Source organism: Streptosporangium sp. NPDC003464 (genome assembly GCF_053588315.1).
Genome location: NZ_JBSFPS010000052.1, coordinates 1 through 41,782, shown reverse-complemented (window position 1 = coordinate 41,782; position 41,782 = coordinate 1). Strand labels below are relative to the sequence as shown.

Genomic DNA, 41,782 nt, shown 5'->3' with positions numbered 1-41,782 from the left:
CGACGGCAGCACGATAGAACAGCATCCGAAGCCCCTGGTTGTGACGGATCTGGTTGTGGTGATCAATCCGTCTACCAGGGGTTTCTCGCTTCGTAAGGCGAACGCCAAGCTCGCGATCATGCTGTGACCAGCACCCTGCCGCCAGGGGATGAAAAAGCCTCAATGATCGCTTTGACGGGTCGCAATGGTCGAGGAGGACGGCAGACGCGGCACGATGGAACGTCGCCGGAGCTACCGAATGCGATGGTTGGTCTTAGCTGACACCCTCCGGCAAGAGCTTCCTATTGTAGATCATGTCCAGTGACCTGGCGTCAGCCGTGACCTGCGATATCAAAACGGGCTCGCCGTCCGGCGCTGTTCGGAACTGTTCGGGACTGTTCTTAACTGTCAATCTTGTAGACGCGTACGTCTCAACCCCTTTAGATGGGCGACACGGTGAGCCTTTCAAAATGAAAGGCTCCGTGATGCGGGGACGCTCTTATGTCTGTGATTGAGTTCGGGACGCAACACCTGCCTGCGGGAGAACGCTTCGACTTTTGGGTCGATCAGATCTTTAAGTCACATGTAAGTTCCCTGATTCAATCCGATGCGAAACACGACTTTCAGGCATCAGTGCTTTCGCTGAACCTCGGAACGGTTACGGTATCAGCGCTGGAAACTCCTCCGCTGCGGAGCAGTCGGACCACACGCCTCATTCGGCAGTCCGACCCGGAAGCCGGGCTGATCCACCTGCCTTACGGCCAGCCCGGATATGCGTCTCAGAGGAAACGCGAATGTAGACTCACCGCCGGCGACATCGTCCTTTATGACAGCAGTAGGCCCTTATGTGTATTACAGGACAGCGGGGATGCTGTTTCCCGATGGATCCTCGTCGAGATCCCGCGCAAGGAACTGGAGCTGGCAATTCCATCGATCGAAGAGCTCGTCGCGGTGCCGCTCTGCGCCCGAGCCGGGGTCGGGCGACTTCTGTCACGCTATCTCGACGAGTTGCTCGGCAACGCCCGGACCTACGATGAGACCGATCTGGGCGCGCTGGGCCTCATCACGATCGATCTCATCGCGGCCATGTGTGCACAGCAGACGGGCACTCACGCACAATCCCTTCCCATGTCAGGGGAAGCGCTGCTGGTCAGCATTCGGCGCTTCATCGAACAACATCTGGCCGATCCGGGCCTGACGCCGGAAAGGATCGCTGCCGCGCACCATATCTCAGTCCGCTACCTGCACAAACTCTTTCACATGCAGGATGGGCCCTCGGTCGCGGCCTGGATCCGCGGCCAGCGCTTGGAACGGTGTCGACGCGATTTACGCAACTCACAGCTCGAGCAAGTGCCTGTCGCGATCATCGCTCAACGCTGGGGGTTCCCCGACCCCGCCCATTTCACGCGACGTTTCCGCTCGACCTACGGCAGCACGCCCACGGAGTATCGCCAGATGTGTCTTCGCGAAGATCGTGCACGCAGATCCTAGCGCCGTACGCAGACTGACAAGGTCACCTGCGCGAATCTGGACGATTCTGATCTGGTCATCGTCAGAAAGGACGAATCGTGAAGCGAGCATTCAACGCATTCGCTGATCAGCTCATCGACCGACTGGCCCCGAAGGAGCAAGCCGCCGCCTCAGCGGGGTGCACCACCGATTACGGCGGGTGCGGGGTGTGGAACTGCTGGCCTCCGATCGGCCGACGGGTGACAGTGTGCTGCAACGGCAACTGCACCATCACTCGTGAGTGCTGCTGAGGTCGTAACGAGGGTCTCCTAGTCGTTCAGGGCGCTTCACGCGACCTTGGGTGGAGCGCCCTGAACGGTAGTCAGTTATCCACATGATGCGAGGGACGATGCTGGCAGAAATCTTTCCTCTTGCGGTTCGGGCAGCCCTGATAGCAGTCTTCGGTATGGCACTGATGGGGAAGTTGCGAGGGCGGGTTGCGTTCAGGAAGTTCGCGCGGTCGTTGGCGGCGCTGCAATGGGTGGGGAGGTCGCGGGCAAAGTTCGCGGCCTATATGATCGTCGCTGCGGAAATGCTCATATCGACGCTGTTGGTGTTTGACGCCACCGCCTTCTACGGATTCTGTGCCGCCGTCCTGCTGTTGTCGGTCTTCTCGCTTTTTATTACCCTCTCGGTCAGACGAGGGTCGCGGGCATCGTGTGCGTGTTTCGGCGCCTCTGAAACCAGGCTAGGGCCGCAGCACGTCGTTCGTAACTTGCTTCTGGCTGCGGTCGCGACAGGCGGCGCAGTCTGCGCTTTCGACGGGCTCGTCTACACCGTGCCCGCTCTGCTGGTGGGCACCGCCATCGGCGTGGTCGTCGGATTCGTGGTGACCATTGCGGACGACGTAGCAGCGCTCTTCACCACAACCGCCCACTCGACATAGCCGCCACATGGGCGAAGATTGGAATAGCATGCCGTACCTCATAGCCGCTGTCGTCCTCGTGGGCTTGGTCAGCGTGTTGAACCTTCTTCTGGCCGCTGGGGCCATCAAGCGCCTTCGAGAACCGAGGTCGGAATTCGATACGCGCCGTCTCGAGGGGGTGGAAAAGGGGCGGGCCGCATCCGGCAGCCCCATCAAACCGTTCACTGCCCAGACCATTGAAGGTGTGGCAATCTCCGATTCCCAGTTGGCGGACGGCACCGTGGTCGCCTTTTTCGTACCGGGCTGCGAGCCTTGCGAGGAAGGGCTGCCTGGCTTCATAGAGCTGGTCGACCGCGCCGGCCGCGCACGTGAATCCGTCCTGGCGGTCGTCGCCAACGATATCGAGGACACCACGCCGTTGGCCCAGCAACTCGCCTTCGTTGCGCAGGTGGTGCTGGACCCACTGGAAGGCGAGATGGCCACGGCTTTCGCGACCTCCACCTTCCCCGCCTACTACCGGCTGCGCAGGGATGGGGGAGAGCTAGTCGTCGCAGAGGTGATGGCCACCGCAACTCCGGTTCTCGTGGACGGGAACGCCTGAAACACGGCCTGCTGGTGGTACATGAGCGGACAGAGGTGCACTACCTAGAGGGAAAGCGGAGGTCCACCGCGGGGCGGTCTGGTTGTTCAAGATGCTTCACCCGCAGCCGGCATCCGCGAGCCGAAGCATCTTGAGCAGCCCTCGTGGGTGAGCATCAGTGAGCGCCGGCATCGCCTACCCAGATGATTAGAACATCGGAGGATCATTGTTCTACCTCGTGGTCGTCATCACCCTCATGGCGCTATTCAATGTCATCAATCTCCTTGTAACCATTGGGATTCGCAGGCGCCTAAAGCACCTGGACAACCCCACGGCCGGTAAGACCGAGTTCTCTCCGCCGCCTGGAGCGGGCCGGGCACTGCTGGGGGCAGAGGTGAAAACGTTCGCGACCCGGACAGTGGAAGGCAGGTCGATCACCCATGCCGATCTGCGGGAGGGCACGGTCGTCGGCTTCTTCGTGCCGGGCTGCGATCCCTGTGAAAAGAACCTTCCTCGTTTCGTAGACCTCGCCCGCAGCCTCCGGCGTAAGCGCGAATCCATCCTGGCCGTGGTCATCGACGACGCGATCGACCCAGCCCCGATGTTGCAGGAACTCGGCGATGTAGGGCACGTGGTGCTAGATCCACTCGAAGGAGAGCTGCTGTCGGCTTTCAGCACCTCGACCTTCCCCACCTATTACCGGCTCAGTCGTAAAGGCAGACGCTTGAGCATCGCCGAAATCGCCTACGCTCCCGACCACGGGCTCATGGGCGTCTGAACTCATGAAGCCGGATAGCCCAGCCTGGGGAAAAACCATTTTGGCGGATCTAGCCGATGCCCTCGCCTCGACTGCGCGCGTTGCACTGCCACGGGTGCTGAGCTATCTCGCCGTCATCGTGGCGCAGATCGCGCTGCCCCTAGCCACCGTGTGGCTGACCAAATTTATCGTTGACGGGCTCATCCAAGGCGAGGGTTTCGAAAAGCTGGCCGTCGTCACCATGATTCTCGCCCTGACCACGCTCGCCATGGGAGCCGCCCCTGCAGTCGCTCAATACACCAAGGCGCGGCTGGTCCGGGATGTGGGCATCTATGCGCAGGATCGTCTCTATGGCGCGCTGGACGCCCTGAGCGGCCTGAGGCGCTTTGAGGACCCGGACTTCATCGACCGCCTCCGGATGGCCCAGCGATCGGGCGACAGCTCGCCCGTCGAGGTCATTGGCGGTGGCCTCGGAGTAATGCGCTGGCTGCTCACCGCACTTGGCTTTCTCGCCTCGCTTGTGGCCATCAGCCCGGTGATGTCGCTCGCCGTACTGATTTCGGCGGCGCCGATGCTCGTAGTGGAATCGCGGCTCGCGCGACGGCGGATGCGCATGATGCTGGACATCAGCCCGGCAGAACGACGGGAGCTTTTCTACGGTGATCTCCTCGTTGGCCTGAAAGCGATCAAGGAGATCCGGCTTTTTGGCAGTGGAGCCTTCTTGCGTACCCGCATGCTAGACGAACGACGATCGATCAACGTGGCTAAGAACGAACTCGACCGGCGAGAACTCTGCATGCACCTTGGCCTGTTGACGCTGTCCGCTCTCGTCAGTGGAGCCGGCATTGTATGGGCCGTGAACGCGGTCTCAGAAGCGGCGCTCACCGTGGGTGACCTCAGCCTCTTCTTGGGAAGTGTTGCCGCACTCCAAGGAGCTGCTTTCGGGATCGTGAACGACCTGGCGACCGTGCAACGCGCCTTGCTTCTCTACCGACATTTCAGGGAGATCCTTGATGTGGCGCCCGATCTGCCCGTACCGCGAAAGCCCACCGCAGTCCCTCCGCTAAAGCAAGGAATAGTGTTCGAAAATGTATGGTTCTCATACTCCCCCGATGACCCCTGGGTGCTCAAGGGGGTAAATCTCACTATCGGTGCAGGCGAATCATTGGCCCTGGTCGGCCTCAACGGTGCCGGCAAATCCACGATCATCAAGCTGCTGTGCCGGTTCTACGACCCCACCCTCGGTCGAATTCTTTGGGACGGCGTGGATCTCCGGGAGTTCGCGCCTGCGGATTTCCGGGAGCAACTGTGCGCGGTCTTCCAGGACTATATGGAATATGACTTCTCCGTGGCGGAGAACATCGCGATCGCGGACATCCGGCATCTAGCAGAACAGCCGCGGATCGAGCGCGCTGCTGAACGAGCGGGCATGCATCACACCATCGCGGCCATGGCTTCGGGATACGAAACGTTGCTCAGCCGGATCTTCTTCAGCGAGGCAGAGAAGACTGACGGTAGGCACGGTGTCGTGCTGTCGGGTGGCCAGTGGCAGCGAATTGCCCTGTCCCGTGCCTTTTTCCGCGATCGGGTCGAGGTGGCGATCCTCGATGAGCCCAGTGCGGGACTTGATGCTGAGGCCGAACACCAGATTCACCAGATGCTCAAACTCTCGCGGAAGGGGCGGACCAGCGTGCTGATATCCCACCGGCTCAACGTGGTGCGGGACGCTGACACGATCGCGGTGCTGGCTGACGGTCGCATAGCCGAACTGGGCGGACACGCGGAACTGATGGCGCTCGGCGGAAAGTATGCGGAGCTTTTTACACTCCAGGCATCCGGATACGACCAGGACGGTGACCCGTCAGGAAAGGCAGCTCAGCCTTGAGAGGATACATCCTCGTGCTCGGCCTCATCGGGATGGTGCTATTCGGCGGAGTCGTACTCATCCGACGCAGGTTTCTTCTGGTGACGGTGACGGGCCGAAGCATGGAGCCGGCGCTGGCCCCCGGGGACCGGGTGCTCACCATGAGGAGACCTCGGAATGCCCTCCGCCACGGAGACATCGTCGTGGTCCAGCCAAGATCGATGTCCGCACGACCGCGCGCCAGGGTGTTGAGGCTGCTGGACGGCAAACCTCCCAACATCATCAAACGCATCGGCGCGCTGCCGGGTGACCCCGTTCCCGAAGTCGCGCTTGAGGCCGCAGGGGACGCCACCGTTCCCGCTGGAAAGCTGCTGATTTTTGGCGATAACCCCTCAGCCAGCCACGACTCTCGAGATTTTGGATTCGTCGACATCAGAAGCGTCGTCAGCGTCGTGCAGCGAAAGGTCGGCTCAGCAGGCGTTCCATAAGCTATGACGAGCGGTCAGCTGATTGTCCTGGTAACCCCCTCGGTACTGATGAGATCGCCTATCCAAGTGTCGTGAGTTTGTTGCCACGATCGTTATGCTGGCCGATGAACTGACCCTCTACGGACGCTCGGGGTTCTAGGGCCTGTACGGAGTTGAGATCAGAGTGATTCGCCTACGCTGCGGGGTGCGTTCTTGGTAGGCCATCGCCATGGCGCGTGGAGACCTCACAGATGAGGACCTGTGGCGATCCTGCACGGCATGAGGCATTCCGTGGATCCGAACACCGTCGGCGTGGTCGATGACAAGGGGCATGAGGTCGCGATCACCGCAGAGAAGATCATCATCGCGACCGGCGCCCGCCCGGCCCGGCCCGGCCCGGCCCGACACCATGGAGTTCGACGAGCACACGATCGTCGAACTCCGACGGCATCCTGCACCTGCGGGACGTGCCGGACTCGATGGTGGTCGTCGGCACCGGGGTGATCGGCGTCGAGTACGCCTCCATGCTCGCTGCCCTGGGCATCAAAGTCACCGTCGTCGAACGCCGTGAGCGGACGCTCGACTTCTGTGACCTGGAGATCGTCCCCCTGCCCGGCATACACCACCTGCAGCAGATCGGCATCTACACCATCCCCGAGATCAGCTTCATCGGCCGCACCGAGGACGAGCTCACCCACTCCCACGTCCCCTTCGAGGTCGGCATCTCCCGCTACCGCGAGCTCGCCCGCGGGCAGATCATCGGCGACACCTACGGCATGCTGAAGCTGCTGGTCTCGCCGCAGACCCGGGTGCTTCTGGGCGTGCACGTCTTCGGCACCGGCGCCACCGAGCTGCTGCACATCGGCCAGGCCGTGATGGGCTGCGGCGGCACCATCGAGCGGGAGACAGCCGCGCTGCGGACGGAGAAGAGCAATCACGCGGCACAGACCCAGCAGCGCAGGGCGCGGGCGTCGGTCGGCGCCGATCTCGTACGGCGACGCCGGTACCTGCCGGAGGGGGAGGGAGGGGGCCCCTGTCGACCAAGCGCGCCTACCTTCATGAGGCGTTCCACGCGGTGATCGTCCACTCGGCGGGCAAGGGGGCGCGGATCTTCAATAGCCGAGACAGCCAGACATCCGAGACAGAGACGCTCACCAACTCAAACTCTCAGAAGCGACTCGTCGAAGCCCCGTGGTGGATGCGCCGTACGCGCATACCGCCGTGGGGCTTCTCCCTATGGGGATGCTTTCCTGGGTGGTCACGCGCGAGGGCTCGTCTGACATGCCGACGCCGACGTCGACGCCGACGCCTCGGCGTTGTGCGAGCGGTCCGGTATCTCCCATACCGAGGACTACCAGCGGTTCCGGTAGTTCCTGGCCACGGGCGGTCGTCAAGGGTTGTGGCCGGTGTCCTGCGTCAGGCCCGTCCACGGACCTGGGCCGTCGCTCCGCGTCACGGACGCCGTGCCGTCGCCAGAGGCGGTCCGAGGCACCGGCTGATCGGACTCAGCTCGCACAGGACGGCTCGGGGTCGCGGGCCCTGTTCCTGACCGGGGGCGGGCGGTCAGCCGTCGAGGTAGCGCAGGATCGCCAGCACCCTGCGGCTGTAGCCGGGGTCGCGGGGCAGGTCGAGCTTGTCCAGGATGGCGTTGACGTGCTTTTCGACGGTGCTCAGCGACACATGCAGGCGTTCGGCGATGGCCGCGTTGACGAAGCCCTGCGCGAGATGCTCCAGCACCTCCCTCTCGCGTCCGCTCAGCCTGCTCAGCGGGTCGGCGTGCGTGGTGCGGGCCAGCAGTTGGCGGACCACCTCGGGGTCGAAGACCGCGCCGCCGGCGTGCACGCGCTCCAGCGAGCCGAGGAAGTCGGCCACCTCCGAGACCCGGTCCTTGAGCAGGTAGCCCAGGCCCTCGGTGGCTCCGGACAGGAGCGTGGCCGCGTAGGTCTTCTCCACATACTGCGACAGGACGAGCACGCCGACGCCCGGCCAGCGCTCGCGGATCTCCAGCGCGGCCCGCAGCCCCTCGTCGGTGTGGGTCGGGGGCATGCGCACGTCGACGACGGCCACGTCGGGCCGGTGCCGCTCGACGGCGTCGAGCAGGGCCCGCGAGTCGCCGACCGCGGCGACGACGTCGTGACCGGCGTCATCGAGCAGCCGGATCAGGCCCTCGCGGAGCAGCACCGAGTCGTCTGCCAGGATCAGTCGCACGGCGCCGCCTTGGGCAGCGTCGCGGAGACCTTGGTGGGGCCCCCTGCGGGGCTGTCGACGGTGAAGTCGCCGTCGAGCGCCCGGACGCGTCTGGCCAGCCCGGACAGCCCTCCTCCTGAGGGGTCGGCGCCGCCGCCGCCGTCGTCTGAGATCGCCACGCTCACCGTCCGCTCGTCCTCGGTCAGGACGACCAGGATGTCACGTGCCCCCGCGTGCTTGACCGCGTTGGTGATCGCCTCACGGGCCACGAAGTAGAGGGCCGTCTCGACCTCGGAGACGGGCCGGTCGGCCAGCCCGTAGTGCACGGTCACCGGCACGCTCGAACGCTCGGCGGCCCCGGCGAGCGCGGCGCGCAGGCCCAGCTCGTCGAGCGCGGTCGGGTAGATCCGCCAGGCCACGCTGCGCAGCTCGTCGAGCAGCTGGCGCGACTCGGTGTAGGCCTGGCTCACCAGTTCGGCGGTCCTGGCCTGGTCGGGGCTGTGCCGGGCGCGGCCCAGCAGCATGGCCAGCGCCACTCCCCGCTGCTGCACGCCGTCGTGCAGGTCGCGCTCGATCCTGCGCCGCTCGTCGTCGACGGCCCGGACGATGCCCGAACGGGTCGCGGTCAGCTCGGCGATGCGCCGGCGCATCAGCTCCTGCCTGCCCGGTCCGAGGAAGTGGGCGGCCAGGCGTCGTTCGGCGGTGCCGAGCGCGAGGATCCAGAGCGTCACCAGCGCCAACAGGACCGCCCCACCGGTCAGCCCGAGCGCCCAGCCGCTGGTGACCAGCCTGACGCCCGGAAACTCCAGCGGCACCGGTTCGGACTCGCCCGAGACCAGGCCCCACAGCCCGCCGGACAGGAAGAGGCCGCTGACGAACAGGCCCGACACGCAGACGTATCCGCCGAGCACGCCGAGCACGGCGCGGACGGCGAGGAATCCGAGGACGCCGCGGCCGTCGACCCGCGCCGTGCCGTGGCCGGGTCGGTCCATGTGCGCCGTCTCGTGGTCAGGCGGATCGGGCCGGTCGGACGGGTCGGACGGTGCCGGTGCCGGTGCATGGCCGGTCCGGTCCAGGCGCGCCGTCTCGTGGTCGAACCAGGCCGCCAGCCGGGCCCGTTCCATCCGCATCAGCCGGTCCGCGACCCGGCGGGCGGCGGGCCGTACGGCCGGAGCCACGGACGCCGGCCAGGCCAGGCAGAGGAAGGCCAGTTCGGCCAGGCCGAGGGCCATGCCCGCGAGGACCCCCACCAGCATGCGGGCGACTCGGTTGTCCGACACGATTGCGAAGTCTAGGCGTCGCGCCGGCGCAGCACCGCGTAGCCCGCCGCCACCGCGGCCGCCGTCCACGCGAGCAGCCAGGCCAGTCCCTCACCGGCCGGGTAGGGGATCGGGCCGCCGGTCATGTTCTCGGCGCTGCCCATGAAGGCCAGCCCTGCGAACATCGGCATGCGCAGCGACGCCTCCAGCGCCGCCTGGCCACCGGCCATCAGGAGCATGAACGGCAGGCCCATCAGCAGCATGAACACCACGGTCAGGGTGCCCGCCGCACTGCGCATCGCGGTGCCCACGCCGAGCGCCATCACCGACACCAGGGCGGAGAAGACGCCCAGGCGCAGCAGGTCGAGCGCGGTCTCGGCGGGTGGCAGCGCCGCGTAGCCGCCGAACGGACCCGCCGACAGCACCGCGTAGGTGACCACCGTCGCCACGCCGCCGGACACCACCCCCGTCACGAACATCGCCGGCGCCATCACCAGCGCCTTCGCGGCGAGCAGCCGGCCGCGGACCGGCGTCGCCTGCAGCGTGGTGCGGATGCCACCGGAGGCGTACTCCGAGGTGATCACCAGCATTGCCAGCGTGACCAGTGCGAACTGGGTGAACGCCGTCGCCGAGATCACCGGCTCGCTCGCGGGGAAGCGTGTCCCGCCGTCACGGAGCCTGTCGGTCGCCATGGCGCCGCCCAGCGTCACCGCGCTCAGAACCATGAGCACGGCCGCGCAGGCCAGGCACCACCAGGTCGAGCGGACCGACCACAGCTTCGTCCACTCGGCCCCGATCACGTGGCCCAACTCCTTGGCCCCCATCGTTCACCCCCTCGCTCTCGGCGCGCCGTACTCCACGCTGCCCGCGGTCAGTTCCTCGTACGCCTGCTCCAGCGAGGCCTCGCGCGCGCTCAGCTCGTGCAGCCGGATGCCCGCCTCGTGCGCCAGGTCGCCGACCTGCTCAAGGCCGGTGCCGGTGGCGACCAGCTCGTTCTCGCCGCGCCGTTCCACGGTGATCCCGGCGGCGCTCAGCCGTACGGAGAGGTCTCCCGCGTGCGGGCTGCGGACGACCACGGCGGTCAGCGAACTGCGTGCGATCACCTCCGCCAGCGGCGCGTCCATGATGAGCCGGCCCCTGCCGATCACCACCAGGTGGTCGGCGGTCAGCTGCATCTCGCTCATCAGGTGGCTGGAGACGAAGACCGTGCGGCCCTCGTCGGCCAGCGAGCGCATCAGGTGGCGGACCCAGCGCACGCCGTCGGGATCGAGGCCGTTGACCGGTTCGTCGAACATCAGCACCTCGGGGTCGCCCAGCAGCGCGGCCGCGATGCCGAGCCGCTGGCTCATGCCCAGCGACAGCGCGCCGGCCCGCCTGCCCGCCGCGCCCGCCATCCCGACCGTTTCGAGGACCTCCTCCACCCGGCTCCTGGCGATGCCGTTGCTGCGCGCCAGCGCCAGCAGGTGCGCGCGCCCGCTCCGCCCCGGATGCACCGCGCGCGCGTCGAGCAGCGCGCCGACCGTCCGCAGCGGGTCCCTGATCTCGTGGTACGGCAGGCCCCCGACCAGCGCCACGCCCGCCGTCGGGCGGTCGAGGCCGAGGATCATGCGCATCGTCGTCGATTTGCCCGCCCCGTTCGGCCCGAGGAAGCCGGTGACCGTGCCCGGTCTCAACTCCAGTGACAGGTCGTCGACGGCCGTCCGGTCGCCGTAGCGCTTGCTCAATCCCCTGAGGCTGATCATGTCGGCCAACGCTAGGCAGCGGCGGGCCCGCCCACCATGGGGGCGGGCCGCCGAGCCGTATGGCGGATAACCGTAACGCGCCCGGCTTTTTGCCTGTCCGCGCAGGTCACGGGCCGTTCCGCGGCCGCCTGGCAAGAAGCGGTCAGCCGCGGACAGCATGCTGACACCGGAATATCTGGTCTGTGAATGCCGGTGGGCGCAGAGTTGGTTGTGCGAGAACAGAAACAACCACAGCCCGAGGAGAGGAGTTGAAAATGAACATCTCAGTCACCTGCCCGGCCGACTTCAATGCCGGAGCGGTGTCGGACCGGGTCCCGTTATGAGACGCCGCCGCATTTCTGGGAGCCCGAGATTGGAAATTCATCGGCTACGCGGACGCGAGGCGACGCCGGCTATTTATGTGAGGAGGTTGGAGAGTCCATGGAGCCAACGGCTTCGGTGATCACGAAACTGATCGAGCACGCACGGATACGTCCCACCGCGCCCGCGTTGATATGGTGCGGGAAAGAGACGAGTTACGCCGAGTTGTGCGACATGATGTGGGGAGCATATTCCGAGGTAAGAGAGTTGAGCTCTGGTCCACTGGGCATTCTCGCCCGTAAGTCGCCGAGGGCGATCGGTCTGCTCCTCGGTGCCATGCTGGACCGCCGGAGCTTTCTCGTCCCGTCGCCCGGTCTGCCGGAGAGCACGCTGCGCGGGCTGTTCACGCAGGCCCGTTGCACGCATGTGGTGTCGCCGGACGACAACTGGGACGCGGCCCGGGAGAGCATGGTCGCACAGGTGATGCGGGTGGAGCCGGGATCCCCGGACTCCGCCGCGGCGCCGGTGGGACCGGACGACCCGGACCAGGTCTCGTTCATGCTCACCACCTCGGGCTCCACCGGACTGCCCAAAATCGTCCCGTTGACGGTGGGGGCGGTCGACCGGTTCGCCGACTGGGCGCACGACCGGTTCGACCTCGGCCCCGGCCGTTCCGTGCTCAACTACGCCCCCCTCAACTTCGACCTGTGCCTGCTCGACATCTGGGCGACGCTCAAGCAGGGCGGCTGCGTGGTGCTGGTCGATCCGGACCAGGCCACGAACGCGCGCTCGCTGTTCGACCTGCTGGCCGACCACCCGGTGGACGTCATCCAGGCGGTGCCCATGCTGTACGGGCTGCTGACGGACGCCGCCAGGCAGACCGGCGAGCAGGTGTACGCCACCCAGCACGTCATCTTCACCGGCGACGCGATACAGCCGGGATGCCTGGCGGAGCTGCCCAAGCTGTTCCCGGAGGCGAATTTCTACAACCTCTACGGCTGCACGGAGACCAACGACAGTTTCATCCACCGGGTGGACGTCGAGTCGGAGCGGCTCTCCCCGCTCCCCCTGGGGGAGCCGCTGCCCGGGGTGGAGGCCCTGCTCGTGACCGACGACGGCGGAGTCCTGACCGGCGCGGGGACGGGTGAGCTGTATGTGACCACACCGTTCCAGACCACCGGATACCTCAACGCCTCACTCGACGACAAGTTCGTCGAGCATCCCGAGCGGCCGGACGGCCGGCGCTATTTCCGCTCCGGAGACCTGGTGCGCAGGCACCCGGACGGCCGGCTCACGCTTGAGGGGCGCAACGACTTCCAGGTGAAGATCCGGGGTCAGCGGGTCAACACGCAGGAGGTCGAACAGGCGCTCCTCGCACACGGTCAGGTCCTGGAGGCGGCGGTGGTCGCCATCCCCGATCCCCGGGCGGGCCACCGGCTGCACGCCGCTCTCCGGCGGCGTCCCGACAGCGGGCTGAACAGCCTGGAGATCCGCCGGCACTGCGCCGGCCGGCTCCCCGGAGCGGGCATCCCCTCGACGGTACAGATCGTCGACGGTCCGCTCCCCAGGACCTCCACAGGAAAGATCGATCGTAACCACATCAAATCCAGTCAGACAGAGGCGGCATGAAATGGACAATGCGACGACCATCAAGAAATTCATTCTGAGTGAATTTCTGCCCGACGTGGGGGCCGGCGAGCTCGACTCCGACTACGACCTGCTGAACGGCGGGATAGTCGACAGTCTCGGCCTGCTCCGGGTCATCGAATGGCTGGAGATCCAGTTCCAGCTGGATTCCGACACGATCGAACTGACCCCGGACAACTTCCGGACGATCAACAGGATATCGGCCCTCGTCGACACGGCGGGCCGGGCCTGAATCCGGGCCGGCACGACAGTCGATCCGAATGAGCGGCGCCCCGCGGCCCGGATGAGCGGCGGCCCGCAGACCAGGTGAACGGACGGCGCGCCATCAATGCGGACATCGGCGCGCGGATCAAATGAACGGACATTGAACGCACAGACTAAGGAGTAGAAATCATGATCGTTCGAGACCTCAACGAGTCGAAGACCGTCGACTGGGGGAACGGCCTGAGCCGGCGTTTCCTGCTGGAGTCGGACGGAATGGGATACACCCTCACCGACACCATCGTCTACGCCGGGACGAAGTCCCATCTTGAGTATCGCAACCACCTGGAAGCGTGCTACTGCATCGAGGGCAGCGGAGAGGTGATCGACCTCCAGGGGAACTCCTACCCGATCACACCGGGGACGATCTATGCCCTTGACCTGCATGACGCCCACTACCTCATCGCCTCTCCCCACGAGGACCTGCGGCTGGTCTGCGTCTTCTCTCCCGCGCTCAGGGGCGACGAGCGGCACAGCCTGGACGCCGCGGAGTTCTCCCACTACTAGGACCCGCCCGCGGTGGGACTCCCGGCGGTCACCTACCAGGACCCGCCCGCAGTGGGACTCCCGGCGGTCACCGCCGGGGTCCCACTGCTACCCGGCAAGTCACTCCTGTCCGTACCCGGCAAGACACTCCTACCCGGCAAGAAAGGAGGCAGCGATGGTCAAGTGGACCGAAGACCAGCGCGACCTGCGCGACGGGCTCGCCCAATGGTTCACGGCGCTCAACGACGGCCATCTGGAGCGGGACAAGAACGCCGTCTTCGACGGAGACAAATGGAAGATCATCCGCGAGTCGGGGATCCTGTCGCTCCCGTTCGAGGAGCAGTGGGGCGGCCTCGGCCAGGACCTGCTCACCACCATGTACGTCCTGGAGGGGCTCGGCCACGGCTCCCGTGACGGCGGCCTCAGCTTCTCGGTGACCACCCACATGGTGAGCACCGGAGTGCCCCTCCAGCGGTTCGGATCGGCCGACCTCAAGGCCCGCTACCTTCCGGGCGTCTGCGACGGGACCACGATCGGCGCGCACGCGATCAGCGAGCCGGACAGCGGTTCCGACGCGCTGAAGATGCGGACCACCGCCAGGCGCGAGGGGGACCGGTGGATCCTGTCGGGCAGCAAGACCTTCGTCAGCAACGCCCCCGTCGCCGACCTGTTCGTGGTCTACGCCCGCACCCATCCCGACGGCGGGCCGCTGGGCATCACGGCCTTCCTCGTCGAGCGGGACACGCCGGGCCTCACCGTGGGCAAGCCCATCGACAAGATGGGGCTGAAGACCTCTCCGATCGCCGAGCTCTTCTTCGACGAGTGCGCGGTCCCGGCGGCCAACGTGATCGGCCGCCCGGGGGCCGGATTCCTGGTGCTCGACCACGTGATGAAGTGGGAGATCCTCTGCTCCTTCATCGTGAACGTCGGGGAGATGCAGCACCGCCTGGAGCGGTGTGTGGACTATGCCAAGCAGCGGACCCAGTTCGGGAAGCCCATCGGCTCGTTCCAGTCGATCGCCAACAAGATCGTCGACATGAAGATCGGTGTGGAGAACGCGCGCCGGTGGCTCTACGAAACCGCCTCCCGCCTGATGAACAACGAGAACGTCACCGTCGACGTCGCCATCAGCAAGCTGCTCGCGAGCGAGGCCAACCTCTCCTCCGCACTGGCCGCGGTGCAGATCTTCGGCGGCAACGGATATATGGCGGAATTCGGCCTGGAAAGGGATCTGAGAAACGCCGTCGGCGGGACCATCTACTCCGGGACGACCGACATCCAGCGCAATCGAGTGGCCGCGATGATGGGCCTCTGAGAATCAGCCAACCAATTCTACAGGACAAGGACGAAGACGAAATGACTCTCCAGCTGGACGAACTCTGCCGGCCGACCGAATTCCTCGACCACGAGTCCTCCACCGTGCGCGAATTCGTCTCACGGGCTCTGGGCGACGCCGAGCTCGGCCCCAACGAGAAGGCCATCAAGCTGTACTACGCGGTCCGCGACGGGATCCGCTACGAGGTCTACGGGAGCGACCTGTCGCGGGCCGGCCTCAAGGCCAGCGCGATCATCGACAGGGGGAGCGGGTTCTGCGTCCACAAGTCGCTGGTCTACGCGACCGCGCTGCGGGCCGTCGGGATCCCCAGCCGCATCGTGATGGGCGACGTGCGCAACCACCTGGCGTCGGACCGGCTGAGGGAGCTCGTCGGCGGTGACCTCTTCCGCTTCCACAGCCTGACCCAGGTCAATCTGGACGGGCGCTGGGTCAAGGCCACGCCGGTGTTCAACAAGACGCTGTGCCGTCTGTACCGTATCGCCCCGCTCGAATTCGACGGCACGGCCGACAGCGTTTACCACCCCTTCGACGAGGACGGCCGCCGGCACATGGAATTCGTGCACTGGCACGGCGAGTTCGACGACTTCCCCTACGAGCTCGTCGTCAACGGGATCCGCGAGGCCCATCCCCGGCTCTTCCAGAGCTCGCACACCACCAAGGAGGGCTCCCTGGTGGAGGAGGCCGCGGCGCGGTAGGGCACGGCAGGCCGGTTTTTTCCTTTCGTAATTTTGTTTCAGATGACTGGAGCTTTTGATGATTAATCGAGTCAGGTACCAGCTCACCGAGGCCGATATTCCGCAGACCTGGTACAACCTGGCCGCCGATCTGCCCGACATGGCGCCGCCGATCAATCCGCGGACCGGTCAGCCGATCACCCGGGAGGACATGAAGCGGACGATGCCCGATGCGCTCATCGAGCAGGAGTTGAGCAAGGAGCGGGAGTTCGAGATCCCCGAGCCCGTCCGGCAGGTTTACGCGCAGTGGCGGCCCACCCCCATGTTCCGCGCGCGCCGGCTCGAGCAGGCTCTGGGGACCCCCGCACGCATCTACTACAAGTACGAGGGCGACGCGCCCACCGGCAGCTTCAAGCCCAACAGTGCCATCGCCCAGGCCTACTACAACAAGGAGGCCGGCAAGACGCTGCTGGTCGCCGACACCGGCGCCGGTCAGTGGGGGAGCGCGGTGGCCTTCGCCGCCAAGCTCTTCGACATGTCCGCGAAGGTCTACCAGGTGAAGGTGAGCTACCAGCAGAACCCGCACCGGCGTGCCCTCATGGAGACCTTCGGGGCCACCTGCGTGCCCAGCCCGAGCACCGAGACCGAGGCCGGCCGGGCGATCCTCGCCGAGAACCCGGACCATCCCGGGAGCCTGGGCGTCGCCAAGTCCGAGGCGCTGCAGACGGTCTTCGACAACCCCGAGGCGGCCTACACGCGCGGCAGCGCCAGCAACCACGTCTGCGCGCACCAGACGGTGATCGGGCAGGAGGCGATACGCCAGATGGAGCTGGCCGAGGACTACCCCGACATCGTGATCGGCTGCTCGGGCGGCGGGAGCAACCTCGCGGGTCTGTCGTTCCCCTTCCTCGGCGCGAAGCTGCGCGGTGGCCGGGACCTGCGGATCGTCGCCGTCGAGCCGGTCGCCTGCCCGACGCTGACCCGGGGCCGCATCGCCTACGACTACGCGGACTCCGGCGGCCTGACGCCGCTGTACCGCATGCACACGCTGGGCCACACGTTCGTCCCGCCGCCCGTGCACGCCGGAGGGCTGCGCGCCCACGGCATCGCGCCGCTGGTCAGCAGGGCGGTGGAGGAGGGGCACATCGAGGCGGTCGCGGTGACCCAGACCAGCTGCTTCGAGGCCGGCGTGCAGTTCCTGCACGCCGAGGGCATCCTGCCGGCGCCGGAGTCCACGCACGCGGTCCGCGTCGCCATCGACGAGGCGATCCGGTGCCGGGAGGAGGGTGAGTCCCGGGCGATCCTGTTCGGCCTGACCGGCCACGGCTACTTCAACCTCTCCGCCTACGAGCGGTACTTCGCCGGCACGCTGCCGGACGACGCCCTCTCCGACGACGTCCTCGACCACGGCCTGGCGAGCATCCCCGAGCTGGCCCTCGTCTAGGGACGCGCTCCATGGATCTCCACCCCAGCGCGGATCGGCCGGACGGCCGCCCCCCGGGCGCGGGCGCTCATGACGCGGTCATGGGCGGACGGCGTGGCGGGGCGGCCGTCCGGCCGGCCGTGGCAGGCGGCAGGGGCCACGGGACACACCCTGAGCGGCAGAGCCTCCGACACCACCAAGAGAGAGAATTGAGATGAAACGTTCGAGCGTCTTGCAGTTCCTCCTCCTCGGGCTCATCTGGGGAGGGAGCTATACCTTTATCAAGATCTCGCTCGACGGGCTGACGCCGGCCCTGCTGGTGTTCGTCCGGATCGTCCTGGGGGCCGTGGTCCTGCTCGCCTTCGTGGGCCTGCGCCGGGTGCGGATCCCGGCCTTCGGCGCCATCTGGGGACACATCGCCGTCGCCGCGATCCTCGGCATGGTCGCCCCCTTCCTCCTGCTGGCCTGGGGGGAGCGCTACACCAGCGCCGCCATGGCCGGTGTGATCATCGCCGCGCTCCCGCTGCTCACGCTCGTGGCCGTGTGGATCCTGCTGCCGTCGGAGAAGACGACCCGGCGGAAGCTCGCCGGCTTCCTGCTGGGATTCGCCGGAGTGGTCCTGATCATCGCCCCGTGGAACAGCGACGCCGGATCCCTGACCGGGCAGCTCGCGGTGCTGGGGGCCGCGGCCTGCTACGCCGCCCAGACCGTCTACGTCCGGCGCTTCCTCCTGCAGCACGGCCTGGCCCCGCTCGCGCTCGCCGCCTCGCAGCTCGTCGCCGCGACCCTGCTGCAGGGGGCGGTGCTGCCCTTCACGCCCTGGCAGACCCCCACGCTCAGCTGGCCGGTGGTCACGAGCATCGTGATCCTGGGCGCCATCGGCACCGGCCTGGCCTACGTGCTCTACTTCCGGCTCATCAGCGACCTCGGAGCCACCTCCGCCTCCGCGGTGAACTACCTGGTCCCCGTGGTCGGCATGCTCACCAGCACCCTGCTCCTGGGCGACACGGTGACCTGGAACATGGTGGTGGGCGTCGTGGCCGTCCTGATCGGCCTGGCCGCCGCCGAGAACCGTCTGGCCTCGCTCCGCCCGCGTCCCCCGGCGGAGGCGGACCCCGGGCCGCCCCCTCCGGCGCCGGCGAGCACGGAGCGCGCGCCCTCCCTTCCCTCCGCCCGGGTGGGGGGCGGCGATGACTGACCTGGCCGGCCCGCACCGGGCCAAGGAGCGCACCGACAGCTCGGGGTGGCGGGCACGCTTCGGCATCCTCGTCATCGACAAGGACCCCGTCCCCGAATCGGAGTTCTGGGCGATGGCGCCGGCCGGGGTGACCGTCCACGCCGCCCGCTTCGCCAGCCCCCGCCAGGCCGGGACCGACGCCTACGACAGGCCCGGCACGGCGGTGGCGGAGTCCCCGGACATCGCCCGCGGCCTCGACCAGCTCGGTCACATCGGCCTCGACGCGATCTGCCTCTGCTTCGTCACCGGCAGCTTCCTGGGCGGACCCGGCTTCGACGAGCGGTTCGCGCAGGAGGCCTCCCGCAAGGCGCACGGCACGCCCGTCATCACGGCGGCGCAGGCGCTGGTGACCGCCATGCGGGAGCTGGACGTCAAACGCCCCCTGCTGGTCATCCCTCCCTGGTTCAAGGCGGCCATCGCCCAGGAGGCGGAGCGGTACTTCGCCGCGGCCGGCTTCCACGTCGCCGGGACGCTCCCCTTCGACCTGGGGATCGGGTGGCGGGAGCTGCAGCCGTGGGAGATCTGGGACAGCCAGGGCCAGCGGCACGTCCGGCCCGAGGACCTCTACCACCAGGTCCGCCGGTCGATCTCGGCCGACGCGGACGGGATCGCCGTCGTGGGCAACGGCCTGCGCTCCATCGAGGCCATCGAACTGCTCGAGCGGGACCTGGGCCTGCCGGTCGTCACCTCCAACCAGGCCGCGCTCTGGCACAGCCTGAGAACGGCGGGCATGACCGCCGCCCTGCCGAACTGGGGCCGTCTGCTCTCCTAGCCCCCGGACCGTCCCTCCTGGCCCGGACCGCCGCCGGAGACGGCGGCGGCCCCGGAGGGGAGGAGGGGTCCCGCGCTCCCTGGCAGGCCCCGGAGGGGAGGAGGGGTCCCGCGCTCCCTGACAGGCACCGGAAAGGAGGACGAGGGGTCCCGCGCTTCCGGACAGGCACCGGATCCGGCCCGATGCGGAGCGGCCGCCCGCGTCACCGGCGGTCCGTGCCTGTCGCCGCGCGCGGCTCAGGCGCCCGGGTCTCCGTTGAGGACGTGCGTCACCCATTCCAGCGGGCCGGTACGGAGCGCCTCCTCCGCGAGGCGTTTCGCCGAGGCCGTCTGCAGGGCGGCGAGCGAGCTGTCGATCCACGGCTGGACGGTCCGGTGCCCCTGCTCCCGATACTCGACGGCCTGGATGAGGCATTCCAGCTTGTCGGCGTCACGGGCGCAGCGGGCTTCGAGGCTGGTCTTCTCCTCGTACTCGCCGACCGCGCCGCCGATGACCTCGGCGACGGCCGAGGGGACGCCGCGCGTCTGGTCGGCGGTGACCTCCTCGTTGGAGGCCGTCTTGAGATAGCGCTTGGCGAGGTAGGGGATGTCGGTGATCCGCGTCTCCTGGGAGTCGTGGAACAGGCTCATGAACGCCGCGCGCTCGGGGTCGCCGCCCTCCATCGCCGCGATCACGGTCGCGATGACGGCCGCCCGGAAGGAGTGGTCGGCGATGCTCTCGGGGTCTCGCACGCCCGCGACCAGCCACCCCGTGCGCCGGTAACGCTTGAGCAGCCCCATCTCGTACAGCAGGCCCGTCAACCTGGCCAGTTCCTCCTCCATGGTGTCCCCTTTCACCCTCGATGGACCATGGGTAGACCATCCCCCCAGCCCGCCCGCGGAACCCCGGCGACACGCCGTTCTCGACGGAGGCCGTCCCGGACCGGTGGACCGTTCACCGCACCGGATGGACCTTTCACCGCAAGTCATGCCCAACTGACCGCGACCCGGCGCCACCTGGGCGAAGAGTCCGTCCCCGGGTCTCCTCCCGGGGTACGGTCCCTCCTACGTTGGCCGTGATCCAGATCACATTCGTGGGAGGTCCTGTGACCGCCAGGCAACATGATTCATCTGTCTACGAACAGATTCAGGGTGACGCGAGGTTCCAGGAGCTGAAGCGGCGCTTCCGGTCGTGGGCCTTCCCGATGACCGCGGCGTTCCTGGCGTGGTACCTGCTCTACGTGGTGCTGTCCGCCTGGGCGCGTGACTTCATGGGCGCCAAGGTGCTGGGCAACATCAACGTGGCACTGATCTTCGGTCTGCTCCAGTTCGTGTCGACGTTCCTGATCGCCTGGGCCTACTCCCGATACGCCGAGAAGAAGCTTGACCCGGTGGCCGACGAGATCCGTCACGAGGTGGAGGAAGAGACCGTGGAGGAAGAGGTCGTATGAGCCACCAGACACTGTCGACGATCCTGTTCCTGCTCTTCGTCGCGGGGACATTGGTGATCACCTTCTGGGCCAGCCGCAACACCAAGAGCGCCACCGACTACTACGCCGGCGGCCGGTCCTTCAGCGGCGCCCAGAACGGCCTGGCGATCGGCGGCGACTACATGTCGGCCGCGAGCTTCCTGGGCATCGCCGGGACGATCGCCCTGTCCGGATACGACGGCTTCCTCTACTCGATCGGCTTCCTGGTCGCCTGGCTGGTGGCGCTGCTGCTGGTCGCCGAGCTGATGCGCAACTCCGGCAAGTTCACCATGGCCGACGTCCTGGCCTTCCGGATGAGCCCGCGCCCGGTCCGCACCGCCGCGGGCGTCTCCACCATCGTCGTGTCGATCTTCTACCTGCTGGCCCAGATGGTCGGCGCCGGCGCGCTCGTCGGTCTGCTGCTCGGCGTCACCTCTCCCGGCGGCAAGGCGCTCACCATCGTCGGCGTCGGCCTGCTCATGATCATCTACGTGGTCGTCGGCGGCATGAAGGGCACCACCTGGGTGCAGATCGTCAAGGCCGTGCTGCTCATGGGCGGCGCGACCCTGATCACCCTGCTGGTGCTCGGCAAGTACGGCTTCAACCTCTCCGCTCTGCTCGGCGAGGCCGCCGCGCAGAGCGGCAAGGGCGACGCGTTCCTCAACCCGGGCGGGAAGTACGGCACCGAGGCGCAGGGGCTGGCGGGCAAGCTCGACCTGATCAGCCTGGGCCTGGCGCTGGTGCTCGGCACCGCGGGCCTGCCTCACATCCTGATCCGCTTCTACACGGTGCCCACCGCCAAGGAGGCCCGCAAGTCGGTCCTGTGGGGCATCGGCATCATCGGCGTCTTCTACCTGCTCACCCTCGTGCTGGGCTTCGGCGCCGCGGCGCTGGTCGGCGGCAAGGCCATCGCGGCACAGGACAAGGCGGGCAACACCGCCGCGCCGATGCTCGCCGAGGCGGTCGGCCAGGCCATCTTCGGCGAGGTCGGCGGCACGATCCTGCTGGCGCTCATCGCGGCGGTCGCCTTCGCCACGATCCTGGCGGTGGTCGCCGGTCTGACGCTGGCCTCCTCCTCCAGCTTCGCCCACGACCTGTACGCCCACGTGTTCAAGCGCGGCGGCGCCACCGAGAAGGAGGAGATCCTGGTCGCCCGGATCTCCTCCTTCGTCATCGGCGCGGTCGCCATCGGGCTCGGCATCCTCGCCCAGGGGCAGAACGTGGCCTTCCTGGTCGCGCTGGCCTTCGCGGTGGCGGCCTCCGGCAACCTGCCGGCGATCCTGTTCAGCCTGTTCTGGAAGCGGTTCAACACCGCCGGCGCGGTCTCGGCCATCTACGGCGGCCTGGTCTCCGCGCTGGTCCTGGTGATCTTCTCGCCGGTCGTGTCGGGCAGCGCCACCTCGCTGTTCCCGGACGCGGACTTCGCCTGGTTCCCGCTGAGCAACCCCGGCCTCGTCTCGATCCCGCTCGGCTTCCTGGCCGGGATCATCGGGACCCGGCTCAGCAAGGAGTACAGCGCCGAGAAGTACGCCGAGATCGAGGTCCGCTCCCTCACCGGCATCGGCGCCGAGAAGGCCGTCCAGCACTGAGCGGGCCGGCCGGCGCCGGGCCGGTCGATCCGGGAGGCGGGTGAGGGGTCCGGCCGTGCCACGGCCGGGCCCCTCACCCGTGCCACGGCCGGGCCCACACCGCGCGGCGGCCGGCCGGACGCCCCGTACGGCGGCGCCGGCCGGCCTTCCCCACCGCGGTGGCTAGCGGGAGGCCTCGTCCAGCATCGCCAGCTCGTCGTCCCGCAGGGTCAGCCCGGCGACCGCGAGCAGCGGCTTGAGCTGCTCGACGCTGCGGGCGCTGGCGATCGGCGCGGCCACCGTGGGCTGGGCGGCCAGCCAGGCGAGCGCGACGGCGGCCGGGGCGACGTCGTGGGCGGCGGCCACCTTGCTCAGGGCCTCCAGCACCCGCGGACCGCGTTCGGTCGCCAGGTAGGCCGACGCCTGACCGGCGCGGGGGCTGTCCACCTCGACCCCGGGCCGATACTTGCCGGTCAGGAAGCCACGGGCCAGGCCGAAGTACGGTGTGCTGGTCAGCCCCGCCGCGGCGACCACCTCGCGCAGCGCGCCCTCGTAGCCGCGCTCCAGCAGGTTGTAGTGCTGCTGCAGCACCCCGTACCGGGCCAGGCCGTCCCGCTCGGAGATCGCCAGCGCCTCGGCCAGCCGCTCGGCGCCGTAGTTGGAGGCGCCGATGTTGCGCACCTTGCCCTCGCGGATCAGGGAGTCGAACGCGCCGAGGGTCTCCTCCAGCGGGGTCTCGGCGTCGTCGATGTGCGCCCAGTACAGATCGATGTGGTCGGTCTGCAGGCGGCGCAGGGAGTCTTCGGCCGCCGCGCGGATGTTGGCCGCCGACAGGCCGCGGCGGCCGCTCAGCGAGCCGACCTTGGTAGCCACCACGACCCGGTCGCGGTTGCCGCGAGAGGCCATCCACTCACCGATGATCGTCTCCGACTCCCCGCCGGAGTGCCCGGGGACCCATTCGGAGTAGACGTCGGCGGTGTCGATGAAGTTGCCGCCCGCTTCCGCGTAGGCGTCCAGGACGGCGAACGAGGCGTCGCGGTCGGCGGTCCAGCCGAATACGTTGCCCCCCAGGCAGAGGGGGAAAAGGTTCAGCTCAGAAATGCTCATGACCGTCAGCTTATTGGCTGAATAATCGCGCACTCAGCGGGCATCCCGGCAGGCTGCCGGGCAATTATTATGTCCGGCGTCAATAAGGACGGTCGGAGGCTCTCATGGCACCCGGTTCACGGCTACGCGGACTCCTCATCGGCGCTGTGATCGTGGGTGGGCTCTGCGTCCTGCTCGTGGCCGCCGCGATCGCCCTGGCCGTCAACCTGCGCCACCCGGCCCCCGCGCCGGCCGCCTCTCCCACCTCCGCCCAGCCGCTGAAGACCCCAGGCGGCGCCGAGGTGGTCAAGGAACGGCGGCTCGGCGGACGCAGGATGGAGCTGACCCTGCGCTCCCCGGCCCTCGACGACGTCACCACGGTCCGGCTGCTGCTGCCCCAGGGATGGTCCAAGGACTCCGGCCGGAGCTGGCCGACGCTCTGGCTGCTCCACGGGGGACTGGACGGCTACCAGGCATGGTCGAAGTCGGACATCGAGGAGCTGACCGAGGACGCGCAGGTCATCGTGGTGATGCCGGACGGAGGCAAGTGCGGCAGCTACTCCGACTGGTACAACGGCGGCGACGGCGGCCCGCCCCGGTGGGCGACCTACCACCTGAAGGAGCTGCTGCCCCTGCTGGAGAGCCGCTACGCCGCGAGCGGGGAGCGGGCCGTCGCCGGATACTCCATGGGCGGTCAGGGGGCGATGCTCTACGCCGCGACCGGGAACTTCCGGGCCGCGGCCTCCTTCAGCGGGGCCGTGCACACCCTCATGCCGGGAGTCGACCTGGCCGTCATGCTCGGCACCACCGCGGGCTGCTTCGGCACCGACTGGAAGCGCATCTGGGGCGACCCCCACGACGACCGCGGGATATGGCGGGCCCACGACCCCTACCACCTGGCGGGCAGGCTCCGCGGGGTCCGGCTCTACGTGGCCGCCGGCGACGGCCGCAAGAGAGAGGGCGAGCTCTTCGGCGACATCACCGAGGAGCTCGCCGACCGGGCGGCCAGATCCTTCACCGGCCGGCTCAAGGAGCTGGGCATCCCCGTCGAGACCCATTTCTACAGCGGGCGTCACAACATGACCTACTGGAACGGGGAGCTCCGCCGCGCGCTGCCGATGCTGCTCGACGCCATCGGCGCCGGATGAGCCGCCGGGCGGGCCCGCCCGGCGGGGGCCGGCCCGCGGCGCGTGCCGTACGGGGTGGCCAGGGGGCTGCCGGGACGGTCAGTGGTCGCCGGACAGGTCCATGTCGCGTGGGGTGAGCAGCCACACCGCGACGGCGGCGGCCAGCATGAGGCCGCCGCCGGCCGCGCCGGTCACGGCCAGCGAGTCGGTGAAGGCGGCCTGGGCCTGGCGGGCCAGCTCGGCCCCGGCCCGGCCGGCGCCTCCGGCCACCTCCAGCGCCCCGCCCAGCGACTCGCGGGCCACCTCGGCGGCCCGGCCGGTCACGCCCGCCATGGCCGGCTCGGGCGGCGCGAGCCCGCCGCGGTAGACCGCCGCGGCGACGCTGCCGAGAACGGCCACGCCCAGCGCCCCGCCCAGCTCGTAGCTGGTCTCCTCGATCGCGGCGGCGCTGCCGGCCCGCTCGGGCGGCGCGCTGGACATGATGACCGCCGAGGCGATCGCCAGCGACCCCATGCCCACGCCGATCAGCAGGAGCGCCACGGCCACGGCCGGGTAGGAGAGCGGGGCCGGCGCGGCGAAGAGGACCAGGAACCCCGCCCCGGCGACGGCCAGACCGCCGGCGAGCACCGTCCTGGTGCCGACCCGGACGGCCAGGCGGGGGGCCAGCGGCGAGACCAGCCCCGCGCCGGCCGCGGTCGGCAGCAGCCGCACCCCGGTCTCCAGGGGTGAGTAGCCCTGGACGAGCTGCATCCACTGGGCCATCAGCAGCAGCATCCCGGCCATCGCGACGGAGGTGGTCAGCGCGGCGACGGTGCCCGCGGTGAAGGAGGGACGGCCGAACAGGCGGACGTCCAGCAGCGGATCGGGCCGGTCGAGGCAGCGTCTGACGAACCAGACCAGCGTCACCACCGCGACGGCCAGGGAGATCGGCGCGCTGGGGTCGCCGAACCCCTCCTTGCCGAAGTGCTTGATCGCCCACACCAGGGCGACCATCCCCACGATGGACAGTGCCGTGGCCGGCGCGTCCCAGCGGCCCGGGCGCGGATCGCGGGACTCGGGCAGCAGGAGGAGGCCGGCGACGACCGCCGCGACCATCACCGGGACGTTGACCAGGAACGCGGCGTGCCAGCTGAACCTCTCCAGCAACGCGCCGCCGAGGATCGGGCCCAGCGCGCCGCCGAGCGCGGCCATGGCCGACCAGACGCCCAGCGCGGTGGCCCGCTCGCGCGGATCGGTGAACAGGGTGCGGATCATCGACAGGGTGGACGGCATGATCATGGCGCCGCCGACGCCGAGGAACGCCCGTGCGACGATCACGTCGCCGGGGCTGTCGGCCACCAGCACCGCGGTCGAGGCGAGGCCGAAGATCGCGAATCCGGTGAGCAGCATCTTCTTGCGGCCCCACCGGTCGCCCAGCGCGCTGACCGTGACGAGCAGGCCGGACAGCACGAGCGCGTAGACGTCCACCATCCACAGCAGCTGCACCGAGTCCGGCTTCAGATCGGCGGAGATCGCCGGCAGCGCCACGTTGAGGATGGTCATGTCCATGACCACCAGCAGCAGGCTCGCGGACAGGACACCGAGCCCCGCCCAGCGGCGTGGGTGCGGCGCGTCGAGCGCCGGTCCCCGTCCGGACGCGCGCGTCATGCGGTCCCTCGCAGGAAGGTCTCGACCAGCAGCCGCTCGATGTCCCTGCGCGCGACGTCGCCCCGCCGCAGGCTCTCCCGCACGGCGATGATGAGGCCGTAGGAGGTGTTGCTGATCCACCTGACCGGCAGATCGGGGCGGAGCACGCCGGCCCGCTGCGCGGCCAGGTAGAGCGCGAGCTCGCGCTCCTCCAGCTCGTCGGCGCGCTCGCGCAGCCCGGGCAGCTTGGTCATCACGTGCTCGGTCAGCGCGAAGCCGTACTCCTGCACGTCGTCGACCATGCCGGCGAGCAGGTCCCGCAGGGCGGCGGTGACGCGCTCCGGGTCGGCGGAGGCGGTGGCCTCCTCGATGGCGGCCCGCCGCTGCACCCGCTCCCAGCTGTCGAGCGCCTTGCGGCCGAGGACGGCCAGCAGCTCCTCCCGGCTGGCGAAGTGCCGGTGGAGCGTGGCGCGGCTGACCCCGGTGGCCTCGGCAATCTGGGCCATGGAGGCGGTCGGATCCTCGTTCAGGTGCTGTATCGCCAGGGCGATGATCTGGTCGCGGCCCACGGCCACCATGCATCTCCGTTTCATATGAGACAATTTCGTCTCAAACACTACATGACCGTACCGACCCTTCCGGACGGTGTGCGTACGGCGTGCGGTGTGCGTACGGCGCTCTCCCCCCGGCGGCATGGAAATCCGGCCTGGCCGGGGGCTATGGTCGGGCTGTGGGCAGCCTCAGACAGCGCTCCGGCAGGGCCGGGCGCCCGCGCGACGCCTCGGACCCCGGCACGCGCACGCGCATTCTCGACGCCGCGGAGGAGCTGTTCGCCGGGGGCGGTTACGAGGCCACGCCCACCGCGGAGATCGCCCGGCTGGCCGGGGTGCCCAAAGGGCTCGTCTTCCACTACTTCCCGAAGAAGATCGACGTGCTGGTCGCCCTGGTCGACGAGCGCACGCTCGTGGAGGAGGCCCCGGAGGTGGAGGCGGTCCCCGGCGACGCGGCCGGGGCCCTGTCGCGGCTGGCCCGCCGGCTGCCGCTCAGCGCGTCCCCGGCGATGCGCCGCATCCTGTTCCGGGAGGCCGACACGCACGGCTCGGTCCGCGACCGGCTCGGCCGGCTGAACGGCGAGATCATCCGGCGGGCCCGGTCCGTGCTGGAGCTGGCGCTGCCCACGGCGCGCGGCGACGCCGCCCGGCTGGAGGTGGCCGCGGTCACCTTCGCCGCGGTCCTGCTCTACCAGGAGAGCCTCTGCCAGCTCACCGGCCACCACATCGACCCCGACGCGGTCGCCGAGCTGATCGCCCACGCCCTGGGCTGAGCCGCCGCCGTCTCAGGCCGGGACCGCCTCGACCTCCGTCTCCCTGGCCGGACGGGGCCCGGCCAGCTCCGTCAGCTCGTCCATCGCCTCCTGCAGGTGCCCCATCAGCCGCCACACGTCCTCCACCCGGTCGGGGCAGGCGAGGATGCCGAAGTTCAGTGAGCCGTCGTAGGAGAAGCAGGTGATGTTGACGCCGCCGCTCACGTCGGTCAGCACCGACATCGGGTAGTAGGCGAGCACCCGGGCCCCGCACAGATACAGCGGGAGCTGGGGCCCCGGCACGTTCGAGACGATCAGGTTGATCGGCGGCAGCACGATCGAGGCCAGCCGGAAGACCGTGGAGGTCGCCAGCGCGGTGACGGCCGCGGGCAGCATCGACGGCAGCTCGCTCAGCCAGGTCGCGGGGGAGCCGGCGAAGCGCCGCTTGGCCGTGTGCATCGTCCGCCCCGTGATCCGCAGGCGGTCGAGAGGGGAGGAGACGTCGGTCGGCATCGGGACGATCATGACGGAGAGCCGGTTGCCGACCGTCTCCTGGACGCCCGGGGCGCGGACCGCGACCGGGACGGCGGCGACCAGCGGCTGCTCCGGCAGGGCGTCCCGCTCGCGCAGCCAGGAACGCAGCGCCGCCGCGCACAGTGTCATGACCACGTCGTTGACGCTGATCCCGAAGGTCCTGGCGATCCGTCTGACCTCGGCCAGCGGGATCGAGCCGTAGGAGAAGCGCCGCTCGGCGCTGATCGGGCCGTTGAACGGCGTGCGCGGGACCGACAGGGAGGGCAGCTCCGGCAGCTCCCCGGTCCGGCCCCGGAGCATCCGGGCCGCCGCGGCCACCGTCCGGGCCCCCGGGAGGGCGCCGGCCAGCGGGATCGCGTCGAGGTCGGCCGCCATCCTGCCCAGCGAGCGCAGCGCTCTGGCCGGGTGGGCCACCGACCGGGTCACGGCCGCGGCGAGCATCGTGGCCGGCCCGGGGGCGGCGGTCGCCGCCCGGGACGCGGGCGGCTCGACCACGCGGGGCTCGGGGGTGAGGTCCAGCAGGGCGGCCAGGGTCTCCGCGCCCGACACCCCGTCGACGGCGCAGTGGTGGACCTTGGCGTAGAGGGCCACCCGGCCGCCGGTCAGGCCCTGGATGAGGTGCATCTCCCAGAGCGGGCGGCCGCGGTCCAGCCGCCGCTCGTGGATCCGGGCGACCGCCTCGGCCAGCTGCGCCTCGTCGCCGGGCAGGGGGAGGGTCGTCTCGTAGACGTGGTCGGCGACGTCGAGCCCGGCGGCCTCCGTCCAGTAGGGGTGGTCCAGGCCGAACGGCACGCCGGCCAGGCGCAGGCCCAGCGCCGGGGCGAGATGCAGCCGCCCGCGCAGCAGCTCGATCAGGGCCTCACGCGTGACGGCGCCCGCGGGAGCCCAGGCCGGGTCGAGGATCGCCACCCCGGCGACGTGAGCCGCGGTGGTCGCCGATTCGGCGTGCAGGAACTGCGCGTCGAGTGCGGTCAGCTGGCGCATTGATCGAGCCTCCGAATGGAGAGCGGACAAGGACGGGGACGGCCATCATCGCTCCGGTCGGTTACCACCTCGTTTCGTCTGGGCGACCTTGGGAGTCTTTCAGATGAAGTCGGATGATCCGGCCGTGAATCACGGTGCGGGACCTCCGTCGATCACCGGATACGCGCGCCGTGCAGGGAGAATTCAATGCCCTTCCGGAGGAGTAAGAGTTGTGTATTGAATTGCCCTGTGATCGGTGCGGCCGGTGCGCCGGGGCGGTTCTGGATTATCCGTTCACGACGATCACGGGATGGTGAACGACGGCGTCGAAGAGATATCCGTAGTCGTTGTGCGTGGTCCGGGCCGGCTGGACCACGCCGGTCTCGTCGGTGGCCCGGGCGAGCAGGGTGTGCGGGCCGGCCTGCTGGGGGTTCCAGGTGATGTGCCAGCGGGTCCAGGCCGGCACGACGTGCGGGCCGCGCAGCTGGGCGCGGTGCCAGGTGGCGCCGCCGTCGAAGCTCACCTCCACCCCGGCGATCCGGCCGTTGCCCGACCAGGAGCGCCCGTGCAGCACGTGCGGCCGCCCGGCCGCCAGGGTGGCGTGCCAGGGCAGCTCGAAGGCGCTCCTGACCCCCTGGGTGGTCAGCGGGGGGCTGCCCTCGGGCGGGTAGGCGGCACCGAACATCCGGTAGAAATCGGTGTTCCACGGCGAGGTCAGCGGTGAGGTGGAGACCTCGATGTCGCCCACCCACTTGATCGAGGCCAGGCCGATCCAGGAGGGGACGATCAGCCGCACCGGGTGGCCGTGGTCGGGCGGGAGGGGCCGGTCGTTCATCTCGTAGGCGAGGATCACGTCCTTGAGCGCCTTGGACACCGGGATCGGGCGGCGCACCCGGCCGTGGTCGACCCCGTCGGCCACGTAGGGGGCGTCGAGCCCGCGCGGCATGACGTCGACGGCGTCAGGGGTGATCCCGGCGCGCTCCAGCACCGTGGCCAGCGGCACCCCGCGCCAGCGGGCCACCCCGATGCCGCCCAGCCGCCAGGGGGTGCCGGAGATCTCCTGGCCCTGCTGGGTGGCGAAGAAGCTCCGGCCGTTGCCCGCGCACTCGATCGCCGCGTCCCGCGTCACCGCGGGCAGTGCGAGCAGCTCCTCGTAGCCGAAGCTCCTGGGGTTGCGCAGCCCCGTGCCGTGCAGCTCCAGCCGCCAGGTCGCCGCGTCGATGATGGGGGTCGAGGTGTGGTTGCGCACGAAGAACCGGTCGTTGGAGACGTGGTAGCCGACGTCGCGCATCGCCTCCCAGCGCATCTCGGCGTTCGTCCCGTGCCCGATGAACGTCTCCGGCGGCAGCGGCTTGACGATCCCCGTGACGCCGCCGGCGGGGACCGGCTCCCCGTCGACGGCCGCGAGCCGGAGCCGGTCGCGCCCGCCCTGGTCGCGCCCGCCCCCATCGCGCCCGCCCCGGGCGAGCTGCCCGGCGCGGGTGCGGTGGTGAACGGCCTCGTCGTTCAGGTCCTCGTACGGCATGCGGCGCCTCCCCTTCCCCTACATCTATTTCCTACCAAAAAACCATGTAATCTGCGAAGGGGGAGTGAGGATCATGTGACTGTCAGCGATTCAGAAAGGCTAGCAGCCGATCCAGCGGCCAGGTGTTGATCACGTCGTCGGTGGTCAGCCAGGCGCGCTGGGCGAGGCCGACGCCGAAGCGCTGGTTGTCCAGGTGGGGGACCGCGTGGGCGTCGCTGTCGATGGAGAACTTCACGCCGTGGTGGCGGGCCAGCCGTACGAGATCGGCGGGCAGGTCGGAGCGGTCGGGGAAGGAGTCGATCTCCATCGCGGTGCCGGTGCGGGCGGCGGCGCGGAACACCGCGTCCCAGTCGGCGTCGACCGGCGGGCGCCCGCCGATCTTGCGGGTGGTGGGGTGGCCGATGATGTGCACGTGCGGGTTCTCGCACGCGGCGATGAAACGGCGGGTCATCTCCTCGCGCGGCTGGCTGAAGTGCGAGTGCACGCTCGCCACGCACACGTCGAAGCCCGCCAGCACCTCGGCGGGCCAGTCGACCGAGCCGTCGGGGGCGATGTTGAGCTCCGAGCCGTGCAACAGCCGCATGCCCGGGTGGTCTCCCTGGAGCCGGCGCAGCCGCTCGCGCTGCTCCAGGGCCTTGTCCAGGGTCATCCGCTGCATCGCCAGGTCGGGGGCGTGGTCGGTCACCGCGTAGTAGGAGTAGCCGCGCGCGCCGGCCGCCGCGACCATGTCCTCCAGCGAGGCGATGCCGTCGGTCAGGTCGGTGTGGGTGTGCAGGTCGCCCCGGAGGTCGCCGACGGTGACGAGGGCGGGCAGCTCGCCCCGGAGCGCGGCGGCGATCTCCCCGCCGTCCTCGCGCAGCGTCGGCGGGATCCACGGCATGCCGAGCGCCTGGTAGATGTCCTCCTCGTGCTCGGCCGCGATCACCCGGTCACCGTCGAACAGGCCGTATTCGGAGAGCTTCCAGCCCTTCTTCACCGCGATCTCGCGCAGGTGGACGTTGTGCTCCTTGGACCCGGTGAAATACTGCATCGCGGCGCCCCACGAGCCGGCCGGGACCACGCGCAGGTCCACCTGGACGCCCTCGACGGTGCGGATCGAGGTCTTCTTCTCGCCCGAGGCGATGACCTCCGCGGTGTAGGGCATGGCCTTGAAGTCGTCCATCAGGGTCACCGGGCCGACGGCGAGGATGTCGATGTCGCCGATGGTGTCCTTCATCCGGCGCAGCGATCCGGCGTGGGCGATCCGCTCGGCGGCCAGCGAGGCGACGATCCGCTCGGCCAGGCGCATGGCCACGCCGGTGTGCACCCTGGCGCCGTCCCGCTCGAGCTGCTCGATCCCCTTGAGCAGGTTCTCCTCGGTCTTGGCGCCGAAGCCCTTCAGGCCCTTGAGCCGCCCCTGCCCGATGGCCTCGGCGAGGGCCTCGGGGGAGTCGATGCCGAGCTCCTGGTAGAGGAAGACCGCCTTCTTCGGCCCGAGCGAGGCGATCCGGGTCAACCTCCGCACCCCGCCGGGGACCTTCCCGCGCAGGTCGTCGAGCTGGCGGAAGCTCCCCCTTTCGAGGTATTCCTCGACCTTCTTGGCGATCGCCTCGCCCACCCCCGGCACGCTCCGCACGGCCGTGGCCGCGATGTCGTCGGGGAAGCCCGCGATCGCCTTGGCCGCCTTCTGGTAGCTGCGCACCCGGAAGGCGTCGCCGCCCGTCATCGCGAACAGCTCGGCGTATTCCTCCAGGGCGGCCGCCACAGCGTCATTAGCTCGTGCCATGGGGCTCAGCCTAGAAGATCGCACCGACGTTTTCCCGGCCGTCCCGGCGGCCCGGCCGGGTCCGTCGGCCGGGCCGGGCGCACGCCGCCGCGTCCAGGTCCGGGCGCCGGCCGTCCCGCCGGGGGGCCGTTGGACGTAGGCCGAAGGCCCGATGCCGGACGCGGGCCCCGGCCGTAACGTCGTAGGAGCAAGTCGTTTCCGAGACGTCACCAGGAGGTCCCGTGCCAGCGCAGCTCGACCATACGATCGTGCACAGCAGCGACCGTTCCGCCTCCGCCCGCTTCCTCACCGGGCTGCTCGGCGCGCCCGAGCCCCGGGCCTACGGGCCGTTCGCCGCCGTCCCGCTCGCCAACGGCGTGACCGTCGACTACGCGGACTCCATCGTCCGCGCCGACCGGATCGTCATGCAGCACCTGGCGTTCCTGGTCTCGGAGGAGGAGTTCGACGAGATCTACGCCCGCATCATCGAGCGCGGGCTGCCCCACTGGGGAGATCCGGGCCATACCGAGCCCCAGCAGATCAACCACCGTCACCGCGGCCGGGGCGTGTACGTCGACGACCCCGACGGCCACTCGCTCGAATTCCTCACCCACCCGTACGTCATGGACGAGTGACCGCACCCGCCCTCCCGGGAGGGTCAAGCATCCGTTGGCGAACGCGGGGACAAGGCGGATGGACGGGCGGGTAGGGAAGGCCGGTGAAGGGCGAAAGCCACACGGAGACCTGGCGGGTCCCCCTCCTCCGGCCACGGCGGAGGAGGCCCGGACCGCGCCTGGACCACGTCCGGACCGCGCCCGGCGGTCCCGGTGGTCCCGGCGGCCCCGCGCCGCCGGGACGCACCCGGTCGCCCCGGCCGCCGGGCCGACCGCTGGAACGGATGTCGCATGGAAGAGACGGACGAGATCCGGGGGATGGCCCTCCCACTGGAGGAGGAGGCCGACCTCGACCCCCTCATGGATCGCATCGGCGACGCCCGGTGCGTGCTGGCCGGCGAGGCCAGCCACGGAACCCACGAGTTCCAGGTCTGGCGGGCGGCGCTGACCCGCCGGCTCGTCGAGGAGCGCGGCTTCTCCTTCGTGGCGGTGGAGGGAGACTGGCCGGACTGCTGGCAGGTCCACCGCTCGGTCACGCTGGCCGACGGCTCCCCGGAGGATCCGACGCAGGCCCTGGACGCCTACCGCCGCTGGCCGACCTGGATGTGGGCCAACGCGGAGACCGCGCACTTCTGCCGGTGGCTGCGGGAGCGCAACGCGCTCCGGCCGACCGGGGAGCGGGTGGGCTTCTACGGCCTGGACGTCTACAGCCTGTGGGACTCCCTCCGGTCCGTCGTCCTCTACCTGCACGAATACCATCCCGACTACGTGGAGACGGCGTTGGAGGCCTACCGCTGCTTCGAGCCCTGCGGCGAGGACTCCCAGACCTACGTCCGGAGCCTCCGGCTGGTGCCGGAGGGGTGCGAGCGGGAGACGGTCGAGCTGCTGTGCCGGGTACGGCACTCGCTGCCCGCCGAGGCCGCCGACCCGGTCGAGCGGCTCAACATCTGGCAGAACGCCGAGGTCGCGGCGGCCGCCGACCGCTACTACCGGTCCATGATCAGTGGCGGGGCGGAGGCGTGGAACGTCCGCGACATCCACATGGCCGACACCCTGGACCGGCTGCTGCACTTCCACGGCGACGGCGCGAAGGCGGTCGTGTGGGCGCACAACACCCACATCGGCGACGCCAGGGCCACAGACATGGCGCGGGGCGGGATCGTCAACCTCGGCCGGCTCGCCAGGGAGCGGCACGGCGCGGACGGCGTCGTGCTGGTCGGCTCCGCCACCGCCCACGGCGAGGTGGTCGCCGCCCCGCGGTGGGGGGCGCCCATGGAGGTCATGCCGGTGCCCCCGCCGCCTCCGGACACCCTCGAAGGGCTGCTGGGCGGCGCCGGGGCCGGCCCGGAGCACCGCGCCCTGTTCGTCTTCGCCGACCGGCCGGACGCCCGCTGGCTGAGGGCCCGGCTGGGGCACCGCGCCATCGGCGTGGTCTACGACCCGGTACGGGAGTGGCGCAACTACGTGCCCAGCACGATGGGCGACCGTTACGACGCCCTGTGCTGGATTGCCAGGACCTCCGCGCTCCAGCCGTTGCACCTGGAGCGGGAGGGCCGGGGAGAGCTGGAGACCCTGCCCACCGGGGTGTGAGGCCGGAGCCGGACCCCGGCGTGGCCGTCCCTCAGCGCCCGGAGGCGGAGATCACCTCGGAGACCAGGCCGGGGGAGGTGATCCGCCGGGCGTACTCCGGCTGGCGCAGCTCGCCGCCCATGAACGGGTGGGGGTTGCGGTGGACGGCCGGGCTGGGCGCGTCCACGAGGGCGGCGAAGTGGATCTCCTTGACCCCCGTCGCCGCCACCACCCGGCCCACGTTGCGGGGCGTGATGCCGCCGCCGGGCATGATGATCAGATCGTCGCCCGCCCGCTCGACCAGGGACGCGATCAGCGGCGCGCCCTCCAGCGCGGTGGTGTCCTGGCCGGAGGTGAGCACCCGGTCGACGCCCAGCGAGGTGAGCGCGCCGAGGGCGGCGAACGGGTCGGCGGTCATGTCGAAGGCCCGGTGGAAGGTGACCGAGAGCCCCTCGGCCGCGCCGATGAGCCGCTTGGCCACCTCGACGTCCACCTCGCCCGCCGGCGTCAGCACCCCGATCACCACGCCGTGCGCGCCCGCCTCCCGGAAGGTGGCCACGTCGCGCTCCATGGCCGCGATCTCGTGCTCGTCGTAGATGAAGTCGCCGCCCCGGGGACGGATGATCACGTGGACGCGGATCGACGAGACCGCGGCGAGGGTCGCCTCGACGGTGCCGAGGGTCGGGGTGAGGCCGCCCTCGAAGAGCGCCGAGCACAGCTCGACCCGGTCGGCCCCGGCCTGCTCGGCCGCGAGCGCGCCCGCCGTGCTGTCGATGCAGATCTCGTAGGTGAGGCTCATTCTTCTTCCCCCAGAACATGGATCTCGCCGACCGGGACGCCCCCGCCCAGCACCGGAACACTCGCGAACTCCCCGGCCGTCGAGACGTCGCCGCCCGCCGCCCGGAGGGTGGCCAGCGCGATCGCCGTCGTGGCCCGCGGGCTGCCGTCGATGACCTTGACCGCCGCCGCGTGCCCGCTGGCGAGCGCGACGACGAGCACGCCCTCGGCCCCGCCCTTGGCCACCGCCCCGGGCAGCGCCCGCATCAGGGAGGTGTTGACGTGGCCGGTCCCGCCGACGTATTCGGGATGCTCGCGCATCGCGTCGGCGACCGCCCGCGGCGCCGTCCCGGGCGCGGCCAGGACCAGGGCCTGCACGGCCCGCGCCAGCCCGGTCAGCGACAGCCCGAACAGCGGCGCGCCGCACCCGTCGACGGCCACATGGGCCGTCTCCTCTCCCGACAGCTCCTCGACGACGCTCCGGACCCGCCGCTGCACGGGGTGGCCGGGGTCGAGGTAGGAGTCGACGGCCCATCCCGAGGCCACGGACGCGGTGAGCATCGCGGCGTGCTTGCCCGAGCAGTTCATCCGCTCGCGCGAGGCCGCCAGGCCCTCGCGGATCAGCCCGTGCCGGGTGCTCTCGTCCTCCGGCCAGTCGGCGGGGCAGCCGAGGGCCTCGAAGCCCAGCCCCGCCTCGCCGAGCATCTCGGCGACCAGCCGTACGTGGAAATCCTCACCCGTGTGGCTGCCGGCGGCGATGGCCAGGCGCGGGCCGTGCAGGTCGGCGCCGGACAGCAGGCACGCCAGCGCCTGGAACGGCTTGGCCGACGAGCGCGGCAGCACCGGGGCGCCGACCAGGCCGCGGGCGACGGCGGTGCCGCCGTCGGGCGCGAGGCCGACCGCGCTGCCGAAGTGCACGCTTTCGGAGAATCCCGAACGCACCACCTCGGCGAGCGGGACGAAGCCGGAGGCTCCCCCGGCGGGCGGGACGAGTTCAGGCACGGGAGAGTCTCCTTCGCGGTTGGCGGGCCCGCGGTTGGCGGGCTTCGAGGGTGCGGGCGAGTTTGGACAGCGACGCGTTGACCACCAGGTAGACCAGCGCGACGACGATGTAGGTCTGGATGAGCAGGCCGTTGTAGGTCGCCAGGACCTTGCCGCTGTAGAGCAGCTCGGCGTAGCTGACCACGAAGCCCAGCGAGGTGTCCTTCAGCAGGCCGACCGACTGGCTGACGATCGAGGGCAGCACGCGCCGGGCCGCCTGCGGGAGCACGATCATGCGCATGGTCTGGCCGTGGGTGAGCCCGACGGCCAGACCCGCCTCGCTCTGGCCGCGCTCGACGGACAGGATCCCGGCCCGGAAGATCTCCGCGAACGCCGCCGCGTTCGACACCGCCAGCGGCACCACGAGCTTCCAGAACAGAGGCAGGTCCAGCCCGTAGCGGGGCAGCGCGAACAGCACGACGTAGACCAGCAGCAGCGCCGGGACGGTCCGCACGACCTCCACATACGTGGCGGAGGGCACGCGCACCCACCGGCGCCGCGACAGCCGTCCGAGGGCCAGCGCCAGCCCGGCGGCCATCGCGAGCGCGGCCGAGACGACCGCCGCCAGCACGGTGGACCACAGTCCGTCGAGCAGGTAGCGCCACATCGGCCACGTCGCGTACGGCTGCCAGCGGTCGGCGTCGAGCTGGCCGTTGGCGGCGAACTGGCGTACGGCCAGCGCCAGCAGGGCGAGCACCGCGACCGCCCCCACCACGGTCGCGATCCGGATCCTGCGGCGGGCGCGCGGCCCGGGCTCGTCGAAGAGCAGGCTGCTCATCGGACCATCACCAGCCGTCGTTCGAGCCGCCCGGTGACGAACCCGGCACAGGCGGCGATCAGCGCGTAGGCCAGGCCCGCCCCGACGAAGATCGGGATGGGCTGGGCCTCCATGAGGTTCACCCGGTTGGCCGCGGCGGTCAGGTCGACCACGCCGACCGCGGCCGCGAGCGAGGTGTTCATCGTCAGCGCGATGAAGACGTTGCCCAGCGGCTGGATCACCGTGCGCAGCGCCTGCGGCAGGATCACGTGGCGCAGGGACTGGCTGAAGGTCAGCCCGAGCGCGCGGGCCGCCTCGCCCTGCCCGGCGGAGACGGCGTTGACGCCGGAGCGCAGCGCCTCGGCGATGTAGGCGGCCTCGTAGAGCGCGATGACCACGATGGCCGTCTCCAGCAGGCCGGCCTTGATCCCGATCTCCGGCAGGCCGAAGACGGCCAGCACCAGCAGCACCAGGAGGGGCAGGTTCTGGAAGGTCTCCACGTAGGCCGTGCCGATCCCGCGCAGCACGCCGACCGGGCTGACCCGCATGGCCGTGATCACGAGCCCCATGACCGCGGCGCCGGCGAACGACGCCGCGGTCAGCTGGAGGGTCACGATCAGTCCCTGCCAGAACTCGGGCAGGTGATCCAGGATCGCCGACATCAGGAGCCCGGCACCGAGCCGATCTGCGGCGGGGCGGGAGCCTCGCCCTGCACGACCGTGCCGATGGAGTTCTTCCAGGTCTGCTGCCAGAGACCGGCGGCCTGGGTCTTCTTCAGCCAGTCGTTGACGAACTTCTTGAACTGGTCGTCACCGTGCTTGAGGCCGATGCCGTACGGGTCGGTCGTGAAGGGCTGGCCGACGACCTGGATCGAGGGGTCCTTCTGGGCGTTGGCGATCAGGAGCGTCTCGTCCTGGACATAGGCATCGCCGCGTTCCTGCTTGAGCGCCTGCATGCACTCGGGGTCGCTGCCGAAGGTCACGATCTTCGCCTGCGGCGCGAGCTTCTTGATCGCCGGGATGGCCGGGGTGTTGGCCCCGGCGATGACGGTCTTGCCGTTGAGGTCCTCCGGCTTGGCGATGCCCGAGGTGCCCTTCCGGACCGCGAGGGTCAGGCCGGAGGAGTAGTACGGCCCGGCGAAGGCGACCTGCTCGGCCCGCTCCGGCGTGATCGTGTAGGTCTGGAAGACGACGTCGACGGTGCCGTTGCTCAGCAGCGCCTCACGGGTCTCCGACGCCGAGTTGACGATCTTCACCTTGGGCTCGCCGATGATGTACTTGGCGAGAGCCTTGCCCATGTCCGCGTCGAACCCCTCGACCTCGCCGGTCGTCGGGTTCTGCTGCGACAGCAGCGGGGCGTCGAGCGACCCGCCGACGATCAGCTCGCCGCGCTGCTTGATCTTCTCCATCGTGGAGCCGGGCAGGATGTCGGCAGCGGCCGCCACCGGCGCCTTGGCGAGCAGATCACCGCCCTTGGCCTCGCCCGGCACCGCCGGGCTGCCCGAATCCGTGCCGGAACAGGCCGAGAGGCCGATCATCGACACGGCGGCGACAGCGGCCATCCGCTTCATGGACACCATCGGGCCCACCATCCTTTGCGATCAGTGAGTGAGTACCTTGGCCAGGAAGTCCCTGGCCCGGTCGGTCTGGGGAGCTTCGAAGAAGGCGTTCGGCTCGGCCGTCTCGACGATCTGGCCGCCGTCCATGAACACCACGCGGTCGGCGGCCCGGCGGGCGAAGCCCATCTCGTGGGTGACGACGACCATGGTCATGCCGTCGGCGGCGAGCTGGACCATCACGTCCAGGACCTCGCCGACCATCTCGGGGTCGAGCGCCGAGGTGGGCTCGTCGAAGAGCATCACCTTGGGCCGCATGGCGAGCGCGCGGGCGATGGCCGCCCGCTGCTGCTGGCCGCCCGACAGCTGCGCGGGGAGCTTGCCGGCCTGCTCGGCGATGCCGACGCGCGCCAGCAGCTCCCGCGCGGTCCGCTCCGCCTCGGCGCGGCCGACGCCGCGCACCTTCACCGGGGCGAGCATGACGTTCTCCAGCACGGTCTTGTGCTGGAAGAGGTTGAACGACTGGAAGACCATGCCGACGTCGGCCCGGAGCCTGGCCAGCTCGCGGCCCTCGACCGGGGCGGGGACGCCGTCGATGAGGATGTCGCCCGAACCCGCGCTCTCCAGCCGGTTCAGGCAGCGACACAGCGTGGACTTGCCCGACCCGGAGGGGCCGATCACCACGACGACCTCGCCCTGCGCCACCTCAAGGTCGATGTCGCGCAGTACGTGATGATCGCCGAACCATTTGTTCAGCCCTTGCACCTGAATCATTGCCGTCTTCCTTCGAAATCGAAGATAAAGCGGAACGTAATGGATGATTCCGGCCGAAGTCAACACATTGCCGTAGTAAGTACAGACGTGGTATTCCTCTGTTCATGTCAGGCAAAGAGAGGTTGCTCGTGCGGGGAGCCCAGGGCGATCTCATGCGTCTCGTCGCCACCGGCCACGCCGAGTCACGCGCCGAGCTGGCCCGCCTCTCCGGCCTGGCGGCGTCAAGCGTCTCCCTGCGGGTGGAGGAGCTGATCGGGGCCGGGCTGCTCGTGGAGGAGGGGTCGGGCACCTCCCGCGGCGGGCGGCGGCCACGGCGGCTACGGGTCAGTCCCACCGCCGGGCTGCTCGCGGTGGCCGACCTCGGGGCCCATCACGTCCGGCTCGGCCTGCTCGACCTCAGCGGCACCCCGCTGGTCGTCGAGGAGCGCCCCTGCGACATCGCGCTGGGCCCGGAGGCGACCCTCGACTGGATGGCGGCCTCCTTCGACGAACTGCTGCTGGCCCACGGCCCGCCCGGCGTCCCCCTGCGCGGGATCGCCACCGGCATCCCCGGCCCCGTGGACCCCGCCAGTGGCCGCGTGGTGTCCCCCTCGCGCATGCCCGGCTGGAACAACTTCCCCGTCGCCGAGCATCTCGGCGCGCACTACGACCTGCCGGTGCTCGTCGAGAACGACGCCAACCTCCTGGCCGTCGGCGAGGCCCGCGCGTGGCCCGGCTGCGACAACCTCATGGTGCTCAAAGCCGGCAGCGGCATAGGGTGCGGCGTGATCGTCGACGGCCGCCTGCACCGGGGCAGGGGCGCGGCCGGCGACATCAGCCACGTCCGGGTCAGCTCCGACTCCTCCGTCGTGTGCTCCTGCGGTCACTCCGACTGCCTGGAGGCATACGCGAGCGGGGCGGCGCTGATGGGCGCCCTGACCGAGCTGGGCATCGCCGTACGGCGGCCCGCCGACGTCGTCGCGGCCGTCAACGACGGGGTGCCCGAGGCCACCGCGCTGGTCAGGAACGCCGGCCGCCTCATTGGCGAGGTGCTCACCGTCCTGGTGAACTTCCTCAACCCCGACGCCATCGTGGTCGGCGGCAGCCTGTCCACGGCCGAGCCGCTGATCGCGTCGATCCGGGCCGCGGTCTACGAGCGCTGCCTGCCGCTGGCCACCCGCGACCTGGAGATCGCCGTCACCCGCTCGGGCCCCGACGCGGCGCTGCTCGGCGCCGGCTCCCTGCTCCTGGACACCGTCCTGGGGTGAGCTGACTTCCGGCCGCTCGGCGCCGGCCCTCCACCGGCAGGGCCGGCGCGCGGGACCGGGCCGGGCGCGTCAGTGGGCGACGGCCCGCGGGCGGTACGGCTCGGCGAGGAAGGCGAGCTCCTTGTCCGTCAGGGCCAGGTCCACCGCGGCGACGGCGTCGTCGACGTGCCTCTCCTTCGTCGCGCCGACGATCGGGGCCGACACCCCCGGCTGCCGGAGCACCCAGGACAGCGCCACCTGGGCCGGGGGGACCTGGCGCTCCCGGGCCACCTGGGCGACCCGGTCGAGGATCTGGCGGTCGTTGTCGGCGTCGGTGTAGAGGGTGCCGATGCGCTCGTCGCTCCCGGCGCGGGTGGTGGCCTCCTCCGAGCCGGCCCGGGCGAGCACGCCGCGGGCCAGCGGGCTCCACGGGATCAGGCCCACGCCCTGGTCGGCGCAGAGCGGGTTCATCTCCCGCTCCTCCTCGCGATAGAGCAGGTTGTAGTGGCTCTGCATGGTGACGAACTTGGTCCAGCCGTTGACCTCGGCCACGTGCTGGGCCTTGGCGAACTGCCAGGCGCTCATCGAGGAGGCGCCGAGGTAGCGGGCCTTGCCCGCGCGGACCACGTCGTGCAGGGCCAGCATGGTCTCCTCGATCGGCGTCTCGGGGTCCCAGCGGTGGATCTGGTAGAGGTCCACGTGGTCGGTGCCGAGACGGCGCAGCGAGTTGTCGATGGCGGAGTGGATGTGCTTGCGGGACAGGCCGCGGTCGTTGACACCCTTGCCCATCGGGAAGAAGACCTTGGTGGCCAGCACGTAGTCGTCCCGGTCGGAGAAGATCCTGCGGAGCAGGCGGCCGGTGACCTCCTCGCTGGAACCGGCCGAGTAGACGTCGGCGGTGTCGAAGAACGTCACCCCGGCGTCGGCCGCGCGGCGCACGATCGGCTCCGCCGTGGCCTCGTCGAGGACCCACTCGCTCCACTTGGCGGGGTCACCGTAGCTCATCATGCCCAGGCAGACCCTCGACACCTTCATGCCGGTGGAACCCAGGCGCACGTATTCCATGGCGGAACCCCCTGATCATTGCTGCCAAGGCTCAGCCTACGGCCGGCGATTCGAGGCACGGATTCATCCCGGCAACGCATCGCCACGGCTGGCGGATCGCCCGGAAACGATCATCGGGAGGGAGCGGTCGGTCCTG

General features: G+C 69.7%; 40 protein-coding genes. 22 read left to right on the top strand and 18 right to left on the bottom strand.

The genetic code is table 11. The features are described from left to right. Window positions 1-480 precede the first annotated feature (480 nt). The 7 genes from ACWDS7_RS14520 to ACWDS7_RS14490 all read left to right on the top strand — a co-directional run bounded on the left by ACWDS7_RS14520 (window position 481) and on the right by ACWDS7_RS14490 (window position 7,100). Complete coding sequence (locus ACWDS7_RS14520) at window positions 481-1,470, top strand: helix-turn-helix domain-containing protein (RefSeq protein ID WP_451929662.1); 990 nt, start codon at window positions 481-483, stop codon at window positions 1,468-1,470. Window positions 1,471-1,837: 367 nt separating this feature from the next. Next, the gene (locus ACWDS7_RS14515) at window positions 1,838-2,374 is read left to right on the top strand and encodes a MauE/DoxX family redox-associated membrane protein (protein ID WP_451929661.1); all 537 of its coding nucleotides are present in this window, start codon (window positions 1,838-1,840) and stop codon (window positions 2,372-2,374) included. A gap of 7 nt (window positions 2,375-2,381) precedes the next feature. Continuing rightward, window positions 2,382-2,954: a peroxiredoxin family protein gene (locus tag ACWDS7_RS14510; protein WP_451929660.1), complete on the top strand. Its 573-nt coding sequence runs from the start codon at window positions 2,382-2,384 to the stop codon at window positions 2,952-2,954. A 217-nt stretch (window positions 2,955-3,171) separates the two neighbouring features. Beyond that, a complete protein-coding gene (locus ACWDS7_RS14505; protein ID WP_451929659.1) occupies window positions 3,172-3,711 on the top strand; it encodes a TlpA disulfide reductase family protein in 540 nt (179 codons plus the stop codon). A 94-nt stretch (window positions 3,712-3,805) separates the two neighbouring features. Next, window positions 3,806-5,575, top strand: coding sequence for an ABC transporter ATP-binding protein (locus ACWDS7_RS14500; RefSeq protein WP_451929658.1), 1,770 nt, complete (start codon window positions 3,806-3,808; stop codon window positions 5,573-5,575). Window positions 5,576-5,589: 14 nt separating this feature from the next. Then, window positions 5,590-6,042, top strand: a complete 453-nt coding sequence (locus ACWDS7_RS14495; protein ID WP_451929657.1) for a S26 family signal peptidase — start codon at window positions 5,590-5,592, stop codon at window positions 6,040-6,042. 446 nt (window positions 6,043-6,488) lie between these two features. Further along, window positions 6,489-7,100 (top strand): NAD-binding protein, encoded by a 612-nt coding sequence (locus ACWDS7_RS14490; protein ID WP_451929656.1) that lies wholly within the window; start codon window positions 6,489-6,491, stop codon window positions 7,098-7,100. Window positions 7,101-7,584: 484 nt separating this feature from the next. Here ACWDS7_RS14490 and ACWDS7_RS14485 read toward each other — a convergent pair whose 3' ends face one another. From ACWDS7_RS14485 to ACWDS7_RS14470, 4 genes are read right to left on the bottom strand one after another with little or no spacing between them, the layout of a single operon-like run. Further along, the gene (locus ACWDS7_RS14485) at window positions 7,585-8,229 is read right to left on the bottom strand and encodes a response regulator (protein ID WP_451929655.1); all 645 of its coding nucleotides are present in this window, start codon (window positions 8,227-8,229) and stop codon (window positions 7,585-7,587) included. Next, complete coding sequence (locus ACWDS7_RS14480) at window positions 8,220-9,488, bottom strand: sensor histidine kinase (RefSeq protein ID WP_451929654.1); 1,269 nt, start codon at window positions 9,486-9,488, stop codon at window positions 8,220-8,222. The genes ACWDS7_RS14485 and ACWDS7_RS14480 overlap by 10 nt, the downstream gene beginning before the upstream one ends. A gap of 11 nt (window positions 9,489-9,499) precedes the next feature. After that, the gene (locus tag ACWDS7_RS14475; protein ID WP_451929653.1) at window positions 9,500-10,267 is read right to left on the bottom strand and encodes an ABC transporter permease; all 768 of its coding nucleotides are present in this window, start codon (window positions 10,265-10,267) and stop codon (window positions 9,500-9,502) included. A gap of 27 nt (window positions 10,268-10,294) precedes the next feature. Next, window positions 10,295-11,209, bottom strand: a complete 915-nt coding sequence (locus ACWDS7_RS14470) for an ATP-binding cassette domain-containing protein (RefSeq protein WP_451929652.1) — start codon at window positions 11,207-11,209, stop codon at window positions 10,295-10,297. Window positions 11,210-11,629: 420 nt separating this feature from the next. Between ACWDS7_RS14470 and ACWDS7_RS14465 the strand changes: the two genes are divergently transcribed. The 8 genes from ACWDS7_RS14465 to ACWDS7_RS14430 all read left to right on the top strand — a co-directional run bounded on the left by ACWDS7_RS14465 (window position 11,630) and on the right by ACWDS7_RS14430 (window position 19,345). Further along, window positions 11,630-13,138 (top strand): AMP-binding protein, encoded by a 1,509-nt coding sequence (locus ACWDS7_RS14465; RefSeq protein ID WP_451929651.1) that lies wholly within the window; start codon window positions 11,630-11,632, stop codon window positions 13,136-13,138. A gap of 1 nt (window position 13,139) precedes the next feature. Next, entirely contained in the window at window positions 13,140-13,388 is a 249-nt protein-coding gene (locus tag ACWDS7_RS14460; RefSeq protein ID WP_306868305.1) for an acyl carrier protein, read from the top strand. Between the two features lie 161 nt (window positions 13,389-13,549). Further along, window positions 13,550-13,924, top strand: coding sequence for an ectoine synthase (locus ACWDS7_RS14455; protein WP_306868307.1), 375 nt, complete (start codon window positions 13,550-13,552; stop codon window positions 13,922-13,924). A gap of 154 nt (window positions 13,925-14,078) precedes the next feature. After that, complete coding sequence (locus ACWDS7_RS14450; protein WP_306868309.1) at window positions 14,079-15,218, top strand: acyl-CoA dehydrogenase family protein; 1,140 nt, start codon at window positions 14,079-14,081, stop codon at window positions 15,216-15,218. A gap of 41 nt (window positions 15,219-15,259) precedes the next feature. Then, entirely contained in the window at window positions 15,260-15,934 is a 675-nt protein-coding gene (locus ACWDS7_RS14445; protein WP_306868311.1) for a transglutaminase-like domain-containing protein, read from the top strand. A 58-nt stretch (window positions 15,935-15,992) separates the two neighbouring features. Beyond that, a complete protein-coding gene (locus tag ACWDS7_RS14440) occupies window positions 15,993-17,357 on the top strand; it encodes a TrpB-like pyridoxal phosphate-dependent enzyme (protein ID WP_306868312.1) in 1,365 nt (454 codons plus the stop codon). A 193-nt stretch (window positions 17,358-17,550) separates the two neighbouring features. Continuing rightward, window positions 17,551-18,534 (top strand): DMT family transporter, encoded by a 984-nt coding sequence (locus tag ACWDS7_RS14435; RefSeq protein ID WP_451929650.1) that lies wholly within the window; start codon window positions 17,551-17,553, stop codon window positions 18,532-18,534. Next, window positions 18,527-19,345 (top strand): maleate cis-trans isomerase family protein, encoded by an 819-nt coding sequence (locus tag ACWDS7_RS14430; RefSeq protein ID WP_451929649.1) that lies wholly within the window; start codon window positions 18,527-18,529, stop codon window positions 19,343-19,345. The genes ACWDS7_RS14435 and ACWDS7_RS14430 overlap by 8 nt, the downstream gene beginning before the upstream one ends. A 236-nt stretch (window positions 19,346-19,581) precedes the next feature. Here the strand turns inward: ACWDS7_RS14430 and ACWDS7_RS14425 are convergent, their stop codons facing one another. Next, entirely contained in the window at window positions 19,582-20,166 is a 585-nt protein-coding gene (locus ACWDS7_RS14425; protein ID WP_306868318.1) for an HD domain-containing protein, read from the bottom strand. Between the two features lie 263 nt (window positions 20,167-20,429). Between ACWDS7_RS14425 and ACWDS7_RS14420 the strand changes: the two genes are divergently transcribed. Together ACWDS7_RS14420 and ACWDS7_RS14415 are read left to right on the top strand one after the other, a co-directional pair. Continuing rightward, the gene (locus ACWDS7_RS14420) at window positions 20,430-20,774 is read left to right on the top strand and encodes a DUF485 domain-containing protein (protein ID WP_306868319.1); all 345 of its coding nucleotides are present in this window, start codon (window positions 20,430-20,432) and stop codon (window positions 20,772-20,774) included. Next, entirely contained in the window at window positions 20,771-22,381 is a 1,611-nt protein-coding gene (locus ACWDS7_RS14415; protein ID WP_451929648.1) for a solute symporter family protein, read from the top strand. Before ACWDS7_RS14420 ends, ACWDS7_RS14415 begins: the two co-directional genes overlap by 4 nt. Window positions 22,382-22,543: 162 nt before the next feature. Here the strand turns inward: ACWDS7_RS14415 and ACWDS7_RS14410 are convergent, their stop codons facing one another. Beyond that, the gene (locus tag ACWDS7_RS14410) at window positions 22,544-23,467 is read right to left on the bottom strand and encodes an aldo/keto reductase (protein ID WP_451929647.1); all 924 of its coding nucleotides are present in this window, start codon (window positions 23,465-23,467) and stop codon (window positions 22,544-22,546) included. Between the two features lie 104 nt (window positions 23,468-23,571). On the opposite strand from ACWDS7_RS14410, the gene ACWDS7_RS14405 reads away from it, so the two are divergent. Next, on the top strand, window positions 23,572-24,594 hold the full coding sequence (locus tag ACWDS7_RS14405) for an alpha/beta hydrolase (protein ID WP_451929646.1): 1,023 nt from the start codon (window positions 23,572-23,574) through the stop codon (window positions 24,592-24,594). A gap of 78 nt (window positions 24,595-24,672) precedes the next feature. On the opposite strand, the gene ACWDS7_RS14400 is transcribed toward ACWDS7_RS14405, so the two are convergent. Both ACWDS7_RS14400 and ACWDS7_RS14395 read right to left on the bottom strand, forming a co-directional pair. Next, window positions 24,673-26,220, bottom strand: a complete 1,548-nt coding sequence (locus ACWDS7_RS14400; protein WP_451929645.1) for an MFS transporter — start codon at window positions 26,218-26,220, stop codon at window positions 24,673-24,675. Further along, window positions 26,217-26,792 (bottom strand): TetR/AcrR family transcriptional regulator, encoded by a 576-nt coding sequence (locus ACWDS7_RS14395; protein ID WP_306868330.1) that lies wholly within the window; start codon window positions 26,790-26,792, stop codon window positions 26,217-26,219. The genes ACWDS7_RS14400 and ACWDS7_RS14395 overlap by 4 nt, the downstream gene beginning before the upstream one ends. A 137-nt stretch (window positions 26,793-26,929) precedes the next feature. Here ACWDS7_RS14395 and ACWDS7_RS14390 point away from each other — a divergent pair, with 137 nt between their 5' ends. After that, a complete protein-coding gene (locus ACWDS7_RS14390; protein WP_451929644.1) occupies window positions 26,930-27,523 on the top strand; it encodes a TetR/AcrR family transcriptional regulator in 594 nt (197 codons plus the stop codon). Between the two features lie 12 nt (window positions 27,524-27,535). On the opposite strand, the gene ACWDS7_RS14385 is transcribed toward ACWDS7_RS14390, so the two are convergent. From ACWDS7_RS14385 to polX, 3 genes are all read right to left on the bottom strand, one after another. Continuing rightward, window positions 27,536-29,020, bottom strand: a complete 1,485-nt coding sequence (locus ACWDS7_RS14385; protein WP_451929643.1) for a WS/DGAT/MGAT family O-acyltransferase — start codon at window positions 29,018-29,020, stop codon at window positions 27,536-27,538. Window positions 29,021-29,285: 265 nt separating this feature from the next. Next, the gene (locus tag ACWDS7_RS14380) at window positions 29,286-30,524 is read right to left on the bottom strand and encodes a sulfite oxidase (RefSeq protein ID WP_451929642.1); all 1,239 of its coding nucleotides are present in this window, start codon (window positions 30,522-30,524) and stop codon (window positions 29,286-29,288) included. 82 nt (window positions 30,525-30,606) lie between these two features. Continuing rightward, window positions 30,607-32,289, bottom strand: coding sequence for a DNA polymerase/3'-5' exonuclease PolX (gene polX / locus ACWDS7_RS14375; protein ID WP_451929641.1), 1,683 nt, complete (start codon window positions 32,287-32,289; stop codon window positions 30,607-30,609). Window positions 32,290-32,510: 221 nt separating this feature from the next. On the opposite strand from polX, the gene ACWDS7_RS14370 reads away from it, so the two are divergent. Then, entirely contained in the window at window positions 32,511-32,903 is a 393-nt protein-coding gene (locus ACWDS7_RS14370; RefSeq protein ID WP_306868339.1) for a VOC family protein, read from the top strand. Window positions 32,904-33,173: 270 nt separating this feature from the next. After that, window positions 33,174-34,472 (top strand): erythromycin esterase family protein, encoded by a 1,299-nt coding sequence (locus tag ACWDS7_RS14365; protein ID WP_451929640.1) that lies wholly within the window; start codon window positions 33,174-33,176, stop codon window positions 34,470-34,472. Between the two features lie 31 nt (window positions 34,473-34,503). Here the strand turns inward: ACWDS7_RS14365 and ACWDS7_RS14360 are convergent, their stop codons facing one another. From ACWDS7_RS14360 to ACWDS7_RS14335, 6 genes are read right to left on the bottom strand one after another with little or no spacing between them, the layout of a single operon-like run. Beyond that, window positions 34,504-35,250, bottom strand: coding sequence for a copper homeostasis protein CutC (locus ACWDS7_RS14360; protein ID WP_306868343.1), 747 nt, complete (start codon window positions 35,248-35,250; stop codon window positions 34,504-34,506). Continuing rightward, window positions 35,247-36,230, bottom strand: coding sequence for an asparaginase (locus ACWDS7_RS14355; protein ID WP_451929639.1), 984 nt, complete (start codon window positions 36,228-36,230; stop codon window positions 35,247-35,249). Before ACWDS7_RS14355 ends, ACWDS7_RS14360 begins: the two co-directional genes overlap by 4 nt. Next, entirely contained in the window at window positions 36,223-37,047 is an 825-nt protein-coding gene (locus ACWDS7_RS14350; protein WP_451929638.1) for an amino acid ABC transporter permease, read from the bottom strand. The genes ACWDS7_RS14355 and ACWDS7_RS14350 overlap by 8 nt, the downstream gene beginning before the upstream one ends. Next, window positions 37,044-37,688 (bottom strand): amino acid ABC transporter permease, encoded by a 645-nt coding sequence (locus ACWDS7_RS14345; RefSeq protein WP_306868349.1) that lies wholly within the window; start codon window positions 37,686-37,688, stop codon window positions 37,044-37,046. The genes ACWDS7_RS14350 and ACWDS7_RS14345 overlap by 4 nt, the downstream gene beginning before the upstream one ends. After that, window positions 37,688-38,605: a glutamate ABC transporter substrate-binding protein gene (locus ACWDS7_RS14340; protein WP_306868351.1), complete on the bottom strand. Its 918-nt coding sequence runs from the start codon at window positions 38,603-38,605 to the stop codon at window positions 37,688-37,690. The genes ACWDS7_RS14345 and ACWDS7_RS14340 overlap by 1 nt, the downstream gene beginning before the upstream one ends. A 21-nt stretch (window positions 38,606-38,626) precedes the next feature. Then, window positions 38,627-39,355, bottom strand: coding sequence for an amino acid ABC transporter ATP-binding protein (locus ACWDS7_RS14335; protein WP_306868353.1), 729 nt, complete (start codon window positions 39,353-39,355; stop codon window positions 38,627-38,629). Window positions 39,356-39,459: 104 nt separating this feature from the next. Here ACWDS7_RS14335 and ACWDS7_RS14330 point away from each other — a divergent pair, with 104 nt between their 5' ends. Further along, window positions 39,460-40,602: an ROK family protein gene (locus ACWDS7_RS14330; RefSeq protein WP_306868355.1), complete on the top strand. Its 1,143-nt coding sequence runs from the start codon at window positions 39,460-39,462 to the stop codon at window positions 40,600-40,602. Between the two features lie 69 nt (window positions 40,603-40,671). On the opposite strand, the gene ACWDS7_RS14325 is transcribed toward ACWDS7_RS14330, so the two are convergent. Continuing rightward, on the bottom strand, window positions 40,672-41,646 hold the full coding sequence (locus tag ACWDS7_RS14325; protein WP_451929637.1) for an aldo/keto reductase: 975 nt from the start codon (window positions 41,644-41,646) through the stop codon (window positions 40,672-40,674). Window positions 41,647-41,782: the final 136 nt, after the last annotated feature.

Excerpts from the sequence above, each read along its gene's own strand:
- ACWDS7_RS14335 (WP_306868353.1), bottom strand. The coding sequence starts at position 39,355 with ATGATTCAGGTGCAAGGGCTGAACAAATGGTTCGGCGATCATCACGTA.
- ACWDS7_RS14515 (WP_451929661.1), top strand. The coding sequence starts at position 1,838 with ATGCTGGCAGAAATCTTTCCTCTTGCGGTTCGGGCAGCCCTGATAGCA.
- ACWDS7_RS14510 (WP_451929660.1), top strand. The coding sequence starts at position 2,382 with ATGGGCGAAGATTGGAATAGCATGCCGTACCTCATAGCCGCTGTCGTC.
- ACWDS7_RS14470 (WP_451929652.1), bottom strand. The coding sequence starts at position 11,209 with ATGATCAGCCTCAGGGGATTGAGCAAGCGCTACGGCGACCGGACGGCC.
- ACWDS7_RS14440 (WP_306868312.1), top strand. The coding sequence starts at position 15,993 with ATGATTAATCGAGTCAGGTACCAGCTCACCGAGGCCGATATTCCGCAG.
- ACWDS7_RS14350 (WP_451929638.1), bottom strand. The coding sequence starts at position 37,047 with ATGAGCAGCCTGCTCTTCGACGAGCCCGGGCCGCGCGCCCGCCGCAGG.
- ACWDS7_RS14460 (WP_306868305.1), top strand. The coding sequence starts at position 13,140 with ATGGACAATGCGACGACCATCAAGAAATTCATTCTGAGTGAATTTCTG.
- ACWDS7_RS14380 (WP_451929642.1), bottom strand. The coding sequence starts at position 30,524 with ATGCCGTACGAGGACCTGAACGACGAGGCCGTTCACCACCGCACCCGC.
- ACWDS7_RS14465 (WP_451929651.1), top strand. The coding sequence starts at position 11,630 with ATGGAGCCAACGGCTTCGGTGATCACGAAACTGATCGAGCACGCACGG.
- ACWDS7_RS14360 (WP_306868343.1), bottom strand. The coding sequence starts at position 35,250 with ATGAGCCTCACCTACGAGATCTGCATCGACAGCACGGCGGGCGCGCTC.
- ACWDS7_RS14405 (WP_451929646.1), top strand. The coding sequence starts at position 23,572 with ATGGCACCCGGTTCACGGCTACGCGGACTCCTCATCGGCGCTGTGATC.
- ACWDS7_RS14385 (WP_451929643.1), bottom strand. The coding sequence starts at position 29,020 with ATGCGCCAGCTGACCGCACTCGACGCGCAGTTCCTGCACGCCGAATCG.
- ACWDS7_RS14325 (WP_451929637.1), bottom strand. The coding sequence starts at position 41,646 with ATGGAATACGTGCGCCTGGGTTCCACCGGCATGAAGGTGTCGAGGGTC.
- ACWDS7_RS14425 (WP_306868318.1), bottom strand. The coding sequence starts at position 20,166 with ATGGAGGAGGAACTGGCCAGGTTGACGGGCCTGCTGTACGAGATGGGG.
- ACWDS7_RS14340 (WP_306868351.1), bottom strand. The coding sequence starts at position 38,605 with ATGGTGTCCATGAAGCGGATGGCCGCTGTCGCCGCCGTGTCGATGATC.
- ACWDS7_RS14435 (WP_451929650.1), top strand. The coding sequence starts at position 17,551 with ATGAAACGTTCGAGCGTCTTGCAGTTCCTCCTCCTCGGGCTCATCTGG.
- ACWDS7_RS14455 (WP_306868307.1), top strand. The coding sequence starts at position 13,550 with ATGATCGTTCGAGACCTCAACGAGTCGAAGACCGTCGACTGGGGGAAC.
- ACWDS7_RS14520 (WP_451929662.1), top strand. The coding sequence starts at position 481 with ATGTCTGTGATTGAGTTCGGGACGCAACACCTGCCTGCGGGAGAACGC.
- ACWDS7_RS14415 (WP_451929648.1), top strand. The coding sequence starts at position 20,771 with ATGAGCCACCAGACACTGTCGACGATCCTGTTCCTGCTCTTCGTCGCG.
- ACWDS7_RS14365 (WP_451929640.1), top strand. The coding sequence starts at position 33,174 with ATGGAAGAGACGGACGAGATCCGGGGGATGGCCCTCCCACTGGAGGAG.
- ACWDS7_RS14450 (WP_306868309.1), top strand. The coding sequence starts at position 14,079 with ATGGTCAAGTGGACCGAAGACCAGCGCGACCTGCGCGACGGGCTCGCC.
- ACWDS7_RS14345 (WP_306868349.1), bottom strand. The coding sequence starts at position 37,688 with ATGTCGGCGATCCTGGATCACCTGCCCGAGTTCTGGCAGGGACTGATC.
- polX (WP_451929641.1), bottom strand. The coding sequence starts at position 32,289 with ATGGCACGAGCTAATGACGCTGTGGCGGCCGCCCTGGAGGAATACGCC.
- ACWDS7_RS14330 (WP_306868355.1), top strand. The coding sequence starts at position 39,460 with ATGTCAGGCAAAGAGAGGTTGCTCGTGCGGGGAGCCCAGGGCGATCTC.
- ACWDS7_RS14445 (WP_306868311.1), top strand. The coding sequence starts at position 15,260 with ATGACTCTCCAGCTGGACGAACTCTGCCGGCCGACCGAATTCCTCGAC.
- ACWDS7_RS14395 (WP_306868330.1), bottom strand. The coding sequence starts at position 26,792 with ATGAAACGGAGATGCATGGTGGCCGTGGGCCGCGACCAGATCATCGCC.
- ACWDS7_RS14410 (WP_451929647.1), bottom strand. The coding sequence starts at position 23,467 with ATGAGCATTTCTGAGCTGAACCTTTTCCCCCTCTGCCTGGGGGGCAAC.
- ACWDS7_RS14430 (WP_451929649.1), top strand. The coding sequence starts at position 18,527 with ATGACTGACCTGGCCGGCCCGCACCGGGCCAAGGAGCGCACCGACAGC.
- ACWDS7_RS14400 (WP_451929645.1), bottom strand. The coding sequence starts at position 26,220 with ATGACGCGCGCGTCCGGACGGGGACCGGCGCTCGACGCGCCGCACCCA.